The organism is Micromonospora sp. CNZ299 (assembly GCF_002754415.1).
The window spans coordinates 5424584-5482254 of the sequence record NZ_PEFG01000001.1; the positions used below are offsets into that span (position 1 = coordinate 5424584).

The 57671-nt window shown below is 71.1% G+C and carries 51 protein-coding genes, 1 tRNA gene and 1 pseudogene (2 of these 53 running past the window's edge); 28 read left to right on the forward strand and 25 right to left on the reverse strand.

The window, feature by feature from the left end; genetic code table 11:
• Positions 1-257 carry the 3' portion of an NUDIX domain-containing protein gene (locus CLT68_RS24750; protein ID WP_099854467.1) on the forward strand. 142 nt of this gene lie to the left of the window's left edge, so only the last 257 of its 399 coding nucleotides appear in the window; its start codon lies off the left edge, out of view; it ends in the stop codon at positions 255-257.
• 2 nt (positions 258-259) lie between these two features.
• On the opposite strand, the gene CLT68_RS24755 is transcribed toward CLT68_RS24750, so the two are convergent.
• Positions 260-1333 (reverse strand): XdhC/CoxI family protein, encoded by a 1074-nt coding sequence (locus CLT68_RS24755; RefSeq protein ID WP_099854469.1) that lies wholly within the window; start codon positions 1331-1333, stop codon positions 260-262.
• 118 nt (positions 1334-1451) lie between these two features.
• On the opposite strand from CLT68_RS24755, the gene CLT68_RS24760 reads away from it, so the two are divergent.
• Genes CLT68_RS24760 through CLT68_RS24795 form a run of 8 tightly spaced genes read left to right on the forward strand, consistent with a single transcriptional unit; the run spans position 1452 to position 9676 of the window.
• Positions 1452-2324 (forward strand): FAD binding domain-containing protein, encoded by an 873-nt coding sequence (locus CLT68_RS24760; RefSeq protein WP_099854471.1) that lies wholly within the window; start codon positions 1452-1454, stop codon positions 2322-2324.
• A gap of 2 nt (positions 2325-2326) precedes the next feature.
• On the forward strand, positions 2327-2875 hold the full coding sequence (locus tag CLT68_RS24765) for a (2Fe-2S)-binding protein (RefSeq protein ID WP_088948676.1): 549 nt from the start codon (positions 2327-2329) through the stop codon (positions 2873-2875).
• Positions 2872-5262, forward strand: coding sequence for an aerobic carbon-monoxide dehydrogenase large subunit (locus CLT68_RS24770; protein ID WP_099854472.1), 2391 nt, complete (start codon positions 2872-2874; stop codon positions 5260-5262). The genes CLT68_RS24765 and CLT68_RS24770 overlap by 4 nt, the downstream gene beginning before the upstream one ends.
• Before the next feature lie 10 nt (positions 5263-5272).
• Positions 5273-6139 carry an XdhC family protein gene (locus CLT68_RS24775; RefSeq protein ID WP_099854474.1) on the forward strand — a complete coding sequence of 289 codons (867 nt, stop codon included), beginning with the start codon at positions 5273-5275 and terminating at the stop codon, positions 6137-6139.
• Positions 6140-6142: 3 nt separating this feature from the next.
• Positions 6143-6718, forward strand: coding sequence for a nucleotidyltransferase family protein (locus CLT68_RS24780; protein WP_099854475.1), 576 nt, complete (start codon positions 6143-6145; stop codon positions 6716-6718).
• Positions 6715-7584, forward strand: a complete 870-nt coding sequence (locus tag CLT68_RS24785; protein WP_099854476.1) for an AAA family ATPase — start codon at positions 6715-6717, stop codon at positions 7582-7584. The genes CLT68_RS24780 and CLT68_RS24785 overlap by 4 nt, the downstream gene beginning before the upstream one ends.
• The gene (locus CLT68_RS24790) at positions 7581-8441 is read left to right on the forward strand and encodes an SRPBCC domain-containing protein (protein ID WP_099854477.1); all 861 of its coding nucleotides are present in this window, start codon (positions 7581-7583) and stop codon (positions 8439-8441) included. The genes CLT68_RS24785 and CLT68_RS24790 overlap by 4 nt, the downstream gene beginning before the upstream one ends.
• The gene (locus CLT68_RS24795; RefSeq protein WP_099854479.1) at positions 8438-9676 is read left to right on the forward strand and encodes a VWA domain-containing protein; all 1239 of its coding nucleotides are present in this window, start codon (positions 8438-8440) and stop codon (positions 9674-9676) included. The genes CLT68_RS24790 and CLT68_RS24795 overlap by 4 nt, the downstream gene beginning before the upstream one ends.
• On the opposite strand, the gene CLT68_RS24800 is transcribed toward CLT68_RS24795, so the two are convergent.
• On the reverse strand, positions 9601-10557 hold the full coding sequence (locus CLT68_RS24800) for a LysR family transcriptional regulator (RefSeq protein ID WP_099854481.1): 957 nt from the start codon (positions 10555-10557) through the stop codon (positions 9601-9603). The two genes, CLT68_RS24795 and CLT68_RS24800, sit on opposite strands and share 76 nt — an antisense overlap.
• Before the next feature lie 282 nt (positions 10558-10839).
• On the opposite strand from CLT68_RS24800, the gene CLT68_RS32910 reads away from it, so the two are divergent.
• Positions 10840-10902: transfer RNA gene (locus tag CLT68_RS32910), tRNA-OTHER, on the forward strand.
• A gap of 551 nt (positions 10903-11453) precedes the next feature.
• On the forward strand, positions 11454-12995 hold the full coding sequence (locus tag CLT68_RS24805; RefSeq protein WP_486482302.1) for a TROVE domain-containing protein: 1542 nt from the start codon (positions 11454-11456) through the stop codon (positions 12993-12995).
• A 46-nt stretch (positions 12996-13041) separates the two neighbouring features.
• Here the strand turns inward: CLT68_RS24805 and CLT68_RS24810 are convergent, their stop codons facing one another.
• The 4 genes and pseudogenes from CLT68_RS24810 to CLT68_RS24825 form a co-directional block, all read right to left on the reverse strand.
• Complete coding sequence (locus CLT68_RS24810; protein WP_099854485.1) at positions 13042-13863, reverse strand: FkbM family methyltransferase; 822 nt, start codon at positions 13861-13863, stop codon at positions 13042-13044.
• Positions 13864-13891: 28 nt separating this feature from the next.
• A complete protein-coding gene (locus CLT68_RS24815; RefSeq protein WP_099854487.1) occupies positions 13892-15550 on the reverse strand; it encodes a sulfatase-like hydrolase/transferase in 1659 nt (552 codons plus the stop codon).
• A gap of 278 nt (positions 15551-15828) precedes the next feature.
• Positions 15829-16521 (reverse strand): annotated as a pseudogene (locus CLT68_RS24820) (CDP-alcohol phosphatidyltransferase family protein); the annotation flags it as partial.
• A 186-nt stretch (positions 16522-16707) separates the two neighbouring features.
• On the reverse strand, positions 16708-17526 hold the full coding sequence (locus tag CLT68_RS24825) for a helix-turn-helix transcriptional regulator (RefSeq protein WP_099854491.1): 819 nt from the start codon (positions 17524-17526) through the stop codon (positions 16708-16710).
• 114 nt (positions 17527-17640) lie between these two features.
• On the opposite strand from CLT68_RS24825, the gene CLT68_RS24830 reads away from it, so the two are divergent.
• Positions 17641-17985: a DUF1330 domain-containing protein gene (locus tag CLT68_RS24830; protein ID WP_088948689.1), complete on the forward strand. Its 345-nt coding sequence runs from the start codon at positions 17641-17643 to the stop codon at positions 17983-17985.
• Positions 17986-17993: 8 nt separating this feature from the next.
• On the opposite strand, the gene map is transcribed toward CLT68_RS24830, so the two are convergent.
• Positions 17994-18767 carry a type I methionyl aminopeptidase gene (gene map / locus CLT68_RS24835; RefSeq protein ID WP_099854493.1) on the reverse strand — a complete coding sequence of 258 codons (774 nt, stop codon included), beginning with the start codon at positions 18765-18767 and terminating at the stop codon, positions 17994-17996.
• Positions 18768-18832: 65 nt separating this feature from the next.
• Between map and CLT68_RS24840 the strand changes: the two genes are divergently transcribed.
• Entirely contained in the window at positions 18833-19135 is a 303-nt protein-coding gene (locus CLT68_RS24840; protein WP_088948691.1) for a helix-turn-helix domain-containing protein, read from the forward strand.
• 119 nt (positions 19136-19254) lie between these two features.
• On the opposite strand, the gene CLT68_RS24845 is transcribed toward CLT68_RS24840, so the two are convergent.
• A complete protein-coding gene (locus tag CLT68_RS24845) occupies positions 19255-19773 on the reverse strand; it encodes a hypothetical protein (RefSeq protein WP_486482303.1) in 519 nt (172 codons plus the stop codon).
• 81 nt (positions 19774-19854) lie between these two features.
• Positions 19855-20007: a hypothetical protein gene (locus tag CLT68_RS33935; RefSeq protein WP_486482304.1), complete on the reverse strand. Its 153-nt coding sequence runs from the start codon at positions 20005-20007 to the stop codon at positions 19855-19857.
• A 168-nt stretch (positions 20008-20175) separates the two neighbouring features.
• Between CLT68_RS33935 and CLT68_RS24850 the strand changes: the two genes are divergently transcribed.
• Genes CLT68_RS24850 through CLT68_RS24865 form a run of 4 tightly spaced genes read left to right on the forward strand, consistent with a single transcriptional unit; the run spans position 20176 to position 23477 of the window.
• Positions 20176-21102, forward strand: coding sequence for a hypothetical protein (locus CLT68_RS24850; RefSeq protein WP_099854495.1), 927 nt, complete (start codon positions 20176-20178; stop codon positions 21100-21102).
• Complete coding sequence (locus CLT68_RS24855) at positions 21099-21551, forward strand: ABA4-like family protein (RefSeq protein ID WP_088948695.1); 453 nt, start codon at positions 21099-21101, stop codon at positions 21549-21551. Before CLT68_RS24850 ends, CLT68_RS24855 begins: the two co-directional genes overlap by 4 nt.
• 4 nt (positions 21552-21555) lie before the next feature.
• Positions 21556-22854: a histidine kinase gene (locus CLT68_RS24860; RefSeq protein ID WP_099854497.1), complete on the forward strand. Its 1299-nt coding sequence runs from the start codon at positions 21556-21558 to the stop codon at positions 22852-22854.
• On the forward strand, positions 22851-23477 hold the full coding sequence (locus tag CLT68_RS24865; protein WP_099854499.1) for a response regulator transcription factor: 627 nt from the start codon (positions 22851-22853) through the stop codon (positions 23475-23477). The genes CLT68_RS24860 and CLT68_RS24865 overlap by 4 nt, the downstream gene beginning before the upstream one ends.
• A gap of 2 nt (positions 23478-23479) precedes the next feature.
• Here the strand turns inward: CLT68_RS24865 and CLT68_RS24870 are convergent, their stop codons facing one another.
• Positions 23480-24196 carry a YoaK family protein gene (locus CLT68_RS24870; RefSeq protein ID WP_158240923.1) on the reverse strand — a complete coding sequence of 239 codons (717 nt, stop codon included), beginning with the start codon at positions 24194-24196 and terminating at the stop codon, positions 23480-23482.
• 70 nt (positions 24197-24266) lie between these two features.
• Here CLT68_RS24870 and CLT68_RS24875 point away from each other — a divergent pair, with 70 nt between their 5' ends.
• Entirely contained in the window at positions 24267-24962 is a 696-nt protein-coding gene (locus tag CLT68_RS24875; protein WP_158240924.1) for a GntR family transcriptional regulator, read from the forward strand.
• Here the strand turns inward: CLT68_RS24875 and CLT68_RS24880 are convergent.
• The 11 genes from CLT68_RS24880 to CLT68_RS24930 all read right to left on the reverse strand — a co-directional run bounded on the left by CLT68_RS24880 (position 24944) and on the right by CLT68_RS24930 (position 38778).
• On the reverse strand, positions 24944-26734 hold the full coding sequence (locus CLT68_RS24880; protein ID WP_099854503.1) for a gamma-glutamyltransferase family protein: 1791 nt from the start codon (positions 26732-26734) through the stop codon (positions 24944-24946). The genes CLT68_RS24875 and CLT68_RS24880 overlap by 19 nt on opposite strands.
• Positions 26731-27732, reverse strand: coding sequence for an ABC transporter ATP-binding protein (locus CLT68_RS24885; protein ID WP_088948700.1), 1002 nt, complete (start codon positions 27730-27732; stop codon positions 26731-26733). Before CLT68_RS24885 ends, CLT68_RS24880 begins: the two co-directional genes overlap by 4 nt.
• Positions 27729-28766 carry an ABC transporter ATP-binding protein gene (locus CLT68_RS24890; RefSeq protein WP_099854505.1) on the reverse strand — a complete coding sequence of 346 codons (1038 nt, stop codon included), beginning with the start codon at positions 28764-28766 and terminating at the stop codon, positions 27729-27731. Before CLT68_RS24890 ends, CLT68_RS24885 begins: the two co-directional genes overlap by 4 nt.
• The gene (locus tag CLT68_RS24895; protein WP_088948702.1) at positions 28763-29647 is read right to left on the reverse strand and encodes an ABC transporter permease; all 885 of its coding nucleotides are present in this window, start codon (positions 29645-29647) and stop codon (positions 28763-28765) included. Before CLT68_RS24895 ends, CLT68_RS24890 begins: the two co-directional genes overlap by 4 nt.
• Positions 29644-30600, reverse strand: coding sequence for an ABC transporter permease subunit (locus tag CLT68_RS24900; RefSeq protein ID WP_099854507.1), 957 nt, complete (start codon positions 30598-30600; stop codon positions 29644-29646). Before CLT68_RS24900 ends, CLT68_RS24895 begins: the two co-directional genes overlap by 4 nt.
• 6 nt (positions 30601-30606) lie before the next feature.
• Positions 30607-32280 carry an ABC transporter substrate-binding protein gene (locus tag CLT68_RS24905; RefSeq protein ID WP_099854509.1) on the reverse strand — a complete coding sequence of 558 codons (1674 nt, stop codon included), beginning with the start codon at positions 32278-32280 and terminating at the stop codon, positions 30607-30609.
• Positions 32281-32427: 147 nt separating this feature from the next.
• Entirely contained in the window at positions 32428-33627 is a 1200-nt protein-coding gene (locus tag CLT68_RS24910) for an MFS transporter (RefSeq protein WP_099854511.1), read from the reverse strand.
• Between the two features lie 123 nt (positions 33628-33750).
• Positions 33751-35685 carry a Na+/H+ antiporter NhaA gene (locus CLT68_RS24915; RefSeq protein WP_099854513.1) on the reverse strand — a complete coding sequence of 645 codons (1935 nt, stop codon included), beginning with the start codon at positions 35683-35685 and terminating at the stop codon, positions 33751-33753.
• An 87-nt stretch (positions 35686-35772) separates the two neighbouring features.
• Positions 35773-37278, reverse strand: coding sequence for a tripartite tricarboxylate transporter permease (locus tag CLT68_RS24920; RefSeq protein WP_099854515.1), 1506 nt, complete (start codon positions 37276-37278; stop codon positions 35773-35775).
• Between the two features lie 20 nt (positions 37279-37298).
• The gene (locus CLT68_RS24925; protein ID WP_099854517.1) at positions 37299-37760 is read right to left on the reverse strand and encodes a tripartite tricarboxylate transporter TctB family protein; all 462 of its coding nucleotides are present in this window, start codon (positions 37758-37760) and stop codon (positions 37299-37301) included.
• A 1-nt stretch (position 37761) separates the two neighbouring features.
• On the reverse strand, positions 37762-38778 hold the full coding sequence (locus CLT68_RS24930) for a tripartite tricarboxylate transporter substrate-binding protein (RefSeq protein ID WP_099854519.1): 1017 nt from the start codon (positions 38776-38778) through the stop codon (positions 37762-37764).
• A 145-nt stretch (positions 38779-38923) separates the two neighbouring features.
• Between CLT68_RS24930 and CLT68_RS24935 the strand changes: the two genes are divergently transcribed.
• Together CLT68_RS24935 and CLT68_RS24940 are read left to right on the forward strand one after the other, a co-directional pair.
• Positions 38924-39607: a response regulator transcription factor gene (locus CLT68_RS24935; protein WP_099854521.1), complete on the forward strand. Its 684-nt coding sequence runs from the start codon at positions 38924-38926 to the stop codon at positions 39605-39607.
• Positions 39608-39613: 6 nt separating this feature from the next.
• Positions 39614-41095, forward strand: coding sequence for a sensor histidine kinase (locus CLT68_RS24940; protein WP_099854523.1), 1482 nt, complete (start codon positions 39614-39616; stop codon positions 41093-41095).
• Positions 41096-41111: 16 nt separating this feature from the next.
• Here the strand turns inward: CLT68_RS24940 and CLT68_RS24945 are convergent, their stop codons facing one another.
• Complete coding sequence (locus CLT68_RS24945) at positions 41112-42071, reverse strand: TAXI family TRAP transporter solute-binding subunit (protein WP_099857593.1); 960 nt, start codon at positions 42069-42071, stop codon at positions 41112-41114.
• 166 nt (positions 42072-42237) lie between these two features.
• Between CLT68_RS24945 and CLT68_RS24950 the strand changes: the two genes are divergently transcribed.
• The 4 genes from CLT68_RS24950 to CLT68_RS24965 are packed head-to-tail and all read left to right on the forward strand — an operon-like array spanning position 42238 to position 44344.
• Positions 42238-42636 (forward strand): YbaB/EbfC family nucleoid-associated protein, encoded by a 399-nt coding sequence (locus tag CLT68_RS24950; protein WP_099857595.1) that lies wholly within the window; start codon positions 42238-42240, stop codon positions 42634-42636.
• Positions 42623-42967 (forward strand): type VII secretion target, encoded by a 345-nt coding sequence (locus tag CLT68_RS24955; RefSeq protein ID WP_099854525.1) that lies wholly within the window; start codon positions 42623-42625, stop codon positions 42965-42967. Before CLT68_RS24950 ends, CLT68_RS24955 begins: the two co-directional genes overlap by 14 nt.
• The gene (locus CLT68_RS33940; protein WP_486482305.1) at positions 42964-44124 is read left to right on the forward strand and encodes a WXG100 family type VII secretion target; all 1161 of its coding nucleotides are present in this window, start codon (positions 42964-42966) and stop codon (positions 44122-44124) included. Before CLT68_RS24955 ends, CLT68_RS33940 begins: the two co-directional genes overlap by 4 nt.
• Before the next feature lies 1 nt (position 44125).
• Positions 44126-44344 carry a DUF4926 domain-containing protein gene (locus tag CLT68_RS24965; protein ID WP_099854527.1) on the forward strand — a complete coding sequence of 73 codons (219 nt, stop codon included), beginning with the start codon at positions 44126-44128 and terminating at the stop codon, positions 44342-44344.
• A 90-nt stretch (positions 44345-44434) separates the two neighbouring features.
• Here CLT68_RS24965 and CLT68_RS24970 read toward each other — a convergent pair whose 3' ends face one another.
• The gene (locus tag CLT68_RS24970) at positions 44435-44980 is read right to left on the reverse strand and encodes a hypothetical protein (protein WP_143743233.1); all 546 of its coding nucleotides are present in this window, start codon (positions 44978-44980) and stop codon (positions 44435-44437) included.
• A gap of 176 nt (positions 44981-45156) precedes the next feature.
• Positions 45157-51129: an anti-phage protein ProA gene (gene proA, locus CLT68_RS24975; RefSeq protein ID WP_099854530.1), complete on the reverse strand. Its 5973-nt coding sequence runs from the start codon at positions 51127-51129 to the stop codon at positions 45157-45159.
• A 277-nt stretch (positions 51130-51406) separates the two neighbouring features.
• On the opposite strand from proA, the gene CLT68_RS24980 reads away from it, so the two are divergent.
• The gene (locus CLT68_RS24980; RefSeq protein ID WP_099854532.1) at positions 51407-52636 is read left to right on the forward strand and encodes a helix-turn-helix domain-containing protein; all 1230 of its coding nucleotides are present in this window, start codon (positions 51407-51409) and stop codon (positions 52634-52636) included.
• Positions 52637-52677: 41 nt separating this feature from the next.
• Here the strand turns inward: CLT68_RS24980 and CLT68_RS24985 are convergent, their stop codons facing one another.
• Entirely contained in the window at positions 52678-54591 is a 1914-nt protein-coding gene (locus CLT68_RS24985; RefSeq protein ID WP_099854534.1) for a Xaa-Pro dipeptidyl-peptidase, read from the reverse strand.
• Between the two features lie 375 nt (positions 54592-54966).
• Between CLT68_RS24985 and CLT68_RS24990 the strand changes: the two genes are divergently transcribed.
• The 3 genes in view from CLT68_RS24990 to CLT68_RS25000 are tightly spaced (at most 7 nt apart) and all read left to right on the forward strand, a layout consistent with a single transcriptional unit that may run on beyond the window.
• Complete coding sequence (locus CLT68_RS24990) at positions 54967-55800, forward strand: carbohydrate ABC transporter permease (RefSeq protein WP_143743234.1); 834 nt, start codon at positions 54967-54969, stop codon at positions 55798-55800.
• On the forward strand, positions 55797-57098 hold the full coding sequence (locus CLT68_RS24995) for an ABC transporter substrate-binding protein (RefSeq protein ID WP_099854538.1): 1302 nt from the start codon (positions 55797-55799) through the stop codon (positions 57096-57098). Before CLT68_RS24990 ends, CLT68_RS24995 begins: the two co-directional genes overlap by 4 nt.
• A gap of 7 nt (positions 57099-57105) precedes the next feature.
• Positions 57106-57671 carry the 5' portion of an ABC transporter ATP-binding protein gene (locus CLT68_RS25000; RefSeq protein WP_486482306.1) on the forward strand. 430 nt of this gene lie beyond the right edge of the window, so 566 of the gene's 996 nt are visible here — the first part of the coding sequence; the start codon lies at positions 57106-57108; its stop codon lies off the right edge, out of view.

The window sequence follows — 57671 nt, forward strand, 5'->3', positions numbered from 1 at the left end:
AGGAGGCGGCCCGCCGCGAGCTGCTGGAGGAGACGGGCCTGACAGCGGGTGAACTGCGCCCACTGTGGAGCGGCCCGCGCCCGTACGAACCCGGCTTTCCCCACACCGTCACCGTTCACGTGTTCCGGGGCACCACCACGGCCCGGCAGGAGGACGTGGTTCTCGGTGAGGGGCAGGCCATGGTGTTCGTCCCCCGGGACCAGGTGCTCCACCGTGAGCTGGCGGTCTCCGCGGCGCTGGTTCTGCGCATGATCTAGCGTCAGGTGTGGTGGATCGGGGTCGCCAGGTCGCTGAGCGGCCGGCCCGAGCCGCCCCAGGCCTGCGCGGTGATCTCGGCGGCGATCGCCACGGCCGTCTCCTCGGGTGTCCGCGCGCCCAGGTCCAGCCCGATCGGTGAGCAGAGCCGGGCCAGCGCGGCCTCGCTCACGCCCGCCTCGCGGAGCCGGCGCATCCGGTCGTCGTGTGCGCGGCGGCTGCCCATCGCGCCGATGTAGCGGGCGGGTGTGCGCAGTGCGACCTGGAGCAGCGGCACGTCGAACTTGGGGTCGTGGGTCAGCACGCAGAGCACCGTGCGGTCGTCGACGGTCGTCGACTCCAGGTACGCGTGCGGCCACTGCACCACGAGGTCGTCCGCGTCTGGAAAGCGCGCGCGGGTGGCGAACACCGGGCGGGCGTCGCAGACCGTGACGTGGTAGCCGAGGAACCTGCCGATCCGGGCCATCGCGGCGGCGAAGTCGATCGCGCCGAAGATGATCATGCGGGGCGGCGGCACGTACGACTGGACGAACACCTCCACGTCGTCGCCACGCTGCTCCCCCCGCCGGCCCAGGTGGATCGTGCCGGTGGCGCCGAGGGCGAGCATGCCCCGCGCCTGCCGGGCGGCCGCGTCGTCCAGGTCGGGTGCGCCGAGGCTGCCGGCGATCCGGTCGGGCCAGATCACCAGTTGGGCGTTTTCCACCGATGCGGTGGCGACCGGCCGGCCGTCGGAGATCGCGGCGAGCACCTCGTCGGTCTCGGTCATCGCGACGCCGGGCTGCACAAGGATCTGGATCGTGCCGCCGCAGGTCAGACCGACGTCGAACGCGTCGTCGTCGCTGACACCGAAGGTCTGGGTCTGGGCAGTTCCGGTCTGCAGCGCCGTCCGGCACATCTCGTAGACGGTGCCCTCGACGCAGCCACCGGAGATGCTGCCCAGCACCTCGCCGTGTGCCGAGACGGCCATCGCCGCCCCGGGTTGCCGGGGCGCGGACTGCCAGGTCCGCACGACGGTCGCGACGGCGAACACGACGCCGGCCGAACGCCAGGTCGTCAGCCCGTCGACGATGTCCCGCATGGCCGCACGATCCGCGAGCCCGGGCCGCACCGTCAACGGCGACCTAAGCAACTGCTTAGGTCGCCGTTGACTTTGGTCACCGTCGGGCAGAGATTTTGCCGGACTGCGGAGGTACGACATGCAGGTGCCGGCACCGTTCGAGTACGAGCGAGCCACCAGTGTGGACCATGCGATCAGCCTTCTGGAGCATCGCGGCGGCACCGCCCGCCTGATCGCCGGCGGGCACAGCCTGCTGCCGATGATGAAGCTCCGGCTGGCCAACTTCGACTATCTGATCGACATCAACGACCTGCACGCCGAGCTGGGCTACGTCGAGACGGGCCCGGACGAGGTTCGCATCGGGGCGCTGACCCGCCATCGGGAGCTGCTCGAATCCTCCGTGCTGGGGGCGGCGTTCCCCATCTTCGCCGACGCCGAGCGGGTGATCGCCGACCCGGTGGTGCGCAACCGGGGCACGCTGGGCGGCTCGCTCTGCCAGGCCGACCCGTCCGAGGACCTCTCGGCGGTGTGCACGACCCTGGACGCGCGGTGCGTGATCCGGGGTCCGGGCGGCGCGGAGCGGGTCGTGTCGATGGAGGACTTCCACGTCGGGCCGTACGAGACGGCCGTCGCGGACGACGAGATCCTGGTCGAGATCCGGCTACCAGTGCGGCCCGGCTGCGGCAGCGCGTACGCCAAGGTCGAGCGCCGGGCCGGCGACTGGGCCGTGGTGTCGGCCGGCGCGGCGGTGTGGCTCGACGGCGGCGCGATCGTCGACGCCCGGGTCGGGCTCGCGGCGGTCGGCCCCAACACGACGGGCATCCCGGAGATCTCGGCCGCGTTGCGCGGGCAGGAACCCTCGGAGGGGCTCTACGAGCAGGCCGGGGCGATCGCGGCGCGCAGCTGCGACCCGGTGACCGACCAGCGCGGCAGCGCGGACTACAAGCGGCATCTGGCCGCCGAGCTGACCAGGCGGACCCTGCGCCGGGCCGTCGAACGGGCGAGGAGCTGAGCATGCAGGTCACCATGACCGTCAACGACGTCGAGGTCACCCGGGAGATCGAGGCCCGGCTGCTGCTGGTGCACTTCCTGCGCGACGTGCTGGGTCTGACCGGCACGCACTGGGGCTGCGACACCAGCAACTGCGGCACCTGCGTGGTCTGGTTGGACGGCGAGCCGGTGAAGTCGTGCACCGTGCTCGCGGCGATGGCCGGCGGCCACCAGGTGCGTACCGTCGAGGGTCTCGCCAAGGGCGCCGAGCTGGACCCGATCCAGCAGGGTTTCATGCAGTGCCACGGTCTCCAGTGCGGCTTCTGCACGCCGGGGATGATGATGACCGCGCGGGCGCTGCTCGACCGCAACCCCGACCCGAGTGAGACGGAGATCCGGGAGGCGATCTCGGGTCAGATCTGCCGGTGCACGGGTTACGCCACCATCGTCCGCTCGGTCCGCTGGGCCGCCGTGGCCGAGGCGCAGGCCGCGGCCCAGGTCACCGAGACCACCGAATCGACCGAGGCCGGCGAGATCGACAACGCCGGCCAGCCCGCGGAGGCCGTCGCATGACCACCGTGCACGAGCGCGTGGACACGTTCCACGACAACGACCAGAAACCCGTCGGGTACGGCCGGATGCTGCGCAAGGAGGACCCGCGCTTCCTGCGGGGTCGCGGCCGGTACGTCGACGACGTCCAACTGCCCGGCATGCTGCACCTCGCGATCCTCCGGTCGCCGGTGGCGCACGCCCGCATCGTCAGCATCGACACGAGCGCCGCCGAGGCGTCGCCCGGGGTGAAGGCGGTGGTGACCGGGGCTGCCCTGGCTGCGCAGAACCTGGCCTGGATGCCGACCCTCTCCAACGACGTGCAGGCCGTCCTCGCCACCGACAAGGTGCGTTTCCAGGGCCAGGAGGTCGCGTTCGTCGTCGCCGAGGACCGGTACGCGGCCCGCGACGCGCTGGAGCTGATCGACGTCGAGTACGACGTCCTCGACCCGGTGATCGACGCACGTCGCGCATTGGAGCCGGACGCCCCGCTGATCCGCGACGACCTGGACGGCAAGACGAACAACCACTGCTTCGACTGGGAGACCGGCGACGAGGCGGCCACCGAGGCGGTCTTCGCCCGCGCCGACGTCGTGGTCAGCCAGGACCTCGTCTACCCCCGGGTGCACCCGGCGCCCATGGAGACGTGCGGGGCGGTCGCCGACTACGACGCGGTCGACGGCAAGCTGCGGCTCTGGTCGACCACCCAGGCGCCGCACGCGCACCGCACCCTCTACGCCATCGTGGCGGGCCTGCCCGAGCACAAGATCCAGGTGATCGCGCCGGACATCGGCGGCGGGTTCGGCAACAAGGTGCCGATCTACCCCGGGTACGTCTGCGCGATCGTCGCCTCGATCGTCACCGGCAAGCCGGTGAAGTGGATGGAGGACCGCTCGGAGAACCTGATCAGCACCGGTTTCGCCCGCGACTACATCATGCGCGGGGAGATCGCGGCGACCCGCGACGGCCGGATCCTCGGCATCCGCACCAACGTGCTGGCCGACCACGGCGCGTTCAACGGCACCGCCGCCCCGGTGAAGTACCCGGCCGGTTTCTTCGGGGTGTTCACCGGCAGCTACGACATCGAGGCCGCGTACTGCAAGATGACGGCGGTCTTCACCAACAAGGCGCCCGGCGGTGTCGCGTACGCGTGCTCGTTCCGGATCACCGAGGCGGTCTACCTGGTCGAGCGGATCGTCGACTGCCTCGCCGACGAACTCGGCATGGACCCGGCCGAGCTGCGGCTGAAGAACTTCATCCAGCCAGAGCAGTTCCCGTACACGACGAAGACCGGCTGGGTGTACGACTCGGGCAACTACGAGCCGACGATGCGGCTGGCGATGGAGATGGCCGGCTACGACGAGTTGCGCCGCGAGCAGGCGGAGAAGCGGGCCCGGGGCGAGCTGATGGGCATCGGCATCGCGTTCTTCACCGAGGCCGTCGGCGCCGGGCCGCGCAAGGACATGGACATTCTCGGACTGGGCATGGCCGACGGCTGCGAGCTGCGCGTCCACCCGACCGGAAAGGCCGTGGTACGCCTCAGCGTCCAGTCGCAGGGTCAGGGGCACGAGACGACGTTCGCGCAGATCGTCGCCGAGGAGATCGGGATTCCACCGGCGGACATCGAGGTGCTGCACGGCGACACCGACAACACCCCGTTCGGCCTCGGCACGTACGGCAGCCGGTCGACGCCCGTCTCGGGCGCCGCTGCGGCCCTGGTGGCCCGGAAGGTCCGCGACAAGGCGCGGATCATCGCCTCGGGGATGCTGGAGGTGTCGGTGGCCGACCTGGAGTGGGAGAAGGGCGCGTTCCACGTCGCGGGTGACCCGGGCAGGTCCGTCACCATCCAGGACATCGCCATGCGTGCGCACGGCGCGGGTGACCTGCCCGAGGGCATCGAGGGTGGGTTGGAGGCGCAGATCTGCTACAACCCGTCGAACCTGACCTACCCGCACGGCGCGTACATCTGCGTGGTGGACATCGACCCCGGCACCGCGCAGGTGAAGGTCCGACGGTTCATCGCGGTCGACGACTGCGGCACCCGGATCAACCCGATGATCATCGAGGGGCAGGTGCACGGCGGGCTGACCGACGGGGTCGGCATGGCCCTGATGGAGATGATCGCGTTCGACGAGGACGGCAACTGCCTCGGTGCGTCCCTGATGGACTATCTGATCCCGACGTCCCTCGAAGTGCCCGACTGGGAGACCGGGTTCACCGTGACGCCGTCGCCGCACCACCCGATCGGCGCGAAGGGCGTGGGCGAGTCCGCGACGGTGGGGTCGCCACCCGCGATCGTCAACGCGGTCATCGACGCCCTGAAGCCCTTCGGCGTACGCCATGCCGACATGCCGCTGACGCCGTCGCGGGTCTGGGACGCGATGCGCGGCCAGGCCCGGCCGCCGATCTGAGGGAGCCGAGATGACCACCATCGCGGAGCGCGCCCGGGAGCTGACCGACACCCGGGAGCCGTTCGTCCACGCCACAGTGGTCCGCGCCCAGGACCCGACGTCGGCCCGGCCGGGCGACGCCGCGGTGATCCGGTCCGACGGCTCGATCGAGGGTTTCGTGGGTGGGGTGTGCGCCGAGAGTTCGGTGCGGGCGGCGGCGCTCGACACCCTGCGCGACGGGACCGCCCTGCTGCTGCGGGTGCTGCCGGAGGGCGCGGTCCCGTTCCCGGACACGCCGGGGGCGCGGGTGGTGGTCAACCCGTGCCACTCCGGTGGGGCGATCGAGGTCTTCCTCCGACCGATGCTGCCGGCGCCGGCTCTGCGTGTCGTCGGCAGCACGCCGATCAGCGCGGCGGTGGCCAACCTCGCCGCGTTCCTCGACTTCGACGTCGTCGCGGCCGACGACTGCGCCGGCTGCACCGCTGTCGTCGTGGCCGGGTTGGGCAAGGGCGAACAGGAGGCGATCCGGTCCGCCCTGGACGCCGGCGTCGGGTTCATCGCGCTGGTGGCCAGCGGCAGGCGCGGCGCGGCCCTGCTCGACGAGCTCGGGTTGACCGACGCGGAGCGCGCCCGCGTCCACTCGCCAGCGGGTGTGGACATCGGCGCGCGTACGCCGGCCGAGATCGCCCTGTCGATCATGGCTGAGGTGGTCCGGGCGATCCGGGTGGACGGGTTGGCCCCGGCCTCCGGCGCGCCGGCCGCTCGACCCCAGCAGGCCCTCGACCCGGTGTGTGGGATGACCGTGCTGGTCGGGCCGGAGACGCCGCACGCGCGGGTCGACGGGCAGGACTTCTGGTTCTGCTGCGCCGGCTGCCTCGCGAGTTACACGGCGGCGTAGCCCGTGTTCCTGACCGGCCTGGTGCTCGCCGCGGGCGCGTCGGTGCGCCTCGGCGAGGCGAAGCAACTGCTGCCGTACCGGGGGCGGACGCTGCTCGACGCCACACTCGACCTGGCCCGCTCGTGCGGCTTCGACCAGCTGCTCGTCACACTGGGCGGCGCGGCGAGCGGCATCCGCGACCAGGTCGACCTGACCGGGTGCCAGGTCGTGGAGAACCCGGCGTTCAGCACTGGCTGTGGGTCGTCGGTCAGCACGGCCACGCGGGCGGTGGACCCGCGCGCCGACGCGCTCGTGCTGCTCCTCGGTGACCAGCCCGGTGTCCGCGCCGCTGACGTCCGCCGGGTCGCCGAGGCGACCACCCCGCTGGCCGTCTGCCGGTACGCGAACGGGCTGGGCCACCCGTTCCGCTTCGGCCGGGCTGTCCTTCCCGAGCTGTACGACCTGCACGGCGACAAGGCCGTCTGGAAGCTGCTGCACTCCGGCCGCCACCCGGTGACCGAGGTGCCCGTCGACGGGCCGGTGCCGATCGACGTGGACACCCGGGCGGACTACCAACGCCTGCTGGCGGGCGAGGCATGAGGGACGCCCTGGCCGTGCGGCACCGCCTCGACGCCGTCGACTACCTGGTCGACGACGGCCTAGCGATGGCCCTGTTCCTCGCGTTGCGCCTCGGTCGGCCACTGCTGCTGGAGGGCGAGCCGGGTGTCGGCAAGACCGCCGCCGCCAAGGCGTTGGCCCGCGCGCTGGAAACGCCGCTGATCCGGTTGCAGTGCTACGAGGGGCTGACCGCGGGCGAGGCGCTCTACGAGTGGAACTACCAGCGACAGCTGCTGGCGATCCGGCTCGCCGAGGCACAACATGCGCGGCTCACCGACGCGGACCTGTTCAGCGCCGAGTTCCTCCAGGAACGGCCGATCCTGCGGGCCGTACGCCACCGGGGGCCGGTCCCACCGGTGCTGCTGATCGACGAGATCGACCGGGCCGACGACGAGTTCGAGGCGCTGCTGTTCGAGTTCCTCGGCGAGGCCGGCATCACGATCCCCGAGCTCGGCACGTTCACCGCCCGTACGCCGCCGGTCGTGGTGCTCACCTCCAACCGCAGCCGGGAGCTGCACGACGCGTTGCGCCGCCGCTGTCTGTACCACTGGATCGACTTCCCCGAGCCGGCCCGCGCCGTCGAGATCGTCCGCCGTGCCGTGCCGGGCGCCACCGAGCCGCTGATCCAGACGGCCGTCCAGTTCGTCGGCGGCGTACGCGGCCGCGAGTTGGAGAAACCCCCCGGGATGGCGGAGACCATCGACTGGGTGGCCGCGCTGTCCGTGCTGGGCGTCGCCGGTCTCGCCGCCGACGACGTCGCGCTGACCATCGGCACCATCGCCAAGACCCCCGACGACCGCGCCGTGGTCGCCGCCGCGCTCGGCGCCTACCAGGAGAGCCAGCTATGAAGATCACGAACGAGTTCGCGGTCGCTGTCCCGATCGACGAGGCGTGGGCGGTGCTCACCGATCTGGAGGGGATCGCGCCGTGCCTGCCGGGCGCCCAGTTGACCGGCGTCGACGGTGACGTCTACCGGGGCAGGGTGAAGGTCAAGGTCGGGCCGGTGATCTCGGAGTTCGCGGGCACGGCACGGTTCGTCGAGAAGGACGACGCCGCCTACCGCGGGGTGATCGACGCGAAGGGCCGCGACGCCCGGTCGACGGGGAACGCGTCCGCGCTGGTCACCGCCCACCTACGGCCGGACGGCGACCGGACGCTGGTCAGCGTGGACACCGACCTGAAGATCTCCGGCAAGCTGGCCCAGTTCGGCAGCGGCATGATCAAGGAGGTGTCGGGCAAGTTGGTGGCCCAGTTCGTCGCCAACCTGGAGGCCAAGCTCGCGGCCGACCACTCGACCCCGGCCGTGCCGGCAGCACACGCGGACTCCGAGCCCGTCGCGCCGCCGTCCGTAGCGCCCGAGGCGCTTCCCGCCGCGTCCGCGACAGCGGTCGCCACCACACCCAGGACCGCCGCCGTCGCGCCGTCACCGATCGAGCCGTCACCCGTCGAGCCGTCACCCGCCTCGTCGACGGCGGCGTCGTCGCCGATCTCGCCGTCGCTGCCGTCGGCGTCGGCGTCGGCGTCGGCAGCGTCGTCGGCGGTCGAGTCACCCGACAGCTCCACCCGCGTGGCGGTGGCTGCCGAACCAGAGGCGCTCGACCTGCTCAGCATCGCCGGCGGTTCGATCACCAAACGCCTCGTACCCGTCGTCGTCGGTCTCGTCGCCGTGGGCGCGGTGATCGCCTGGCTGGCCTCGCGCCGGTGAGCCCGGGTGTGCTGCGCGGGGTCGACCGGGCCGCGTTCGCGGTGGCGCTCGCCGGCCGGCTGCGACGAGCCGGCGTCCCTGCCGGCCTCACCGACGTCGACGACTTCGTCCGGGCGCTCGCCGCCAGCCCACCCGACTCGATGTCGTCGCTCTACTGGACGGCCCGGATCTGCCTGGTCCGACGGCACGCCGACCTCGCCGCGTTCGACCGGGTCTTCGCGGCGATCTTCGCGGACCCCCCACCGCTGCCCCGGCCGTCGCGGTCCGCGTCCCCACCTGACGGTCACGACGACGTGTACGTGCGTGTGCCCGCCGACACCGACGACTCGGATTCCGGCGGTGGCCTGCCGTGGGCGACGCTGCCGCCGGCCGTGGCGGAGACACCGGCACACGACACAGCGCTGCTGCTGCCCGAGCGACGCCCCAGCGCCCTCAGCGGGCTCGCCGACCGCCCGTTCGACGAACTCGACAGCGCACAGGTGGCACAACTCGGCGACGCCCTGCGCGCTGCCGTCGCCAGCTGGCCGACCCGGCGTACCCGGCGGTTCGCCATCGGCGCGGCCGGTGCCCGGGTCGCGTTGCGGCCCACCATCGCCCGGGCCCGCCGCACCGGATGGGAACCCGTCGAGGTCGTCCGCGAGCGACCGGTGCGACGGCCACGCCGGGTCGTGCTGCTCTGCGACGTCAGCGAGTCGATGCGGGCGCAGGCGACCGCGTACCTGCATCTGATGCGGGCGTTCGCGGTGGTCGCCGACGCGGAGGTCTTCGCGTTCGCGACGACGCTGACCCGGCTCACCGTGGTGCTGCGACACACGTCGGCGGCCGAGGCGGTCGCGCAGGCCAGCGCCGCCGTGACCGACCGGTACGGGGGCACCCGGATCGCCACGAACCTGCGCTCCCTGCTCACCTCCCACCACGCGGACGCCGTACGCGGGGCGGTGGTGGTGATCGGGTCGGACGGCTGGGACAGCGACCCGCCGGACGAACTGTCGGCCGTGATGGCCCGGCTGAGCCGCCGCGCGTACCGAATCGTCTGGTTGAATCCCCGCGCCGGCGCACCCGGCTTCACCCCCCGGGTCGGCGGCATGGCCGCCGCTCTCCCCTACTGCGACCGGATGCTGCCCGCCGGCACCTTCCAGGACCTGCTGGTCATCGCCCGTCAGCTCCAGAGCGTCACGTGCACCGACGGCCGGAAGTGGCCGACGCTGACGCCCGCGCCGCGCATCATCGCCTGAATCGCCCTCGGCGTCGACGAGAAGCGCGACAGCTCGTCGGCGGCTGACATCGCGTCGGGGCTGGCGAGCACCTGCGAATGCCACACCGCCTCCATCGTCGCGTTTGGCCCCGCCACCTGCGCGAGATGCCCCTGCCGGACGTCCGGCGCGACGGTGAACGCGAGGGCCGGCGAGACGCCCTTGCCCCGCTTGGCCTCCCCCAGCGCCGCCGCGTGGCTCTGGAAGATCTGCTGCCGCTCGTCCGGCACGGCGAGGCGACGCAGCATCGCCGGCACCCCACCCAGATCCGTGGTGGCGGACGGCCCGAGCAGCCAGGTCTGCTCCCGTAGTTGCCCGGGGGACGCCGGCACACCGGCCAGCGGGTGCTCCGGGCCGACGACGAGGACGAGGCGGTAGTTCATCACCGGTCGGCTGGCGGTGGCGCTGTCCACCACCGGCGGTTGCGGGCCGATCGCGATGTCCACGGCGCGAGCCAGCAGCAGCGACCCGAAGGCACCCGGGCTGCGTACGCTCAGCTCGACGTCGAGGTCGGCGGCCCGCTTGGCGAAGAGCTCGATCAGACCCGGCGCGGCGAACTCGGCGAACAGGCTCGACGCGGCGACCCGCAGCAGCCGCCGGCCACGCGTCGCGGCGCTCACCTCCCGGATCGTACGGTCCTGCAGCCCCAGCAGCTCCGCGGCGCGACTGGCCAGCCGCAGCCCACCAGGGGTGAAGGCGAGGCCACCCGCCGTCCGGGAGAAGAGCTTGTCGCCGAACTCCCTGCGCAACTGAGCGATGTGGAGCGACACGGCCGACTCGGAGACCTGCAGCTCCGCGGCGGCCTGCTTGACGGACCCCAGCCGGACCACCGCGACGTACGCGCGCAGCTGCGTCGGGGTCATCGGTGTCACCCACCTCCCGCGCGATCGCGTGGCTCGGCTCTCCGTCGAGACGAACCCCGATCATGCCCCGGTGACGTGTCCCACCGCCATCAGTGATTCACCCGACCGACGTGCTCGTCGTCGACGATCGGGGGCTCGACGCGGCGCGGGGCCCTCGCTGCGGTCGGGCTGGCCGCCCCGACGGTGGGGTGAACGAACCCGTCCGGAGCCAGCGGAGGCCGCCAGGGCGCCAAACAGCTTGTCCACGCGTCGGTGCGGGCCTATCGTCGTCAGGCGCCTTCCGGTGCGCAGGCAACGGCTACTTCCGCTCTCAACGGGGAGACGTGGGTTCGAATCCCACCGCCACCTTGGGTGGCGTCGACCAGCGGCCCAGGTCACCTTGGCCCGCAAGGGCCGGTCGCCGTCGCCGCTTCGATCTCGGGAGGCGCGCTCACGCCGCACGCCCGGTGCGACGGACACGGCTACTTCTTTGGTGAAGGCCCGGCAAGGGCCCCGCGGTTCGAACCCGCGAAACCGTGTCCACTTTTGATCTCGGGCGTGCGGCGTGACCAGGCGGGCACCACTGCCCTCCCGATCACAAGATCGCAAACTCCGTTGCCCGGCCGTCGGCGCCACCGCTAGCCTCATGACCGCACTTCCCGGTGCGCAGGTGACGGTTACATCTGGAGGGGTTCCGACCCCGGTGAAGGACCATCCGTCGCCGACCTCGATCTCGGGAAGCGCGACCACACCACACACCCGGTGCGCAGGCAACGGTTACTTCAGGGGTCCGCAGATGGGGGTTCGAGTCCTCCGCCACCTTCGGGTGAATAGTTCAACGGACAGAACGGCGGACTGGTCCGTGGCCGATTTTGATCTCGGGTGTGCGGTGGGGTGGCGTTTCCGAGCTGATTGACGTGGGGGACGTCATGGCCAAGTTCAACATCAAGCTGCGCAAGGGCCGTCAGCAGCCGGCGACCGCCCAGGGCGCGCCCGGCTTCGCCCGTGAGCCGCGCGTCGAACTCTTCCTGCTCGGTGTCTCCATCATGGTCGGCGAGGACACCTTCTACGAGGGCGCCACGGACCGGGACGCTCGCTTCCGAGACCTGGTCGCCACCGTCGCCGTAGCTGACCCGGACTGGTTCGCCCGCTTCGTACCGTGGCTTCGGTCCGTCGCCATGCTGCGCTCGGCGTCCGTGGTGGCGGCTGTCGAGGGCGCTCGCGCCCAGGTTGCCGCCCAGATTCCGGGTTCGCGGGCAGTCGTGGACACCGCGTTGCAGCGTGCGGACGAGCCCGCAGAGGCTCTGGCGTACTGGCTGGCTCGCCATGGCCGGGCACTACCCAAGCCGGTGAAGCGGGGCATCGCCGACGCGGCGGTCCGGCTGTACACCGAGCGGAGTCTGCTCAAGTACGACTCCGTCGGCAGCCAGGTGCGCTTTGGCGATGTCATCGACCTGACGCACCCCACCGCGAAGGACGAGCGGCAGGGCGACCTGTTCCGGCACGCGCTGGATCGGCGGCACCGGCGGGACAATCCGCTGCCGGCGTCGCTCGGGATGCTGGCGGCCCGGGACGCGCTCATGGCGTTGCCCGTCGAGCAGCGTAGGGAGGTCACCGATCCGGCGGTGCTGGGCGCGGCCGGCATGACGTGGGAGGCCCTGGCGGGCTGGCGACAGAGCGCGATGGACGCCTCGGCATGGGAGTCCGTCATCCCGACCATGGGCTATTTGGCGTTGCTGCGCAACCTGCGCAACTTCGACCAGGTCGGGGTCAGCGACACCGTGGCGGAGACGGTGGCAGCCAAGCTCTCCGATCCGGGCCAGGTTGCCGCCTCTCGGGTGCTGCCGATGCGCTTCCTTTCGGCGTACAACGCGGCACCGAGTCTGCGGTGGGCGTACCCGCTGGAGAAGGCCTTGCAGCATGCCCTGGCCAACGTGCCTGCTCTGGGCGGGCGGACCCTCATCCTCATCGACACGTCGGGCTCGATGCGGAGCCCGTTCAGCAAGGACGGCACGCTGCTCTGCTGGGACGGTGCCACGGTGTTCGGCCTGGCGCTGGCCGCCCGGGCGCGGGCGGCCACGGTGGTGTCGTTCTCCAATGACAGTCGGGTGTTTCCGTCGTTGGCGGGCGAGTCGGTGCTCGCGGCGGTGCGGCGGTTCAAGGACGACGGCTACTTCTTCGGCATGGGCACCGACACCGAGAAGGCGGTGCGCAAGCACTACGACCGGCACGACCGGGTGGTCATCCTCACCGATGAGCAGGCCCATTGGCACAACGCGGCGGACGTGGCCGCAGCGGTGCCCGCTGAGGTTCCCGTGTACACCTGGAACCTGGCCGGATACCGGGTCGGGCACACGCCGACCGCAGCGAACCGGCACACCTTCGGCGGGTTGTCCGACGCCGCGTTCGCGATGATCCCGCTCATCGAGGATGGCATTAACGAGCGGTGGCCCTTCTGAACGTCGGGGCGCCGTGACGGCTCCTTGCCCGGTACGCGGGCAGTGGCTACCGCCGCTTCGGATCGTCATGCGGCGGTGGCTGTCGCAACCCTCCCCGGGACACGCAGTACACGTCGCCGGAGTTGGTCCGGTGCGGCAGGTCGCGCAGGTGTGCTGCCACGTCGCTCGCGGGTAGCCACCTCTCGAAGGTCATCGACTTGTCGTCGCCCAGCGCCACGTCGAAACCGTCGACACCGAGCACGGTCAGGCGGTCGAGACACCGGTAGGCAACCGCACGTGCGATCGTGGTGAACTCGAACGACAGAGCGGGCAGCGGTCGGCTCAGGCCGGCCAGCACCTCGTCCTCGAAACCCTCCACGTCGATCTTGGTGAAGCTCGGTACGCCGTACTCGTGGATCAGCGCGTCGACGGTGACCACCGGAACCTCGATGTCCCCGTCCCACACCTGGCCCTCCCAACCGCCCGCGCCGTGCGCCGCCCGTACGAAGTCGGACGAGGCGGTCGACACGGTGGGGTTGGCGGAGTTGACGTGCAACCGTGTGCTGCCGGCGGCCGCGCCACATGCCCCTTCGACCAGCGTCACCTGGTCGTCGTCGGCGTAGATCGTCCGCAGGGCGCGCAGGCACAGCGGCTGCGGCTCCACGGCGACGACCCGGGCTCCGAGTCGACGGAAGCTGCCGATGTGGTCACCCACGTGGGAGCCGATGTCGAAGACGAGGTCCCCCGCGGTGACGAACCGGGAGTAGAACGCGTCCATCCTCGCGTCCCGCTGCGGGTCGCCGTAGTAGACGTCCAGCGACCGGTGCAGGAGGGACATGGCCGGATCGGCCCGGAGCGCCGCGATCCTGGCCTCGGTGGTAGCCGTCATCTGTCTGTCGTCCAGTCCGTGAGTGGGGTTACGGCCCGAAGGCGGTCAGGAACCGGTCCCGGAAGGTGTCCATCCGCCAGACCGGTGCCTGCGGCCCGGGCTTGAGCCCGTCCTGCCAGCCCCACCCGGAGATCCGGTCCAGGACGGCCCGGTCCCGGGTGATGATCGTGATCGGGACGTCGTGGCTGGCGTTCTCGCCGGTGACGACCGCGGCGGGTTGGTGGTCGCCGAGGAAGATGAACACGAGATCGTCGTCGCCGTAGGTCTGCACGTAGGAGACGAGCGTGCTCAGCGTGTACTGGATGGACTGCCGGTAGTCGGCCCGGATCTGGGCGGTGCTGCGCCGCCGCTCATCCTCCTCGCCGGCGGTGCCGCGGTAGATCGCCCCGTCGCCGACGGTGGCCCAGTCGACCAGTCGCGGGACGGGCGTCCACGGCGCGTGGCTCGACACCAGCGCGATCTCCGTCATCACCGGGTTGCCGTCCTGTTTCGCCTGCTCCAGGCGCTGCCAGCTGGACAGTGTGTACTGGTCGGGCATCGTGCCGAAGCTGAACTTCGGGCCGCGGTACCCGAGCGCCCTGGCGTCGTAGAACCGCTCGTAGCCGAAGAAGGAGCCCTCCGGCCACGCCCTGCTGACGGCGGGCATCACGCCGACGGTCTGCCAGTTGGCCCGTCGGAAGGCGCCGTTGAGGGTCATCCGGTCACTCGCCAGCAGGGTGCGGTGCCGCTGGTCGTTGTCGATCCACAGACCGGAGAGCAGGGTGTCGTGCGCGAGCCAACTGCCGCCGCCGAACGTCGGCGAGGTGAGGAAGCCGGACTGCGCGGCGAATCCCGCCGCCTGCAACTGGCTGGTGCCGCTGTCGAGGATGGCGCCGACCTGCGGGGCGAACTCCGGGTCCTCGACGGCGTCCCGGCCGTAGCTCTCCACGAAGGCGATGACCACGTTCTTGCGCCGCAGCGCGGTGAGGAGTTGGTCGCCGGGAGTCTGCTCGAACCGGTCGTCCTCGAGTAGCGCGGCGAACTTCTCCCGGTCGTCGAGTCGCAGGCGCACCTGGAAGCCGTGGCCGTTTGTCAGCGTGGTCGCCGACGTGTCGGCGACCGCTACGCCCTCGACCACCCGCACGTTGAACGCGGCGCAGGCCACCCAGGCGACCACCAGCGCCGCCACGATCCGGGTGGCCCCGGCGCGGTGCCGGATCACCAGCCCGCGCAGTCGCCGCATCGACAGCGTGACCAGGGTGGGCAGGCCCACCGCCACCACCGCCAGGGCGATCGCCACGCCGATGGCGGCGGGTCGACCGTACGACTCGCTGAGGAAGGCGAACCCCTCGTCCAGCAACGCCCAGTCGAGCACCGGGTCGAAGGCCCGGCTGAGCGAGGCGGAGAACCCCAGGTCGAGCAGCTTCAGCAGGCCGAGCAGACCGAGTGCCACGCCGGTGAGCGTCGCGACCCACCGACTGCCGCGTGGCGGCAGGGCGAGCAGGAGGGCGACGGCCAGCAGCGCCTCCAGCGGGATCCGTACGAACGCACCGGGGCTGAACCGGCCGAAGTCGTACGGCAGGGTGAGCACGAGCAGCACCAGCAGCACGGCCAGCAGGGTGACCAGTCGGGCCACGATGGAGCGGCCCGGCCGACCCTCGGGTGCGGTGCCGTCGGTCTCGGTGGCGTCCGACAGTTCGCCTCTCATCGCCCTCCGTCCCTGGCTCGACTGCTGACGTACGCGCGTCAAGAGCGACAACCCGGGCATCCTTCCATGATCTTCGTGGGGCGTGGCATCCGGGCGGCTCAGACGCGGGCGGTCCCGCGTCGGGCCACGGCGACCGGCCGGTGCTCCGGCCAGGGCATCGCGTCAGGCGCATCGGGAACGTGTGCGACGTGCTGGGTGATGGCGGCGTGCTGGGTGACCGGTGCGTAGTGACTGGCCGGGGCATCGTGGGTGACCGGGGCGTCGTGGACGAGGGCGCGGCGCAGGTGACGCGTCGTCCACAGCCACCTGACGTCCCGCCCGAACGACTCGACCAGCAGCGCCAGTGACGCCACCAGCACGACTGTCGTCAACGGACCGGGTAACGCATCGCCCATCGCCACCGCCAGCACCACGCCCTGGACGGCGGCGACGACCTTGCGCCAGTAGCGCGGCGGCAACGAGCCGCGCATCCAGCCCAGCACCCAGCTCGCGGCGACGAAGACGTACCGCATCGCGCCGATCGCCAACACCCAGGCACCCGCCGAGGGGGCCACGTAGAGGCAGAGCACCAGGACCAGGAAAGAGTCGATCTCCATGTCGAAGCGCGCACCGAGCGCGCTGGACGTCCCGGTGCGGCGGGCCGTGTAGCCGTCCACCGCGTCGAGGACCAGCGCCACGGTGGTGAGGGTGACCATCAACGCGACCGGCGCCGGCCGGGTGAACGACTCCGCGGCCAGGGCCGTCACGCCGCCGACGAGGATCGCCCGGCTCAGGGTCACGCGGTCGGCCGGGCTCAGACCAGGCGCGGCCGACCGGGACATCCCCCGGCTGAGCAGGAGACACAGGCCCACTCCGTAGGCCAGCCCCGCCAACCATCCCGCCGCGCCCAGACCGACTGTCTCCGCGAGCACCGCCAGCACGACGACCTGCACGATCAGCCCGACGAGCGGACCGGTTCGAACCGTTGACATCGTGCCTCCGCGAATCTGGTGTGTGACCCTGACCGTCATCACGGAAAATATGACCGATCGGTTCATTCTGAACGGGACTCACCATGTATACGGACGAACGTGCCCCGTCGGATGCGGATTAGTCGTAGACGGTGGATGCAGCTCGTCGCCGCCGACGACGCCACGGACGCGACGACGGTGTCGAGGTCAGGCCACGCCGGCCGCGGGCGTGCCGAGGGCGTGGAGTGCGGCGGCGGTCACCGGGTCGGCCGGAAAGAAGGCCTCGACGGCCAGCCCGGAGACGGTGACGTCCAGCGGGGTGCCGAAGAGGGTGGTCGTGCTGATGAAGGCCAGCTCCCGGTCGCCGTGGCGGTACCGCAGTGGGATGACGACACGCGACAGCTCGTCGCTGGTCGGTGCGCCGATGTCGTCGCCACTGGGATAGCCGCGAAGCTCGTCGAGCAGGTCGGACAGGACCGGGTCGCTGGTCGCCGCGGCCTGTTGGCGCAACCGCGCGAGCAGGTGGGCCCGCCACTCGGGAAGGTTGAGGATTCGCGGGGCCATGCCGTCGGGGTGCAGGCTGAGCCGCAGCACGTTGACCGGTGGGGTCAGCAGGTGAGGTTTCGCGTCGGCGGTGAACAGGGCCACGGCGGGGTTGGCCTCGACGAGCTGCCAGTGCTGGTCGACGAGCACCGCCGGGTACGGGCTGTGCCCGTCGAGAATCTGCCGTACGGCGGCCCGGAACGGGGCGAGTTGCGGGTCGGTCAGCTCGTGACTGGGGTAGGCGGGGGCGTAGCCGCCGGCGAGCAGCATCGTGTTGCGTTCGGCCAGCGGCAGGTCGAGCCGCTCCGCCAGCCGCAGGATCAGGTCCGGGCTCGGCCGGGATCGCCCGGTCTCCACGAAACTCAGATGCCGGGCCGACACACCCGCCTCGATCGACAGGTCGAGCTGACTCATTCCGCGGGTTCGACGCCAGTCTCGCAGCAGCTCCCCCACCGGTCGGCCCGGCCTGGTCCTGGTCGTCACCCCCCGACCCTAGTGACCACACCGGGGTACGCCCCATTACCTGCGACGTAATCGACAGCGCGCACCGACGCTCGCGATCATCTCCACGAAGGCGTTCCCAACGATCGGAGAATCATGACCGCGTACGCGCTCGCTCATCTGCGTAGGGCACCTGTCCATGCCGAGGTGCTCGAATATCTGGAGCGCATCGATGCCACCCTGGCGCCCTTCGAAGGTCGGTTCATCGTCCACGGTGGGCCCGTCGAGGTGCTGGAAGGCAGTTGGCCGGGCGATCTTGTCGTCATCGAGTTTCCCGACTCGACCAGGGCCCGCTCCTGGTACGGCTCCGATGCGTACCAGGAGATCAAGCCGTTGCGGACGAGGCACCTGGCCGGCGACGTGATCCTCGTCGAGGGGGTCGACGCCGACCACAGCTCCGCGGAGATGGCTGCCGCGATCCGCCGGGCCGATGGTTCCTGAGGTCGGGATCAGGCCTTCGGCAGGGTGAGCACGTCGGCTCCGTCGTTGGTGATGGCGATCGTGTGTTCGCTGTGCGCCGTCCGGCAGCCGGTCACGCTGCGCAGCGTCCAGCCATCGGCGTCGGTGACAAGCTTGGCGGTGTCCGCCATGACCCAGGGCTCCAGCGCCAGCAGCAGGCCCGGGCGCAGTCGGTACCCGCGTCCGGGCCGCCCGGTGTTGGAGACGTGCGGGTCCTGGTGCATGGTCGAGCCGACGCCGTGGCCGCCGAACTCGGTGTTGACCGAGTATCCCGCCGCGGTGAGGACGGAGCCGATGGCATGGGAGATGTCACCGATGCGGGCGCCCGGGCCGGCGGCGGCGATCCCCGCGCTCAGTGCGCGCTCGGTCGCGTCGATCAGCGCGACGCTCTCCGGGGGCTGCACGTCGCCCACGATGAAGCTGATGGCGGAGTCGGCGACGACTCCGCCCAGGGAGACGGCGAGGTCGAGCGACAGCAGGTCGCCGTCGGCGAGGGTGTAGTCGTGCGGCAGTCCGTGCAGCACGGCGTCGTTGACCGACGTGCAGATGTAGTGGCCGAACGGCCCACGTCCGAAGGACGGCTCATAGTCGACGTAGCAGGACTGCGCCCCGGCCTCCATGATCATGCTGCGTGCCCACGCGTCGATCTCCAGGAGGTTCGTGCCGACCGCGCTGCGGCTCTTCAGCGTCTGCAGGATGTCGGCGACCAGGGCGCCGGAATCCCTCGCTCGCAGCAGGTCGGTGGGGGTCAGGATCTCGATCATGCAGCGCCTTCCTCGCACTTCCAATAACTATCCCGGCCATATTATCCCGGTACTAGAATCGGGCCATGGTCAGGTTGCCGCTCACTCCCGAAGAGGTCGAACGCGGACAGCGGCTCGGCGCCCTGCTGCGTCGAGCCCGGGGGGACCGTTCGATGCTCCTCACCGCACTGGACGCGGGTGTCTCGCCGGAGACTCTCCGGAAGATCGAGTCCGGTCGCATCGCCACCCCCGCCTTCCCGACCATCGCCGCCATCGCCGACGTCCTCGGCCTCTCCCTGGACGCGGTGTGGTCGGAGATCAACCACTCCGACGAGGGGGCCGGGCTGCCAGGCTCAGGCCGCGACACGGTCGAGCGGTTGGCCTCGTAGGGCCCGACACGAGGCCAAGATCCGCACAGGAACAGGGAAACTGCTGCCTCACTCGCCGCCGAGGCACCTACATCCCTGAAGTTGTGCAGATCTTGGCCGACGCGGCGCGTGTTGCGGCCTCAGGGCGCGTCGGGTCCCCACCACGGTTCCAGGACGGCCGGGTCGGCTACGAACTGCTCCACCTGCGTACGCTCCGGCTCGGTCAGGGGCAGCGCCTGGAGGCGGGCGCCCCACTCGGGGACGCGCTCCGCCTTCCCCAACGCCACCGACAGCTCGATCAGCGCGGCCAACGCCATCGCCTGCTCGACCACCGGCGCGTCGTCGGCACGGCGGCGCATTCCGGAGTCGAGCGCCCGGTAGGCAGCCCGATCGTCCATCTTGAACTCGCGCAGGATCCGCGCGTTGTCGAGCACCCGCGCCAGGCCCTGCAACTCCGCCGACCCGCCGTACTCCAGGTCCTCCGGCTCGTCGCGCTGGATGAAGGTGATGGTGTTGCCCGACGGGTCGACGATGCTGAACCGCGACGCCCCGGCGCGGTAGCGGGTCATCCGGGGTAAACCCTTGACCAGCACCTTGCCGTAGCTGCGACGCATCGTCTCGGCGAACGTCGCGTGGTACGGCGCGACCGCGTCGACCATCACCAGGCAGCCGCCGGACGTCTCCTTCGCCGGGTCCAGGTCCTTGGGCGCGGGGCCGTAGTGCAGTTGGAACCCACTCCACTACAAGGCCAGGTACACGTACGGCTTGAGCTGCTTGTAGGTCACCTCGAATCCGAGCGCCTGCCAGAACGCCAGGGTCTCCTCCGGCGCGGGGCAGGGCAGCAGCGGCAGTGTCGTCTCGTTCGGCTGGACGCGATCCTCCGTGGTCGTCACTGTTCGCTCCCCGTGTGGTCGGCAGACCGGCCATTGTGCCAGGGCGGGCGACGGTCCTCGGCGGGATTCGCCTCCTACCCAGGGAGGAGACCCCGCTCCGACCCCTGGCCACAACCGGGGCTCGCGGTCGGACGCGACCGGCGGGCACTGTCGCGACCATCTACAGACATGACAATCGATCTGCGCCGGGCGGCACGCTGGCACCGCCCACTGATGTTCCTCGTGTACGCGATGGCGGCGCTCGCCGTGGTCTGCGCGGTCGGCATCGTCGTCGACCCACGCGTCCTGGTCGGGGCGCCGATCTGGCTCAAGCCGTTCAAGTTCGCGGTGTCCTTCGTGCTGTACGGCGTCACCCTCGCGTGGATGCTCTCGCTGCTGCCCCGTCGGAGCCGGCTCGCGGAGCGGATGGCCACCCTCATCGTCGCCGTCGCCGCGGTCGAGAACGTGGTGATCGTCGGACAGGTGGTGCGTGGGCAGACCAGCCACTTCAATGACAGCACCCCGCTGAACACCGCCCTCTTCGCGGCGATGGGCGCGGCGATCGGCGTGCTGTTCTTCGCGCACCTCGTCCTGGGGATCGTGGTGTTGATCCGCCGGATTCCCGACCTGGTGGCCCGACGCGCGGTCGGCTGGGGTCTCGGCCTGTCGCTGCTGGGCATGGCGGCGGCGGTGCCGATGGCACTGCCCGGTCAGGATCCGGGGATCGAGGGGGTCGTCGGGGCGCACAGCGTGGGTGTGCCGGACGGTGGGGCGGGTCTGCCACTGGTTGGATGGAGCACCATGGGCGGAGACCTGCGGATCGGGCACTTCGTGGGGTTGCACGCCCTTCAGGCGCTGCCGATCCTGGCGATCCTGCTGAACCGGTTCGCGACACGCTTGGACGAGCGCACCCGGGCACGGCTCGTGGTCGTGGCGGGCGCGGCGTACGGCGTACTCACTGTGATGTTGACCTGGCAGGCCCTGCGTGGGCAGGCGCTGCTGCGGCCGGACGCTGTCACCCTCGCCGCGGTCGCGGCCCTGGTGGTCGCGACGGCGACCGCCGCCGCTCTGGTGCTGGCCCGGCGGCGCCGCTCCGACCTGGCGTTGGCCGCATGACCGAGATGCTGTTCGTCCTGACGTTCGCGGTGGCCGCGCCGTTCTGGGCCATGATGATCCTGCTGCCGCGATGGTCCTGGACCGCCCGCGTCATCTCCTCACCGCTCATCGTGCTGCCGGTGGTGGTGATCTACGCGCTGCTGGTGATCCCGGCCTTCGGCGACGTGCTGCCGGCGGTCGCGTCGCCGACCCTGACGGGGGTGCGCGACCTGCTCGGCACCTCCGACGGGGCGGCGGCGGGCTGGGCGCACATGATCGCGTTCGATCTGTTCGTCGGGCGCTGGGCATGGTTGGACAGCCGCGAACGGGGGGTGCCGGCGCTGGTGATGGCTCCGGTGCTGCTGCTGACCATCCTGCTCGGCCCGCTCGGCCTGGCCGCCTATCTCGCGGTCCGCACCCGGTGGCGGCTGCCGGAGGGCGCTGCCACCGAGCCACAGCACCTAGGCTGAGCCCGTGCGCTGGCTGGGTCGGCTGTTCAACACGCGCGACACGCTCGTGCGGCTGACGCTGCTCGACCTCGCCGGGGTGGGCTACCTGGTCTTCTGCACCCAGGCGGGGCGCACGCCGACGATGACACAGTGGATCCTCGCGGTGGGTGCGTTCGCCGCGGCGCTGCTGCTGCACCGTCGGCCGGTCGCCAACATGGTGGTGCAGGCCGCGTTGCTGGCCGCGGCGATCGCCCTGCTCGACGACATCATGATCAATCAGGTCGGTGCCAGCTGGGCGTTGATCGAGATCACCATCGGGGCGTACCGCGCCCGCACCATCGGGTTGGCCGCCGGGCTGCTGGCCGTGGTCGACCTGACCAACACGATCGGCGATCCGGCCGACCGGGTCGCCGCCGGCGTCGTCGGCCTGGCCCTGGAGGTCGGCATACCGTTGCTGCTCGGCCTGGTCATCCGCGCCAACTGGAATCTCGCCCGGCAGGCCCAGGAACGCGCCGCCGCCGAGCAACGGCAGCACGAGTCGGAGAGCCGCGCGGCAAGGGCCGACGAACGCAGCGCCATCGCCCGCGAGCTGCACGACGTCGTCGCGCACCACGTCGCGTCGATGGTGCTGCGGGTCGGCGTGGCCCGGCACGTGCTCACCGACCTGGACCCCCGGGTCGGTGAGGTGTTCGACGACGTGCACGGCACGGGCACCGCGGCCCTGGCGGAGCTGCGCCGGCTGGTCGCGGTGCTGCGCGACGCCGATGGGGTTCGCGGCGACGCGGCGCTGACCGCGATCGAGCCCTCCGCGTTGCCGGCGGCGATCGGCGCGGCGATCGACAGGGCCCGTCAGGCCGGCATCACCGTGGAGGCCGACCTGGACCCGGCGATCGGTTCGCTCGACGCGGTGCGCGGCATGGCGGTGCTGCGGCTGACCCAGGAGGCACTGACCAACGTGGCCAAACACGCGGGTACGTCCGCGGTGGCGCACCTCGTGGTCGCCGTCCGCGACGGCGTCGTGCACTGGGAGGTCGCCGACACCGGTCGCGGCGGGGCGCCGACGGGTGTGCCGACCGGCGGCGGCCTGTTGGCCGGCGAGGGCGCATTGGCCGGTGTGCCGACCGGCGGCGGGCACGGCATCACCGGAATGCGCGAACGTGTCGAGGTGCTCGGCGGCCGGCTGGAGGCGGGCCCGTCCGGCACCGGGTGGCGGGTGCGCACCGCCCTGCCGGCCGTGGTGGCCGCCTCCGACCGGGCACCGGTCCGGTCGGTGCCCGGTGAACGCGGGGCCCCGGCCGGCTCCCCCGCACCGGAGCCGGTGTGATCCGGGTACTGCTGGTCGACGACCAGCACCTGATCCGGGCCGGGTTGCGGATGCTCTGTGCGGCCCAGCCCGACATCGAGGTCGTCGGGGAGGCCGACAACGGCCGCGAGGCGATCACACTTGCCGCCCGGCTCCTTCCCGACGTCGTCGTCATGGACCTGCGCATGCCCGGCGTCGACGGGATCACCGCGACCAGCCGGATCCTCGCCGCGAGACCAGCCGCCCGCATCCTGGTGCTGACCACGTTCGGCGACGACGACCACCTCTACCCCGCGCTGACCGCCGGCGCCTGCGGGTTCCTGCTCAAGGACGCGCCCCCGGCTGAGCTGCTCGACGGCATCCGCCGGGCGGCCGTCGGTGACAGCCCGTTCAGCCCGGAGGTGCTGCGACGCCTCGTGCAGCGCGCGGTGCACGCCCGCCCCAAGACACCACGGTCGGTGCAGGGCCTGACCGCCCGCGAGCAGGAGGTGCTGGACCTGGTCGCCGAGGGCCTGTCGAACACCGAGATCGGGGACCGCCTCCACATCGGCGTCACCACGGTCAAGACCCACATCACCAGCCTGATGACCAAGACCGACAGCCCCAACCGGGTTCGCCTGGCCCTGTTCGCCCGGGGCGTCTGACGTCAGGCCCGCATCCGGGCGGACACGACGATGACGAGCACCAGCGGCACGATCAGCAGCGCCGGGGCGACGACCGGCAGGTGCAGGGCGACCAGTGCGCCGACGGCGGCGCCGACCATGAGGGCCAGCAACACCTGGGCCTTGGGGCGCAGGTTGCCCCACGGGCTGCGCGCGGCGACGCCGGCGATCACGCTGGTGAGCGTGCCGGTCAGGTACGTCGACGACAGGCCGGGCACACCGAACCGTTGGATGGCACTGCTCTGCACGCCCAGCGCCACCGCCGACAGCATGAGCAGCGCGAGGTGGACATGCGCGTCGGCGGTGTGCAGCGTGACCTCCCAGACGACGAGGAACACGACGAACACCAGCAGCTCCAGGACGAGCGCCCAGGTGACCCGCCGGGGCCAGACCGGGTCGCCCGGTCGTGCCGAGCCGACGACGCGGGCACCGGCGAGGACACCGACGATGAAGCTGACAATGGCGCAGCCGGACGTCAGGGCCAGCTCGGCGTCACCTCGGCCCGCCGAGAGTCCGAGCAGGACCATGTTGCCGGTCATGACGCTGGCGAAGGCACCGCCGAGGGAGAGGAACCCGATGGCGTCGGCGCAACCGGTCAGGAAGGTGAGCACGACGACGAGCGCGTGCCGTCGACGCAGGAGGCGCGGGTCCTGCTGAGCCGCGGGACGGGGCTGGATGACGTTGGGCACTGTGCTCGACACTGTCGGCCACCCTCCAGGGATTGTTCTTCGTATACACTTTGTCCGGACATGTTCACGGAGAGGCGACCAGGTGGCTGAAGATCTGCGGGACAAGCTCGGCGCGCAACACCTGCCGCTACGCGATCAGGTCCTCGCCGCCCTGCGCACCGCCATCATCGACGGCAACTACCTTCCCGGTGAACGGCTCACCGAGGACCGGCTGGCGGAAGACTTCGGCGTCTCCCGCAACCCCGTCCGGGAGGCCCTGCGCGTCGCTGAGGCGGAAGGCTTCGTCGTGATCCTCCCCCGCCGGGGAGCGGTCGTCGCCTCACCGAGCAGCGGCACCATCGCCGACATGTTCGCCGTCCGCGTACGCCTGGAGACGCTGGCCGCCCGGCTGGCCGCCGAGCGGGCGACCGCCGCGGACGTGGTGGCCCTGCGTGCCCTGCTGGACGAGGGACGCGAGGCGACGCAGCGACAGGACCTGGCCCGGGTCGCCGAGCTGAACAGCACCCTGCACCTGCGCATCCTCCAGGTCAGCGGAAACCCCTGGCTGTCGTCGATCGCCAAGTCGCTCTACCTCCATGTCCAGTGGATCTTCCGGCTCGGGGCGGCCGAACGCGCGCCACACTCGTGGGCCGAGCACATCCAGCTCGTCGACGCCATCGAGTCAGGCGACGGCGACCGCGCCGAGCGGGCCGCGCTCGACCACCTCGACGCGGCGTCCGCCGCGGCCCACGAGAACGCCGAGGGTGGCTACGCCAGGCCCTACCGCCCGCACGCGTAGCCCTGCATCCCCCGGGGGTTCGCCCCGGCGGAGAGCACACCCGTCGCCGGGTCGCGGCTCACCGCGCAGAGCCGACCGAGGCTCCATGAGTCGGTGACCCGCACCTCGTGCCCGTACGCCCGCAGGGCGGCCAGCACGTCGTCGTCGAACCGGTCCTCCACCACCAGGACGCCGGGTTCCATGTCCCGTGGGTAGAACGACCCCGGCAGGCTGAGCGTGTGCCACGCCGGCGCGTCGATGGCCTCCTGGAGGGGCTGGCCGTCGACGAGGTGCCGCAGCAGGAACGGCAACTGCCACTGGTCCTGCTGGTCGCCGCCGGGTGTCCCGCAGGCCAGCACCGGCTCTCCGTCGCGGTGCACCATCGTCGGGCTCAGCGTCGTACGCGGCCGACGGCCGGGGGCCAACGACGAGGCCAGCCCCTCCTCCAGCCAGAACATCTGCAACCGGCTGCCCAGCGGAAAGCCGAGTTCCGGGATGGTGGGCGAGCTCTGCAACCAGCCACCACTGGGGGTAGCGGAGATCATGTTGCCCCAGCGGTCGACCACGTCCACGTGGCAGGTGTCGCCCCGGGTCACGCCGTCCGACTGCACTGTCGGCTCCCCCGTCGTCGCATCCGTCGGGTCGGCACGACGGGCGGCGCCGGGTCGGACGTGGGCCGCCAGCCGTGGCTGCGCCCCGTCGGGACGCCCCGGCCGCAACTGCGCCGACGCGCGGTCACCGATCAGGGCTGCCCGCTCCCGCGCGTACTCCCGGGAGAGCAGCGCCTTGGCGGGCACCTCGACGTCGTCGCCGTACCAGGCCTCCCGGTCGGCGAAGGCGAGCTTGAGCGTCTCGACCTGGGCGTGCACACCCCGGGCGGTCGACGGGTCGTACGCGGTGGGGTCGTCGAGCGCGTCGAGGGTGGCCAGTGACTCCAGCAGCACCGGGCCCTGGCCCCAGAAACCGGTCTTCGCCACCGTGTAGCCGTGCCAGTCGAGGGTGGCGGGCGCCTCCCAGGTCGCCGAGTACGCGGCCAGGTCGTCGCCGGTGATCAGCCCGGCGTTCGGCCGACCGCTGGAGTCCTGGAACGGCTGGCGGCTGAACGTGTCGATGGCCTCGGCGACGAAACCCGTACTCCAGGCGCGACGCGCGGCCTCGATCTGCGCCTCCCGGTCCGCGCCGGCCGCCTGGCCCGCCTCGACCAGCCTGCGCAGGGTGCCCGCGTACGCCGGGTTGGTGACCATCTCCCCGGCGGCGGGTGGCCGGCCGCCGCGCAGCCAGAGCGCGGCGGAGGTGGGCCAGTGTTCCTCGAACAGCGACCGCACGGCCGCCACGGTGTCACCGACCCGGCCCACCAGCGGGTGTCCGGCGCCGGCGTAGCCGATCGCCGGCTCCAGCACCTCGGCGAGGGTGAGCGTGCCGTGCTCGCGCAGCAGCAGGAGCCAGGCGTCCACCGCCCCGGGTACGGCCGCCGCGAGCGGCCCGGCCCCCGGGATGAGGTCCATCCCGAGCGACCGGAAGTGGGCGATGGTGGCACCGGCCGGCGCGGGCCCCTGCCCGCACAGCACCTTCGGCGTCGGGTCCGCCGCGGTGGCCACGATGGCGGGCACCTCGCCGCCCGGCCCGTTCAGGTGCGGCTCGACGACGTGCAGGACGAACCCGGCGGTGACCGCGGCGTCGAAGGCGTTGCCCCCGCGTTCGAGGATGCCCATCGCCGCCTGGCTGGCGAGCCAGTGCGTCGAGGACACCATGCCGAAGGTGCCCTGGAGCGTGGGTCGGGTGGTGAACGTCATGACAACACCTCACTGGGATCTGCGGTGCGAACGTCGGGGCCGGTGCCGTCGGGCCGGACCAGGTGGCACGCGGCCATGCCGTCGCCGATGGCCGTCCGCGCCGGCACCTCCGTCGCACACCGGTCGAACGCGAGCGGGCACCGGGTCCGGAACCGGCAGCCGGACGGCGGGTCGAGCGCGGACGGCAGGTCGTCGCCGAGCAGCACCGGCTGACGTTCGCGTTGGCGCACCGGGTCGGCCACCGGCGCGGCGGACAGCAGCGCCTGCGTGTACGGGTGGGCGGGCCGGGCGAAGATCCGCTCGCGGCTGCCCTGCTCGACGAGTTGGCCGAGGTACATGACGGCGATGTCGTCGGCCAGGTACTCGACAGCGGACAGGTCGTGGGTGATGAACAGGCAGGCGAACCCGATGTCGCGTTGCAGGTCGGCGAGGAGGTTGAGCACCGACGCCTGCACGGACACGTCGAGTGCGCTGGTGGGTTCGTCGGCGATGAGCAGCATGGGTTCGGAGATCAGTGCCCGGGCGATGCTGACCCGTTGGCGTTGCCCGCCGGACAGCTCGTGGGGGTAGCGGCGTGCCACCTCGGCGCGCAGGCCCACCCGTTCGAGTTGGGGGGCGACGCGGGCGTCCCGGTCGCGCCGGGAGATCCGTTTGCCGGCCAGCCGCAGCGGCTCAGCCACGATGTCGCCCACCAGCATGCGCGGGTCCAGGGACCCGGCCGGGTCCTGAAAGACGATCGACACCGCGCCGCGATGGGGGCGCAGTCGCCGTCGGGACAGGTGCGTGACGTCCGTCCCGGCGATCCGGACCGTCCCGGCGGTCGGCTCGACGAGCCGCACCACGCATCGGCCCACTGTCGACTTCCCGGAGCCGCTCTCCCCCACCAGGGCGGTGACCCGGCCCCTCGGGATCGTGAGGGACACCCCGTCCACGGCGCGGACCGGGCCGAAGTGCATCACCAGGTCCTCGATCTCCAGGGCGTTGGGCTGCGGCGTCATCGGGTCGCCTCCTGGGGTGCCGTCGGTGCCGTTGGTGCCGTTGTGCAGGGGTGCCAGCAGGCCGCCACGTGGTCCGTGCCACCGACGCCCTCCAGAGGCGGGGCGGAGTCGCGGCACGTCGCATCGGCGGCCGGGCACCGGTCCGCGAAGGTGCACGCGTCGGGTTGGGTCGACAGGACGGGCACCAGCCCGGGGATCTCGGTCAACCGGTCCGTGCCGGCGTGCCGGCCCGGCTGCGGTGACGCCGACAGGAGCCCGGCCGTGTACCGGTGCCTGGGGTGTGCGAACAGGTCGTCGACCGGTGCCCGCTCCACCACCCGTCCCGCGTACATGACGACGACGCGGTCCGCGATGTCGGCGATCACGCCGAGGTCGTGCGTGATGATGAGGATGCTCGTGCCGAGCCGGTCGCGCAGGTCCCGCAGCACCTGGAGGATGCCGGCCTGGACGGTGACGTCCAACGCCGTGGTCGGCTCGTCGGCCACCAGCACCTTCGGGCCGCAGGCCACCGCCATCGCGATCATCACGCGCTGGCGCATGCCGCCGGAGAGCTGGTGCGGGTAGGTGTCGACCCGCTGCGCCGCGGACGGGATCCCGACCAGCGTCAGCAGCTCCACGGCCCGGGCCCGCGCGGCTCGTCGGGACATCCGTTCGTGGACCTGGAGCACCTCCCCGATCTGCCGCCCGACGGTGAGCACCGGGTTCAAGGACGTCATCGGCTCCTGGAAGATGTAGGCGATCTCCTGGCCGCGTACCCGGCGCAGCGCCGACTCGCGGGCACCGACCAGTTCGGCGCCGTCGAGGTGTACCGAGCCGGTGATGCGGGCGCTGCCGGGCAGCAGGCCGGCGATGCTCATCGCGGTGACGCTCTTGCCGCACCCGGACTCGCCCACCATCCCGACGATCTCCCCGGAGGCGAGGTCCAGGCTGACCCCGTCCACCGCCGAGACGGTGCCGGTCTCGGTCGGGAACGACACCGAGAGGTCGCGGATCGCCAGGACGGGCGCGGCAGTGCCCGCGGAGGCCGTGGTCATCGGCGGTCTCCCTTCGGGTCGAGGGCGTCGCGCAGGGCGTCACCGAAGACATTGAACGCCAGCGCCAAGCCCATGATCACGACACCGGGAAGGACGGCGGCCCACGGTGCCCGGGCGGCGAACTGCTGGGCGGTGGCCAGCATCGTGCCCAGGCTGGGCGCCGGGGGTTGGATGCCGAGGCCGAGGAAGGACAGCACCGCCTCGCCGAGGATCGCGGCCGGGATCGCGACGGTGGCCTGCACCAGGATCACCGACGTCGCGTTCGGCAGGATGTGCCGGGCCAGCACCCACAGGTCGCTCGCCCCGTCGACCACGGCCGCCGCGACGAAGTCCAGCGACTTGAGGCGCAGTGTGTCCGAGCGGACGACCCGGATCACTCCGGGGATCTGGGCGATGCCGATGGCCACCGCCGCGTTGCCGAGGCTGGCGCCCCGGATGGCCGCCAGCCCCACCGCCATGATCAGGAACGGGAACGCGAGCAGCAGGTCGGTGAAGCGCGAGATCACGGCGTCCCAGGCCCGGAAATAGCCGGCCGCGAGCCCGAGTGGCACACCGATGACCAGGGAGGTGGCCACCGCCAGGAGCCCCACCTGCAACGACGCCCGCGCACCGAGCATGATGCGGGAGAGGACGTCCCGGCCGAGGTCGTCGGTGCCGAGCACGTGCCCGGAGGTGCCGGGCGGTGCGAACGTACGGGCGAAGTCGGTCTGGTCGACGGAGTAGGGCGCGATCCACGGCGAGAGCAGCGCGGTGGCCGCCGCCAGCGCGAGCACGACGAAGCTCACCACGGCGAGTGGGTTGCGGCGCAACCGTCGCAGCACCCGTGCGCGCCGGGTGACGCTGACCGAGGTCTCCGCCATCGGTACGGTGAGGACGGTCATGCCGGATCTCCCGTCACCCTGATGCGGGGGTCGATGACCGAGTAGAGCAGGTCGACCAAAAAGTTGATCACGATGTAGGCCGTCGCGGTGAGCAGGACGACGGCCTGGATCACCGGGTAGTCCCGTTGGAACACCGCGTCGATGGTCATCTTGCCGAAGCCCGGCAGCCCGAAGATCTGCTCGGTGACGACCGCGCCCGAGATCAGGCCGCCGAGTTGGAGACCCACGACGGTGACCACCACGATGAGGCTGTTGCGCAGTGCGTGCCGGGTGATGACGGCGCGCGGCCGCAGGCCCTTCGCCTTGGCCGTGCGCACGTAGTCGGAGGAGAGCGAGTCCAGCATCGCCGACCGGGTCTGCCGCATGATGATGGCGGCGAGGCCGGTGCCGAGGATCACCGCCGGCAGGACGATGTGGTGCAGGTTGTCCACGGGATCCTCCAGGATCGGCACGAAGCCGGAGGCGGGGAACAGCCCGGTCGCCACGGACAGGTAGAGGATCGCGAGCAGCCCGAGCCAGAAGTGCGGCACCGAAAGGCCCACCAGGGCCAGGCCGTTGGCGAGCCACTCCGCGGGCCGCCCGCGACGCACCGCAGCGAGCACGCCCGCGCCGACTCCGAGCGCCGAGGCGATGAGGATCGCCAGGACGGACAGTTCGACGGTCACCGGCAGGGCGGTCGTGAGCATCGACGAGACCGGCGTACCGGTGCGGATCGACACCCCGAAGTCGCCCTGCGCCATGCGCTCCACGTACTGCGCGAACTGGACCGGCAGTGGCTGGTCCAACCCGTAGTGCCGACGGATGGCCTCCAGCGCCTCCGGCGAGCGGTCCTCCCCGGCCAGCGCGAGGGCCGGGTCACCGGGCAGGGCCCGCACGCCGACGAAGACCACGATCGTCGACAACAGCAGTGTCAATGCCGACTGCCAGGCGCGGGTGAGCAGGTAGCGGGCCACGGTGACCTACTTGGCGAAGCCGGCGAAGGCCGCCCGGAGCACACCGTCCGGGAAGACCTGCAGGCCCTGGAGCTGCTTGCTCACGGCGGTCAGGTTGCGCTGCCGGTAGAGGTAGATCAGGGCGTCGTCCTGCTGGAGCAGGGTAACCGCCTGCCCGTACAGCTTCTTGCGCTCCTCGACGTCGCCGGCCTGGCGGGCCTGGGTCAGCAGGGTGTCGAGCTGCGGGTTGCTGTAGCCGGCGACGTTCTGGCTCGCCTTGGTGCCGACGAAGTTCGTGATGTTGGCGTCCGGGTCGATCCGCCCGCTCCAGCCGAGTTGCAGCAGCTCGAAGTTGCCGCGGTCCTGCTCGTCGAGGAGCGACGAGTATTCCACCGGGTTGATCTTCAGGTCGAACCCGCCGTCCTTGACCATCGACTGGAGCGCCTGCGCGAGACGCAGCGTGTCGGGCGTGTTCGAGGCCAGCATCGTCACCGTGTACGGCGTCTGCACACCCGCCTCCGCCAGCAGCTGCTTGGCCTTGGCGGGGTCGTGCGCCGGGCAGGTCTGCGCCTCCGCCGACGAGAACGCGCTCGCGGGCGAGATCGGTGAGCAGGCGACGGCGTGCAGACCGTTGAACACCGCGTCGACCAGAGCCTTGCGGTCGATGGCGTGCTCGAAGGCCTGCCGTACCTTGGCGTTCTGCGCGAGCGGACGGTTAATGGGCTTGGGTGCCGTGCCGATGCCGTCGACGTTGCCGATGTTGATCGTCAGACCCTGGTAGCCGAGCGACTGCGACTGCAGGACCGAGACCGCGGCGTCCTGGCGCAGGGCGGCGAAGTCCTGGGTGGAGACGCTGTCGGCGACCTGCACGTCGCCGGAGCGCAGGTTGGCGGCACGGATGCTCGCGTCGGTGAGGATTCGCCACGAGATGCCGTCGAGGTGCACCTTGCTCGCGTCGTAGTAGTTCGGGTCCTTCACCACCTCGATCGAGTTCTGTGGCACCCGCTTGGCGAACTTGAAGGGGCCGACGCAGACCGGCGCCGAGGCGAAGTCGTCGCCCAGGCTCCGCAACGCCTGGGCACTCATGATCATGCCGGCGCGGTCGGCGAGGGCACCGAGCAGCGGCGCGAACGGCTGCTTCAGTCGAAGGACGACGGTCTGCGCGTCCGGGGTGTCGACGCCGTCGATGGGCCCGAGTTCGCTCTTGCGCGCCGACCGGGCGTTGGTGAGGTGGCGTTGCAGGGTGGCCTTCACCGCGGCCGAGTCGAACGGCGTCCCGTCCGCGAAGCGCACGCCCGGGCGCAACGGGATGGTCACCGTCCGGCCGTCGCCGCTCGTGGTGGGCAGCGCGGTCGCGAGCTGCGGTACGACCTGCGCCTTCTCGTCGACGTCGTAGAGCTTCTGGCACATCGCCTGGAAGACGTAGCGGGAGTAGAGGCTTCTCGACAGTGTCGGGTCCAGCGCGTCGGGCTCTGCCGAGAGCGCGATTTCCAACTTGCCACCCTGCTTCACGGCGGCGGGGTCTGCCGGCGTTCCGAAGGAATCCTGGCTGGCCGACTGGTTGTCGCCGGACGTGTCGCCACCGCTGTTCGACACCGGTGAGCAGGCAACGATGGTGCAGACAGCGGCGGCCGCCGCCACTGCGGCCCGGAGCACGCGGGGGCGGGGCAGGCGCGTTTCGCTGGCGGAGAGGTTCGTCATGGAGAGCTCCTCAGGTGGGCGATTTGGGGAGCGTATGTTGTATACGATGACTGCCGCAAGACCTCCGTGAATGGCTTTCGGCAGCCCAGAAGACCGCTGACATCTCCCGCCGACCGGGCGGCCAGCCGTCGGCCTTTCGTCGTCAGCTCAGGGCGCGGACCGGGTCGCGGGCGGGGCCGGGTCACGCCGCAGGAGGCTGAGCAGGACGACGACCGCGAGCACCGCCACCGCCGCGCTGAAGACCTCGCCGGCGGGGCGCAGACCGATCGTCTGGATCAGCAGACCGACCCCGACCGCGGGCACGCCCAGCATGGCGAACAGGATGGCGAAGAACGTCGACACCGCCTCGGCCTGGTGCTGCGGCTCGGTCTTCATGGTGATCGTCGCGATGCCGTCGCCGACCGCCACCCCGGACGCGACCCCGATCAGCGCCGCACTGACGAGCAGCGTCGCCAGCAGCGCCATCCACATGCTGAACGCCAGCAGCCCGGCTCCCACGATCAGGCCGACGCAGGCGCTGGCCAGCGCGGCGCGCGAGGACAGCACGCGGGTCAGCAGCTGACCGAACGCGGCACCGGCGAAGGCCACGAAGACCACCAGCGCGGCCAGGGTGTGCGAGGTCTCGTGCAGAACCATGCCGAGGAAGAGCCCAGTCACCGACGTGAGCACCCCGAGCGCGGCGAAGCCCGCACCGGCGGTGATCGCCGAGCGGACGAAGGCGCCGCGAATGGCCGCGGGCACGTGCAACTGTTGCACCCGTAGCGTCACCGGCGAGCGCTCGCGGACCGTCTCCGGCACGCCCCGCAACGCGATGATCGCCAGCACCGCGAGGATCAGCACGATGACCCAGGGCAGCCGCAGCGGGTCGGGCGCCACGTCCGACACGATCCCGGCCAGCAGGGTGCCGGTGGCGAGACCACCCAGGTTCGCGAAGATCGACACAGTGGCGGCTCGTTTCGGATGCCGCCGGTCGATCAACTCCGCCAGCGCCGCGGTCGCCGCACCGATGATCAGCGCTGCGGACAGACCGGCGAGGATCCGACCGACGATGATCATCGCCAGGTCCACGGCGAACAGGAAGACGGCGTCCGCGGCGACGGAGAGCAGCAGCGCGGCGAGGATGACCGGACGTCGGCCGATCTGGTCGGAGAGCCGCCCGAACACCAGCAGCCCGACGACCACGCCCAGCGCGTACAACGCGTAGACCACTGTCACCGTCAACGACGAGAAGCCGAACTGCATCTCGTAGAGCGGGTAGAGCGGGGTCGGCACGGTGGTGCCCACGAGCGTGATCCAGAAGGCGAACGCGACCCGTACCGCGCCGGACGTGGAACCGGAGCGTGTCACCCGTACAGCATGGGTCTTGACCTTGGCGGAGGTGCGGCATCGGCCCTAAACGCCCGCATCAGGTGGCGGCGGGGCAGGAGGGTTGGTGCGCTGCCGGCCGACACTCCCCCGCCTCGACCCCCGTCAGCTCGCCGGCCCGCCATCGGGGGGCCCGGGTTCCCGGGGGTGGTACTCGGGGCGCAGCTTCGCGCTGGCGAACGCCGCCTTCACCGCCGCCGAGAGCGCCGTGATGTCGTACGCGCCGTAGTGCCGCCGGCCGTTGATGAAGAAGGTCGGGGTGCCGGTGACGCCACTGAGGTCGGCGGATTCGACGTCCTCGGCGACCCGGTCGACACCCATCCGCTTGACCATGTGTTCCCGGAACTGGTCGACGTCCAGGCCGAGTTGTTCGGCATAGCCGAGCACGTCGTCGGGGGCGAGCGCGTCCTGGTGCGCGAGCAGCAGGTCGTGCATCTCCCAGAAGGCGCCCTGCTCGCCCGCCGCCTCGGCAGCCTCGGCGGCGATTTGGGCCTGCGGGTGGACGTCGGTGAGCGGAAGGTGCCGCCAGACGTACCGGACGTTGGCGAAGTCGGCGAGCAGTTCCCGGACCGCTGGCTCGGCCTGCCCGCAGTAGGGGCACTCGAAGTCGCCGTACTCCACGACCGTCACCGGCGCGTCGAGCGACCCGCGCATGTGGTCGCGCTCCGGATCGACCGGCAGCATCAGGTCGACGATCCCCTCGGCGACGCCCAGCAGCGCGCGCGCCCGCCGTGCCGGCGACAGTCGCCCGACCGAGCGGAACACCAGCCAGGTGACGAGGGACGCCCCCAGTGTCGCGACGAGGATGCCGAGCTTCGCCTCATCCAGGGCGGGGCCGCTGAGGGCATGGGTGGCGATGAGGAGCGCGACGGTGAACCCGATGCCGGAGATCGTGCCGACCCCCACGACGGCGACCCAGCCGACCGGTGGTCGGAACCGGTTGCCGCTGAGCCGGGCCACCAGCCAGGAGGCACCCACGATCCCGGCCGGCTTGCCGACGACGTAGGCGACCACGACGCCGAGCGTGACCGGGGAGACCACGGCCCTGGAGAGAAGGTCGCCGTCGATCACGATTCCGGTGTTGGCCAGCGCGAAGAGCGGCACGACCAGATAGCTCGCCCACGGGTGGTAGATGGTCTGGAGCCGCTCGTTCGGCGACAGCGCAGAGGTGAGCCCGGCCCGGGCCATCCGGGCCAGCTGCGGGGTGGGCTGTTCCCGGAAGAGGCGGAACTGGTCGCTCGCCCGCTGCAGGTCGTCGCGGCCGGGAGCGTAGGCGTAGGTCAGCAACCCCATCACCAGACCCACCACCACCGGATCGACACCGGACTCCGAGACCGCGACCCAGGCCGCCACCCCCAGCAGCGCGTAGACCGGCCCGAACCGCACACCCAGTGCCCGGACGAGCAGGACGACGCCGAAGATCCCCACCGCGGCGAGCAGCGCCATCGGCGAGGGATGATGTGGGTACGCGATTGCCAGCACCGCGATCGCGACCACGTCGTCGACGACGGCGACGGTCAACAGGAAACCCCGCAGCCGATCGGAGAAGCGCGGCCCGAAGACGGCCAGCGCGCCGAGCGCGAGGGCCGTGTCCGTGGCCATCACCGCGCCCCAGCCCGCGGCGGTGGTCTGCCCGACGTTGAACGCGAGATAGATAGCGATCGGCAGGAGCATGCCGCCGAACCCGGCCAGCATCGGCAGCGCCAGCCGACGCCGCTCCCGCAGCTCGCCGATGTCGAACTCGCGGCGCAGCTCCAGCCCCGCGACCAGGAAGAAGAACGTCATGAGCCCGCTGTTGACCCAGGTCCGCAGGTCGTGTGACAGGGACCAGCCGCCGAGCCGGACCGAGAGCGAGGTGCCCCACACCGACTCGTACGACGACACGTGCAGGTTGGCCCACACGAGTGCCGCCACCGCGGCGGCCAGCACCACCCGGGCGCCGCCGGTCTCGGTGCGCAGGAACGAGCGCAGCGGAGTGTTGAACCGACCCTCCCAGGCGGTTCGGCTGGTCCATCCCCGGTGTGGGTTGTCGCTCGTCACGGGGACAATCTTCGTTGACCTGATCGTCACGTGGTCCGGATTGGGGCACATGGCGATCGGCGGATACGAGCACCGGGCCTGAGACGCCTACTCCTCCTCGCTGAACACGGCCGCGCGGCGTTGACGAATCGTCGGGAGGACGGCGACGACGAGCGCCGCCACGGCCAGGACCAGGAGGGCCGCGGAGATCGGTCGGGTCAGGAAGACCGACGGGTCACCACGGGAGATGATGAGCGCGCGCCGCAGGTTCTCCTCCAGGAGCGGGCCGAGGACGAACCCGAGCAGCAGTGGGGCCGGCTCGCAGCCGCACTTGATCAGGATGTAGCCCAGGATCCCGAAGAACGCGATCGCGTAGACGTCGTACGCGTTGAATTTCAGCGAGTAGGTGCCGATCGCCGCGAACAGGATGATCATCGGGAACAGCACCTGGTACGGGATGCGCAGCATGCGCACCCATAGGCCGATCAGCGGCAGGTTCAGCAGCAGCAGGAGCACGTTGCCGATCCACATCGAGGCGATCAGGCCCCAGAACAGCGCCGGTTCGTCGTTGATGACGTTCGGGCCCGGGGTGATGCCGTGGACGATGAACGCGCCGATCATCAGTGCCATGACGGGGTGGGCGGGCAGACCCAGGGTGAGCAGCGGGATGAACGACGTCTGCGCGGCGGCGTTGTTCGCCGACTCGGGGCCGGCGACGCCCTCGATCGCGCCCCGCCCGAACTCCTGCGGCCGCTTCGAGATGCGCTTCTCCACGGCGTACGAGGTGAACGAGGCGAGCACGTGCCCTCCGCCGGGCAGGACACCGAGCGCGGCGCCGAGACCGGTGCCCCGCAGGATCGGGGCGACGATCCGACGCCGGTCCTCGCGGGTCGGCCAGAGGTTCGTCACCCTGCTGACGATCGCGGTGCGGGTCTGCTCGTTCTCCAGGTTGCGCAGGATCTCGGCCACCCCGAACAGGCCCACGGCGACCGACACGAAGTCGATGCCGCCGTACAGCTCGCGCTGCTCGAACACGAAGCGGGGAGTTCCGGTGTAGATGTCCTGGCCGACCGTGCCGAGCAGCACGCCGAGCGCGATCATCGCCAGTGCCTTGAGCGCGGTGCCCCGTGCCAGCGCGATCGACACGATCAGGCCGAACAGCACGAGGGAGAAGTAGTCGGCCGGGCCGAACTTCAACGCGACGCTGGCCAGTGGCGGGGCAGCGGCGGCCAGCGCGACAGTGGCCACCGTACCCGCGACGAAGGACCCGATCGCCGCGGCCGCCAGGGCCGGGCCGGCCCGTCCCTGGCGGGCCATTTCGTGCCCGTCCAGCGCGGTGACCGCCGCGGACGACTCACCGGGCAGGTTGATCAGGATGGCGGTCGTCGAACCGCCGTACTGCGCGCCGTAGTAGATGCCGGCCAGCATGATCAGCGCCGTCACCGGCTCGAAGCTGAACGTGATCGGCAGCAGCATCGCCACCGTTGCCGTCGGCCCGATGCCGGGCAGCACGCCGACCGCGGTCCCGAGCAGCACTCCCACGAAGCAGTAGAGGACGTTCTGGACCAGGAGGGCAGTCGAGAAGCCCAGCGCGAGGTTGTCGAGGAGTTCCATGTCTCAATCCGGGTCCCTCGTCAGAACCCCAGCCACGGGCCGAACAGCGGGATCCGTAGCTGAAGTCCGACGACGAAGATGAGGGTGCTGGCCACGGTCAGCCCGGCGGCCACGGCCACGGCCGTGAGCAGCCGTACACGTGCGCTGGCCAGTGTGGTGAGCAGCGCGGTCACCGCCGTCGTCGGTACGAACCCGAGGCGCCGGATGGTGAACCCGAAGAACAGGACCGCGACCACGATGGCGGCGACCGCGCGCCACGGGACCGGTCCGAACGAGATCACCTCACCGGCGACGAGTCCCTTGCCGACGATCGCCAGGCCCAGGGCGACCACAACCGCGCCGACCAGCAGCGGGAACGCGCCGGGGCCCATCCGTGTCGGGGTGCCCAGCTCGTAGCCGAGCGCCCCCACCACGAATGCGCCACCGATCAGGACGAAGACTCCCCCGGCGAGGACGTCCGGGAACGACCGACGGCGCTCCACCTCAGGAGACCTTCACCCCGGAGTCAGCGATGATCTTCGCCCAGGTGCCGAGCTGCTCGTCGAGCTTCGCCCGGTGCGCCTCCGGGGTCGCGTCCTGCGCCGGGACCGGGGCGGTGCCGAGCTTGGCCATCTGGTCGATGACCCCCTGGTCGGCGAGCGCCACCTTCAGCGCCTCGGACAACTTCTGGACGATCTCCTGCGGAGTGTCGGCCGGGACGTACAGGCCGTGCCACACGCTGACCTTGAGCTGGGGCAGCCCGGCCTCGGTCGTGGTGGGCAGGTCGGGAAGGCTCTTCACCCGCTCGGGCGTGGTGACCGCGTACGCCTTCACCTTCCCGGCGGCGATCTGGCCGCTGGTGTTGGTGGTCTGGTCGCACATGAAGTCGACCTGGCCGCCGACGAGGTCGGTCAGCGCGGGGCCGGTGCCCTGGTACGGGACCTCCTGGAGCTTCACACCGGTGGTGCTCTGGAACAACAGGCCACACAGGTGCGACGCCGCACCGATGCCGGCGTTGGCCAGCGTGACCTTGCCGGCGTTCGCCTTCACGTGGGTCACCAGGTCCTGGAGTGTCGCGGGCGCGAAGTCCTTGCGTGCGACGATCGTCATCGGCACCTCGGTGACGAGCCCGACCGTCTCGAAGTCGTCGAGCGGCTTGTAGCCCAGGCTCTTGTACAGGGCGGGCGCTGTGGACATGCCGATGTGGTGCATGAGCACCGTGTAGCCGTCCGGCCTGGCCCGTGCGACATCGCCGGCGCCGACAGTGCCGCCGGCGCCCTCGACGTTCTGGACGACGATCTTGCCGCCGAGCTTCGCGGCCATCGGCTCGGCGATCATGCGGGTGACCGTGTCCGTCGGACCGCCCGCGCTGAACGGCACGACGATCGTGATGTTCTGGTCCGGGTAGCTGTCGGCGTCGCCTCCGCCGCCTCCGTTACCGGAACAGGCGGCGACGAGCGAGACGACGCCGATCGCGGCGATCACCCCCGTGGTGGCCCGGTACCTGCTGGTCGTTCGCATTCGGCGGCCTCCCCATCAGCGCATGGACATTCCTCGGTGTGTGCGTGGCCCCCAGTCTCGGCTGGTCGGGACGCCGATGGTGTCAGGAAAATCCCAAGAACCAGGGCCGGCACGAGCGCCGGTCTTCGCCGTACAATCCGCTGGTATGCGGATAACCGTCATCGAGGATGACGACCGCGTGGCGCGGGGTCTGGTGACCGTCCTGACCCAGGCGGGCTTCGAGGTCCACCGCGTCGCCACCGCCGCGGAGGCCGTCCGCGCCGCGCCGGCCGACGTGGTCCTCGTCGACCTGGGTCTGCCCGACGGCGACGGGCTCGACGTCATCCGCAAGCTGCGTGACCACCCGCAGACCGCCGTCATCGCGGTGACCGCGCGATCCGAGGAGCACGAGCGGGTCCGTGGCCTGCGTGCCGGCGCCGACGACTACATCGTCAAGCCGTTCGGCGTCCCGGAGTTGCTGGCCCGGATCGACGCCGTCCTGCGGCGCACCCGGGCCGCTCGTGCCGTCGGCCACGCGGACGAGCCGATCCTCCTCGGCCCGATGCGGATCGGCATCGGGACCCGCGAGGTCACCGTCGACGGCACCCCCGTGCCGTTGACCCGCAAGGAGTTCGAGTTGCTCCTGCTCCTGGCCCGGCGCGCGCCCAATGTGGTCAGCCGTGACGTCATCCTCGACCAGATCTGGCGCGCGACCTGGGAGTCGTCGAGTCGCACCCTGGACACCCACATCGCGGCACTACGGCACAAGTTGGGGCCGAACGTGGTCATCCGCACGGTCCACGGCGTCGGCTATCGGCTGCTGGCCGACCAGCCGGAGCTGATCGGCTGACGCGCCGTGCACCGCCGCCTGCTCGTCGTCCTGGTTCCCCTCGCGGTGCTGCTCGTTGCGGCGCTCGGGGTGCCGCTCAGCGTCACCGTGGCCGAGCGGGAGATGCAGGAGACGTACGTCAACCGGCTGGGCGACGTCGGCCGGTTCGCCTCGCTGGCGGAGACCGCGCTGTCGACCGGGCGCACCGAGGCTCTCCAGCAGGAGCTGACGCGATACCACGACCTCTACGGCATTCCGGTCGCGCTGATCGACACGTCGGGCACGGTGCTGCTCGGGCCGACCGACGCGTACGAGCAGGCGGCGCGCGCCGAGCCGGCGTTGCCCCGGATCGTGACCGCGGCACTGGCCGGGGCGCGGTCCGAACCGTCCTGGGAGTGGGCGCCGTGGGACGACTCCGCACTCGTCGTGGCGGAGCCGGTGGGACGGGACAGTGAGGTCGTCGGCGCCGTCGTGACGATCTCGGACCTGTCGAAGACGCGCGACGCCATCCTCGTCCGCTGGGCCCGGCTGGCCGGGCTCGGGTTGCTGCCGCTGATCGCCCTGGCGGCCGTCGCCTGGCCGGTGTCGGCATGGGTGCTACGGCCGGTGCGCAAACTGGACGCGGCGACCTCGCGGATCTCCGAGGGCGACCTGACGATCCGCGCCGACGCCGAGGCCGGCCCGACCGAGCTGCGGCGGCTGGCGGAGTCGTTCAACACCATGATGGACGCCGTCGAGAACGCCGTGCAGCGGCAGCGGGCGTTCGTCTCCGACGCCTCGCACCAGTTACGCAACCCCTTGACCAGCCTCCGGCTGGCGGTGGAGAGCCTCGCACCGCACCTGCGCCCCGACGGCGACGGGCAGCAGGCGTACGACATCGCCGTCGACGAACTGAAGGCGATGCAGCGGATGCTGAACTCGCTTCAGGCCAGTGCGCGGATGGAGAGCATCCGGACGGCATCGCCGGTGGACCTCGACGAGGTGCTGGCGACCCGGGTCGACCGGTGGCGGGCATTGACGGCCACGGCCGGGCAGACACTGACGGTCGACGTGCCGCCGGGGCTGCGGGTGCTGGAGCCGACGGGCGGCCTGGGCAGCATCCTGGACGAGCTGGTCAGCAACGCGCTACGGCTGTCCGACGCGCAGGTCGTGCAGGTGGTCGCACGGATCGTCCCCACTGGTGTGGGCGACGGACACGGCCTCGGCGCCGCAGCCGCCGGCGGCGGCGTAGTCACCATCGCCGTCCGTGACGACGGCCAGGGAATGGACGTCTCCGAGCGTGCGCAGGCGCTGCGACGGTTCTGGCGGTCGCCACGGCACCAGAACGTGCCCGGGACCGGCCTGGGCCTGGCGATCTGCACCGACCTGATCGGGGCAGCCGGTGGCGAGCTGCGGCTGGAGGAGGGCTTGCCGCGTCCGGACGGGTCGGGGCACGGCTTCGCGGCGGTGGTGGCGTTGCCAGCCGTCCCGCGGGTGGCGGCGCCGTCCGGCGCTCCGACGCCGGTGTGACGAGCCGCGTCTCGGGTCAGCGCTTACGGTCGCGGAACCAGGCCGCCGCACCCGGATGCAGCGGGACCGATGCGGTCGAGATGCCGGTGCGTACGTTGATCTGCCACGCCTCGGGAAGGGCCTCGGCGTCGTCGCGGCCGGCGGAGGTGATCGTGCTGGTGTGCGTGAAGATCGTGTCGGTGATGGCGTAGACCAGGTCGTCGGGCAGGTCGTTGCGCGCGAGCAGCACGTTCGGCACGGCCACGGTGCGGGTGGCCGGAACGCCCGCGTAGGCAGCCGCGTGAATCGTGGCCGGGGCATAGGGACCGGGGTACGCCGCGAAGAGCCCGTCCGCCTCCGCGTCCAGCGGGAGCAGCCGGATCGGATGCCGCCGCGCCAACTCGGTGATGGCGGGTGTCGGGACGCCGGTCAGGGAGAACATCGCGTCGATCGTGCCGTCGCGCAACGCCGCCGCCGACTCCGCCTGGCTGAGATTCCGGCTGTCGGCTTTCACCGGGCCGAGAGCCAGAACCCTCAGCGACGTGAACTCGGTGCCCGAGTCGTGGGCGCCGAGGGACAGTCGCATGCCCTCAAGGTCCCGGAACTTGTCGATCGTCGACCAGGCCATCACCACGAGATGCAGGTGACTGTCGTAGAGCCGGCAGATCGCCGAGAGCCCTCCGGGCGCGCTGCCATCAGTCGTGATCAACGCGTCCAGGCTGGTCAATCCCAGGTGCACCTCGCCGGCCCGCAGCATCCGGATGTTGTCGGTGGACGCCCCGCTCGGCACGGTCGTCACCGTCGCGCCCGCCACCTGGGCGGAGATGTGCGCGGCCAGCGCACCACCGATGCGCCGATAGACCGCTCCCGCCGGCCCGGTCGCCAGTCGCAGGTGGATCTCGCCCGCCTCGGGCTGCCGCGAACAGCCGACGAGCAGCCCTCCGGCGGCCAGGAGCACCGCACGCCGACTGAACCGCACCGTTGGGTTCAGCAACATGCCGAGATGATACGGACGGCGGCCGCCCATTGGCGGCGTTGGACGGTCACCACCTGAGCCGGCGGCAACGGCCACCGGACGGGGCATACACGGAGCGCCACCAGTTGGTAACGTGCGGGTGATCACGCTGGCTGTCGTCGGCGGTGGTCCCCTGGGGAGGGTCGACATGTGGGCGGACGACGCTGCGCTCGACGCGGCCGGACACCGGCTCGACGAGTGGGAGTCGTCGCTCGCCGAACGGGCGGCACGGGCGAAGACGCTCTCGGCGAGGATGCAGGAGCTGACCGGCACCGCCCACAACAACGACCGGACGGTCGACGTCACCGTCGAATGCTCCGGCCTGCTGATCGGCCTACGGCTCGACGAACGCATCCGGCAGCAACCCGCGGCGCGCACCGCCCAGCAGATCCTGGAGACCACCCGAGCGGCACGCACCGACCTGCTACGCCAGGTCCGCGAACTGACAGTGGAGTTCCTCGGCGACGACGCGAGCGCCAAGGCCATCATCGAGTCGTACCGCAGCCGGCTGGCTGGTGACGAGGGTTCGAGCGATGCCGACCGGTGACGGCATCCACGTCGACCCGGGCGACCTGACCGCCCACGCCGCCCGCATCGACCGCTGCGCCGGCAGCCTCGACACGGCCCAACAGGCGGGCCAGCACGTCCGGTTGGGCGCCGACGCGTACGGTCAGCTCTGCGCCCTGATGCCGACATTGCTCGACGGCCTCCAGCGAACCCTGGTCGACGGCATCGGCGCCGCCGCCGCGTCGGTGCGGGACACCGCCGGCAAGCTGCGGGTCGGAGCAGACCGCTACCGAAGCTCCGACGCCCACGCGAAGCAACTGCTCGACGGAGTACGGCAGCAGCACCTCGATGAGGTGCGGCGGCAGCCGTGACGTCCAACCCGCTCGTCGCCGCAGCAGCGGACACCCCACCCAGCGCATGGGCAGGCATCTGGATCTGCGAGGACATCGACCTCATCGCCCAGGGCGTCCGCAACGGCAGTTGGATCGACGGCAGCCTCGGCGTGGTGAGCGCCGGCCTGGACGCCCTCGCCTTCGTCTCCGACCCGGTCGGCGCCCTGCTCCAGTACGGGATCGCCTGGCTCATCGAGCACGTCAAGCCGCTCAGTGAGGCGCTGGACTGGCTCGCCGGCGACCCGGCGCAGATCACCGCTCACGCCCAGACCTGGCGCAGCGTCGCGGCATCGCTCCGCGAGGAGGCCGGCAGGCTGACCCGCGCCGTCCGCAACGACGTCGCCGGATGGGGTGGCGGCGCCGGCCCCGCCTACCGCGCCTGGGCCGCCGAACAACAGCAGGCCATCACCGGCCTCGCCCAGGGCGCCAACGCCATGGCCGCGATCACCGAAGGCGCCGCCGGCCTCGTGGCCGCCGTCCGGCTCCTGGTCCGCGACGCCATCGCCACCTGCGTGTCCCGCCTCATCGTGTACGCGGGCGAACTCGTCGTCACCGGCGGACTGGCCGCGCCGCTGGTCGTGGAGCAGGTCACGACGCTGGTGGCGTCGTGGGCGGCACGGATCGCGCGGCTGTTGCGGGGGCTGCTGGCCAGCCTGCGCCGGTTGATCCCGGAGGTACGCCGGCTCGGCGACCTGATCGACAAGCTCAAGCAGGCGCTGGGTCGACTCCAGAAGCAGTCGCCCGATCCCCCGAGGCCCGACAATCCCGGGCCGACGAAGATTCCGGGTGATCCGAGCCGACCGGACTTCACTCAGGTCGAGATCGACTCACGGAAGATCACCGCCTACGCCATGAACCCGGACCACCCTGTCGGCAAGAACAAGTTTCGCGTCATCAACTCCGCCACTGGCCTCGGCCCGGATGACGCCGACGCAATCCTGCAGCAGATTCGCGAAGGCGTACTCGCCGGCAAGCCCTTGCTCGGCAGGGCGGACGAGTTCGGCCAGCGGTGGAACGTGGACCTACCCCTGACCGGCCCCGATGGCACGATCACCGTCCGCACAGCCTGGATACTGGAGAGCGGGGCATCTGCACCTCGGATGGTGACCATCTCGTTCCCGCCAAAGGAAGGTTGACATGTTGGAGTTGTACGACGTGGTTGAACTCCGAGAAGCCATTCCGGGAGAGGAACTGCCTGCCGGGGCAGTGGGAACCGTCGTGCACGTCTTCAACGGCCCCCCGCCTGCGTACGAAGTCGAGTTCGCCGACGCCGATGGCCGTACGGTCGCCATGGTCACGCTCCGAGCCGACCAGGTAGTTCAACGCGGGGCCGGACGAAGCCCAGTGAACGGATAGATCCACTGCGGATGTGATGCCGAGATCACCTGCACGCAATCATCGTTGATGATGACTGGATGTAACATCACGTTGGGCGCGGGAAGTCGGCTAACTTGCATCACCATCCGAGACTTCGTGCCGCTTTGCCGCCACCCGCAGCGCTGCCATCACGACGTGCCCTGGGTAGTCGATCAGCGTGGGGTAGCGCCGACGGTGGTAACAGTCCCAGTAGCTGGCAACCCGTTGGCCGGTGAGCGCCACGAACGCCGGGTTCTCGACCGCAAGTCGCCCATAGACGGCTTCCGTCGGACTGTGTGGAACGACCAGTTCCGGCGCGAGAACCCGCCGAATGACCGACACAATCTCGTCCACGTACTCGCCCACCAACTGCACCACGAACGGCGCCACCCACGGTTCGATCAAGCCGACCACCCGCTCCAGCCGCCGCTGCCTTACCCGGCCATCGTGGTGGCGGGTGTACAGGCAATCGAGCACCGCACGCTGGGTGGCAGACAGCGTCGCCTCAGCGGCAACGGACGGCGCGTCGGAGTAGATCCGGGATGGAATCACGACCGTCTCGCCATCGACCAGCACACGGAATGGCGACGTCGGCGCGTGCGGCGCCAGCGGTAGGACTGCCAACGCCTTTCGCACGTCATCACCTAGACGACGTGGGAAGGCAGCATCCAAGGCTGCCGTCTCACCCAACTCCGAGCTCAGGAATTGCACGGCCGATCGTAGCCCCGGCGGCGCCGGAGCCATTACGAGACATCGCTTAGCCGACCAGATGCTCAGCTCACGCCTGTTACCGATATACGTGGTGACTCTCGTCAGCTTCGGGTGAGGCGGCCCTCCTGGTCGAAGCGGAGGCGTCCGCTGGTCACGGCGACGTGCAGCCCGTACCGGAGTAGCTTGTCGATTTTCTCGGTGCGGCGGCGGTAGCCGAGCCGTTCCAGGCCGGCGCGCAGCAACCGTTCCTCGTCCATGCTCGGCGTGCCCTGGAGCACGTGTACGAAGGCGTTGGCCACCTCCTCGGGTGGCACTTCCTCGAACGCGCGGTCGTTGCTCGCCTGCGTGACCCGGTACGCGCGGTACGTCTGCGGGTCGGCGCCTTCCGGCCAGGCGTACCGGCTCACGGTCGGGTGCGTGTAGAGGCGGCGGGAGTCGACGAGCGCCAGCACGGCGGTACGCCGGTCCTCCCGGGTCCGGAGGAAACCGAACCGGGCGAGGGCGAGGCGTGCGAGCCGGTGCTGCTCGATGGGCCCCTCGGCCTCGATGATCTCGCGGAGCGCGTTCCGCATCAGGTCACGTACGCGCCGGTCGGTGGCCAGAAGGTCGAGGTCGGCCTGGTCTCCGAGCGAGGTCGGGACGTACGGAACGAATGGGCTCACCGTGATGGTGTCCGCAGCCGAGGTCGCCGTGGTCGTGGCGGCCAGTGCGGTGACGGGTGCCGAGGATTCGCCCCGGAGCGGCTCCTCGTCCACCGCGAGGCGCGGCTGTGGCAACTCGGCGGTCGGTGTCGAGTGAGGCTCCACGTCCGCTTCGGAGCGCGGCTGCGGCAGTTCGACGGCTTCGGGTGCGACTGCGACCGGTGACGACTCGGGTTCGGCGGTCGCGGGGGCGGCGGCCCGGGTGACCGCTTCGTCGACCCGGTCGAGTAGCGCTGACCGGTCGTGGATCCACGCCGGCAGCCAGAACCGCACGACCTCCGGCCAACCCATGATCGAGCGGAGGAGCGTGGGCGCCGAGTCCCGGTCGGCCACCGTCGGGCGTGCGCTCCAGTCCGGGCCGTCGAGCATGACGGCCACCTGCCAGAGTGGTGCGCCTGGTCTGCGTACGGCGATGTCCACCGTGAAGTCGGAGAGGCCGTGCGAGGTACGGACCTCGTGGCCGCGGCCGCGCAGCGCCGCGGCCACCTCGTCGCGGATCCGACTGCGTCGCTCGGTGCGGTCGGTGGCGAGGTCGCCCAGGCGCTCCGCGCCGGCGGCGGCCATCTCGCAGTACGCCCGCAGGTGCTGGGTGCCCAGCGCGGACGTGCGGGACAGGTCGATGTCGGACGGGTCGAAGGAGGAATAGAGGACGACCTGGCGGCGGGCGCGGGTGATGGCCACGTTGAGCCGCCGCTCGCCGCCGGCCTGGCTCAGCGGGCCGAAGTTCAGCGGGAGCTGGCCAGTCTCCAGGTTGGTGGAGAAGGCCAGGGAGAACAGGACGACGTCGCGCTCGTCGCCCTGCACGTTCTCCAGGTTCTTGACGAAGATCGGCTCCGCGACCGCGCCGGACAGGTGCTCGCGGATGATCGGGTCGGGGCTCTCCTCCAGCAGGTTGAGGATGAGGTCCCGCTGCTGGACGTTGAAGGTGACCACGCCGACGGACTGGGTGGCGGTCGCCGGGTCGTGCAACCGCCGGGTGATGTCGGCGAGGATCGCCCGTGCCTCGACCTCGTTGGTGCGGGATCCGCCCCGGTCGTACCGGCCTTCGACGCGCCGCCAGCTGACGCCCGCCAAGCTGGCGGCACCGGGCGACGGGAGGCTGGAGAGCTTGTTGTCGTAGTAGTAGCGGTTGGAGAAGGCAATGAGTGACTCGTCGTGACTGCGGTAGTGCCAGGACAGCCACCGTTGCGGCAGTCCCGACTCGACGGCCTCGCTGAGAATGCTCTCCAGGTCCTCCGGCACCGGGCCGTTGCCCTCGTCGACCTCGTCCACGCTGTGGCTGGCCTGCATGATGCTGCTCGGCGGCATCTGCCGGGAGTCACCGACCACCACCACGGCGCTGCCCCGACCCATCGCGCCGATCGCCTCCGCCACGCGGATCTGCGAGGCCTCGTCGAAGATGACCAGGTCGAAACGTTGGCTCCCCGGCGCCAGGAAGTTCGCCGCGGACGCGGGGCTGACCAGCACGCACGGGGTCAGTGCGAGCACCGCGTCCGCGTACTGCTCGAACAGCTCCCGGAAGGACCGCCCGCCCCGCTTTCGGCGGAGCTCGGCCGCGAAGTCAGCGAAGCGCCCACGCCGGTCGGCAGGGCTGAAGGGGCGGCGGCGGACCAGCACCGACGGCAGCTGCGTCGGCAGCGCGGACCGCAGCTCACCGGCGGCCGCCTCGAACTGGCTGATCTCGTCGTCATGCAGTTCCGGGTCGAAGTACTGCAGGCCGCCGGCCCGTAAACGCTCGGCGAGGGACGCCGTCGCGACTCCCCGCCGGTAGACCTCCTCGGCGAGATGCGCGGGCACCTCGGCGCGCAGCAGCTGGTCCCGATAGTCGGTGAGACCGGCCGAGGCGAGCACGTCGGCGTGGGCCAGGACGGTCGCCCATCGGCGCAGCGGGAACAACTCCTCGCTCTGCACCTCGTGCAGCCAGGCCGCGCCGTCGCGCTGCCAGGCGTCGGTCCAGTGCGAACCGGCGGCCCACAGTGCCAGCTCGGCCTCACCGGAGCGCAGCACTCCGCGCCAGGCCCGCCACCGGGAGGCGAACCGGTCGAGGAGCACAGCGTCCACATCGGTGAACCCGCCCTGAAACAGCTCCCAGGCCTGCGGGTGCCGGGCCAGGAGCGTCCGGCCGACCCGGGTCGCCTCGATCGCCTCGGTCAGCCGCTCCTGCGCGTTGGGGTCGGTGGGCTGCCACTGCGACAGCCGCAGCCCGCCCACCGCGACGACATGCTGGTAGAGGGCCGCCGCCTGCGCCTGGGCGGCCACCAGCCGACCGGTGGCCACCTCCACCCGCTCGACGTCGAGCGTCGCGCCGGCAACCAGGTGCACCGCCAACCGATCCACGATGGCCCGCCGACGCTTGCGCTTACCGATCAGCTTCTTCGCCACCTCCTGGGCCTCACCGTGCCAAGCGGTCAGCTCCGGTCGAGCGAACACGTCCGGCCGGAAGGTGGCCAGCTCACCGGCGAAGCCCTGCCGGAAGGCCGCCAGGTCCGCCTGGAGCCGGGCCACCGCCTCGTCCCACCGTCGGTCGCTGGCGTGCAGGGTGGTCTGCCGGTCCGGCAGCAGTCCGCGTACGGCGAGCCAGGCGCCCGCCTGCAGCTCGCTCACGGTCTCCGGGGCGGGCAGCGTCCGCAGCAACTCGACCAGGCGCGGGTGGGCGGCGAGGTCGACTCGGAGGCGTTCGAGCTCACCGGCGATCTCGGTGACCGCGGCGCCGTGCAACCCGTCGAGGGTGCGGCAGCCGCTGATCGCCCACGGGTGCGCGGCCCGGAGTCGGGCCGATCGTGCGGCCGCCGGGAACTCCCGCAGTGTCGTCTCGACCTGCGCGCGTGCCGGAGCGGGTGCGTGCAGGTAGGCCACCGGGATCGGGGCGACCGGGCCGTCCCCGTACGCCAAAGTCTGCTCGTAGGCCGACCAGAGCGACATCCCGACGGGGTTGGTGGTGTGCACCTGGGCCGGGTACTCGGTCAGTGGGGCGAGTCGCGTCCGGTAGGCCGTCTCGACGGCAGTCCACGTGCCGTCGCCGCCCTGGTCGTACTGGTCGAGCGCGTCGCGCAGCTGCTGGCGGATCGCGTTGAGGGACTGCTTGCGCCCGTGCAGGTCGAGCGCGAACGGGCCGAGGCCAATCTGCTTGAGGCGGCGCTTCACCACCTCCAGTGCTGCCTGCTTCTCGGCGACGAACAGCACCGACCGGCCCGCGCTGACCGCCCGGGCGATCATGTTGGTGATGGTCTGGGACTTACCGGTGCCCGGCGGGCCCTCCAGGACGAAGGAGTGGCCCCGCTCGGCGCGCACGATGGCCTGCATCTGCGACCCGTCGGCGGGGATGGGCAGGTGCAGGTCGGCCTCGTCGACGGCGATCTCGACGTCGTGCTCCGGGCGGGCGGGATCGTCGAACGTGGCGCCGGAGGACTCGACCAGGTGCCGGACGACCGGATTCTCCATGAACCGGGGCCAGTGGTCGGTGAGGTCCCGCCACATCTGGAAGGTGGAGAACTGCAACAGTCGAAGGCTGGCGCTCTCGTCGGTCCGGTAGTTGAGCCGGTTGTCGAGCAGCCCGGTGTTGATCGCGGCCAGGGTCTTGGCGATGTCGATGCCGTGCTCGTCGAGGACCGGTCGCTCCAGCTCCGGGATCCGCACGCTGTGCTTCACCCGCAACCACTCGATCAGGCAGTAGTTCGGGCTGGCGACCTCGGTGCCGTCAATGACCATTGCGTACGGGCGGCGGCCGCTGCCTCCCTCGATGCGCACCGGCAGGAGAAACAGCGGCGCGTACGCCTCTCCCCCGGTCGCCTTCGTGTGAACCAGGGTGCCGATGGTCAGGTAGAGGTAGTTGCTGCCGGTCTCCTGCTCCATCGTGCGCGCCTCCCGCTGCAGCGCGCGCATCGCGGTCTTGTAGCGGGCGTCGGTGACCGCGCCGTAGACCCGCCGGTCGGTACGCAGCTCCCGGGTCAGGATCTCGGCTTCGAGGTCCTGTGCCCGCCGTGCCCCGGCCAGCTCGTGGACGTGGCTGATGTCGTCCTGCGGGATGACCTGCACCTGGCGGCCATCGTGGATGAGGTCGTCGAGCAGGGCCAGCGCACCCGCCGGCACGTGCAGATCCAGGCCACGGCCCCGCTTGGGCAGGTTGAGCAGCGGATTACGCAGGCTCAGGTCGAGCAGCGACTTCTTCCACTGCTGGATACGGGCAGGCGACCCGTCGGACTGCTGCGGCACCTCCTCGCCCTCGTCGGCGATCTGGCGCAGCTTCGCGGCGGCGACCCCGGGCGGAAGGTCGAGGGACGCTGTTATCTTCGGCGTCGCCTCGGCGTCGACCGCGGCGGGCGCGACCAGTTCGTCGGCTGACGGCAGCGGGCGGATCCCCGAGCGATGGGCCAGGTGGACGTCGACGACGCCCTGCATGCGTTCGCCGTCGCCGCGGAAGTGACCGAGCCCGACGCGTACCGCCTCGGTGAAGGTCGCCGCCTGCGCGCCCGGCCCGATGCGGGTCAGCTCGACCGGCACGGCCCGGCCGGAATCCACCATCGAGATCAGCAGGTTGGTCTCGGTCACCGCGGCCGAGCCCAGCCGTTCCTCCTCCAGCAGGAAGCCACCGAAGGCGTGCCCCGCGCTGATGAAGATGAGCGGGTGCAACCCCGCCGCCTCCAGACAGGCGGCGTACGTGACGGACAGGTCGAGGCAGTTGCCGAGCCGCCCGTCGAGCACCGCCGCGGTGGTGCGCACCTTCTGGCCGGTGTTCTCGAACGACGCCGGTAGGGTCTGGTAGGTGATCTCGAGTTGGCGCAACGCCTCGTACACCGCGCCGGCGATCAGGGCCGCCCGCTCCGAGCCCTCCTGATAACCCTGCAGCGAGCCGGAACCCGTCCGCGCGAGCAAAAGCTGGGCGGCAGCCCGCAGGACAGCCTCCACCGCCCGGGTGTTCGGCTGCACGAAGGCCGCCAGGCTGTCGTACAGGGCAGGGCTGTTGAACCACTCGTTGTGCGCCAGCACTCTGGACGGGGCGACCAGCCGCAGTGTCTGCTCCTGCGCCTGCACCCGGAGGGTGTAGTCGACCGGGAACGCCTCGTCGGTGCGGTACAGGAGCACGCGGTCGGGCGTGAAGTCACGGAAGTCGTCCCAGCTCGTGCTGGTCCCGGGTCGCAACGGCGCAGCGAGGGTACGCGTCCACGGCTCGGTCAGCGCGCCGTCCGGGCCACGCAGTTCCAGCGTCACCGTGACCTCGGTCAGCGGCACCGCACCCCGGTTGACGAGCGTGAGGTGACGCACCAACGGCACCCGGTTGTGCACCAGGGCGGCGTTGATCGCCGGCTGCACGATCAGCCCAACTTCGAGCTGGTCGTCGTCGGCGGTGAACTGCGCGAAGACGCTGTCGGACATGGGCGTTTCTCCAGGTGGGAGACCAGGGAAGGGCCAGCCTAGCGGTCGCCTGACCGTTGGAGAGCGCCCCGGCCCTCAACGGCGTCGGTTGGCGGTTGGCCGGGCGATGTCCACGGCCGCAATCGCCGCGTACGGCCCGATAGACGGTTGTGAAGGTCCGCGTCGCCCAGCATGATCGATCTGTGGCGCGGTGGCCACCGGGTCGCCGAGAGACTCGGGTAGCCCTCTCGGGGTACTGCTGTGGTGACGACCCATGAGGAGGTGACGGGCCGATCTCATGCAAGGGGAGCTGCAACGCCTCGTCGACGCACTCGCCGCGTACGCCGGCCGCCCGGCGCTGATCGAGGACCGCCGTCAGCGGGTGGTGGTCTACAGCGAGCACACCGGGTTGATGGACGACGTGCGCAAGGCGTCCATCCTGCGCCGGCAGAACACCCCGGAGGTGATGGCGTGGTTCAGGGACCTCGGCATCATGGACGCCCGTACCGCCGTGCGCACGCAGGCGTCGCGGGAGCTCGACCTACTGCCACGGGTCTGCGTGCCGATCCGTCACCAGGACCTGCTGTTGGGGTTCGTGTGGTTCATCGACCCGGACGGCACGATGGCCGACGCGGACATCACCGCCACCGGCCTGATGAGCGAGCTGTCGCTGGCGCTGTACCGGGAGAACCTCCTCGGTGAGCTGGCCTCCCAACGGGAGACCGAGGCGGCGCGGACCCTGCTCTCCGACGACGACGTCAGCCGGGATCAGTCGCTGCGGACCCTGCGCGAGACCGGCCTGATCGCTGGGGACGGGCCAGCCACCGCGCTTGTCGCGCAGATGGTGCCGCCGCACGGCGAGCTGCCCGACGAGGTGGCCCGGCTGGCGCTGGAGCAGGCGCTGGTGACCACCCGACGGTGGATCGGCACCCGGGAGGCGCTGCACCTGGTCCGCGACGACCACGGGGTGCTGCTGCTCTGCGGCGAGCGGGGTGCCGGACGCCCCTCCCCCGAGGTAGTCGCGAAGCTGCTCGACGACAACCTGCGGCAGGCGACGCGCGGGCTCTGCTCGGTGGAGCGCGTCGTGGTCGGGGTCGGTCAGCCGCGGCCCCGGCTGACCGAGGCGATCGCGTCGTACGGGGAGGCGCTGCAGTCGGCCCGGGTGGGCGTGCGGTTGCCGGCGCTCGGCCCGGTGGTGTCGTGGGCGGGGCTGGGCATCTACCGGGTGCTGTCGCGGATGGAGGGTCGGCACCTGGACATCGCCGACGTGCACCCCGGGCTTGAGCGGTTGCTGCGGGAGCAGCCGAACCCGGTGTTGCTGCAGACCCTGGAGCGCTATCTGGATCTGGCCGGGAACGCGCACGCGACGGCCGAGCAGCTACGCCTGCACCGCACCACGCTCTACTACCGGCTACAGCGGATCGAGGAGCTGGCCGACACCGACCTGAAGAACGGAGACGAGCGGCTCTGCCTGCACCTGGCGCTGAAGCTAGGCCGGTTGACCGGCGCCTACCGGCCGCAGGAGTGACGCGGTGGGCGGGGCTGTCGCCCCGCCCACCGGGTCCCCGGTTACAGGCCTGCGGCCACGGCCGCCGACCGGCCACCGACGATCGGTAGCTCGATCCGGCTGCGGTCGAAGTGGACGGTGATGTCGGCCTGGTTCTGCTTCGCCCGGCTGCTGTAGCCGGAGTACGAGCCGAGCAGCACCACGCCGATCTGATTGCCGGCCGCGAAGACGTAGTCCTCGGGCAGCAGCGGCACGTCGCCAGCGTTCTTCTTTCCCGGGACCAGCGGCGTCGTCACGGACGGCGACTTCAGGTTGAGGCCGTCCAGGATGCCCTTGGTCACCAGCTCCTGCGGATCGGTGGCGACGATCTTCTCGGTCTGTCGGTAGCAGGCGTCCTCGGCGTGCCCACCCCAGGTGGCCGAGTCACCCCAGCAGTCCTCGGTGGTCAGCGTCCGGATGCCGTCGCCGGAGGTGCTGAACCGCGGCCGGGTGCCGTAGTCCACCAGCAGGCCGGCGAAGCTGGTGTCCTCGCCGTTCACCGATGCGTTGATCTTGACTATCGGGGTACCCGAGATGTGCAGCGGCGTGCGCAGCGGCTGGGAGAGGAAGACCAACCGGTTCTCCGTGTTCGCCGCCGGGTCCGACGGGTGCCGGATCGCGTTGGTCTGGCTCATCGACGGGGTGTCCTGGAACGTCCGGGACGCCTTACCCGGCTGCGGGCGGACCGACAGCCCGCCGGCCGCCCCCTCGTCGCCGGGGCGCAGGAACACCTGGGTGCTCCGGGCGGCCGGGACCGGCCAGCTGCGGTAGGTGTCCCAGACGTCCGGCGTCCGCTCGATGTCGGCCATCGGCTCGGCCATGATGCCGTTCTTCACCCCGTGCAGCCAGAAGTCGAACCACCGGTGCAGGGTGTCCACCCACTCGCCCCGCCGGAAGTCGAACGGGTCGATGTGGCCGGTGCCGGTCAGCCAGAGCTTTCGCGGCACGTTTTCCTCGGCCAGCGCGTCCCACCACTTGCTGAAGTGGTCCGCTCGGACGTTGTTGTCGTTGATGCCGTGGACCACGAACACGCTCGCTCGCACCCGGTCCGCTTGCGGGACGTAGTCCCGCTCGACCCAGAAGGCGTTGTAGTCGCCGGTGACGTCGTCGCCGTCGACGCCGAGCTGGGCCCGCACCGCCGCACAGTGCTCCCGCCGCTCCGGGTTGGTGACGGTGTTGGAGAGACTGCCGGAGTAGTTGTTCGCCCGGGTGACCAGGCCGTTGCTGCGCGAGTAGTCGTACCAGCTGGAGATCGCCGAGATCGGCACGATGGTGGTGAGCCCTCGCACGCCGCTGGCGGCAGCCGCGTTGGCCAGCGTCCCGTCGTACGACTTGCCGATCATGCCGGTCCTGCCGTTGTGCCAGTCGGCGACGACCCGCGTGCCGGCCGCGTCGGTGCCGGCCCGACGACCGTTGAGCCAGTCGATCGCGGTCGGCGCGCTGATGTTGTCAGCGCGACCACCGGTGACCGGACAGCCGGTCGAGTTGTTGGTGCCGATCATGTCGAGCAGGACCACCGCGTAGCCGCGTGGGACGAAGTAGTTGTCGTAGAAGAGCGGCCACTTGTCGTTGAGGCCGTCGCCGTCGACGTCAGCCTTGCACTCGCTCTCGTTGCCCCGACACACCGTGGAGTAGTAGGGGCTCGCATCCATGATCACCGGCACGCGCAGACCCGCCTGGCTGGCCTTGGGCCGGATGATGTCCATCGCCACGACGTCGCGGGCGCCGTCGCCATCGGTGTCGACGTCGGAGGTGACGAATACCCGCTCGCGGATCGCGTCGGCATACCCGAACACCGGCTGGGTGACTCCGTGCTGGATGACCGGCCTCAACCGGTCCGCCGTCGGGTTCGCCGTCGCTGTTGCCGCCGGCAGGCCGACGGCTATGGCCGCAACGACCACCACCGACGCTCGCCACCAGCTACTTGTGGTTCGCATGGTGCTCCTCCCCATCTCCGGCACCGGCCGTGGACCCGGTCGTCCCGGGCGAGGACGACGTGCCGGCGGTGCGGCAGTTGACTCGCACCCTAGAAACCGATTCACGGATGGTCATCGGACAGATGCGGGAGGTGATCGCCGTCCGGTCCTACGTCTGTCGCATCTCGACAGGCGTAGGACCGGACAGCGGGTGATTCCAACAGGTGCCCGATGACGCGCCGGCCGCCCGGCCATAGGTTCGCCGCACCACCTCCGCTGGTCGACCCGACCGTCACCCAGGGTCACCGGCGGAGCCCATCGGCGGCATCGAGACGAGCGCGCCAACTGGTTGCCGGGCGACGGGAAGGGCGGGATGTGCGGTTCTCGGACCCAGCCGTGATCCCGCGGTTCATCGGGCGGTTCCTGGTGCCGGCGGCGTTCGCGGCGCTCTTCGCCGCACCACTGTGGTTCATGGTGGTCGGCTCACTACGGCCCGCCGGCCTGCCGCCGCCCCGCACCTTCGAGGTGCTCCCACCCGAACCGACAGTGGCCGCGTACGCCCGGCTGCCCGAGCTGATCCCGCTGTTCCGGTACCTGGCCAACTCGGCGCTGGTCGTCGCGGTCGCCGTGCCGCTGACCGTCGTCGTCGCCTCACTGACCGGCTTCGGGCTGCGGCTGTTGACGCCGGTGGCCCGCCGCCGGGCTGTCCTGGGCCTGCTGGCGGTGCTCCTGGTGCCGGTCACCGCGGTGTGGGCCACCCGCTTCGAGCTGTTCCGGCTGGCTGGCGTGGTCGACACGTACGTCCCGTTGCTGGCCCCGGCGCTGCTCGCCGGCAGCCCCTTCCTGGTGCTGCTCTACGCGTGGAGCTTCGGCGGCGTGCCGGACACCCAGCTCGGCGCCGCCCGGCTGGAGGGTGCTGGTTGGTTGACGATCTGGCGCCGGGTGGCGCTGCCGCAGGTGCGCCCGGCGACGCTGGCCGTCGGCGTGCTCGCCTTCACGCTGCACTGGTCCAACCTGATCGACCCGCTGCTCTACCTGCAGAGCGGTGACCGCTACACGTACCCGCTCGGCCTGCAGTTCCTGCGGCTGCTGAACCCGACTGACTGGCCGCTGCTGATGGCCGCGTGCGTTGTCGCGACAGCGCCGTCCGTGGTGGTGTTCCTGCTCGTCCAGCGAATCCTCCTCAATGACGATCCGCTGGCGGCACTGAGATCTGGAGGTCGTAGGTGAGCACGTTCCGCGCTCGACGATGGGTTGCCCTGATCACCGCCGCGCTGCTGCTCGGCTACGCGGCCGGCTGCGACGCCGGCGACCGCACGGCCGACCGGCCAGGGATCACGGTCGTGCTCTTCGGCGACGCCGAGGAGATCGCCGGCTACCGCAGCCTGGTCGCCGCCTTCGAGCAGGCCCAGCCCGACGTGCCGGTCAACCTCTCCCCCGTCGCCACCCAGGACGACCTGATGGCCCGGCTGACCACCTCGTTCGCCGGCGGGCAGCCTCCGGACGTGTTCCTGCTCAACTACCGCCGCTACGGCCAGTTCGCCGCGCAGCAGGCGATCGAGCCGGCGCAGGCGTACCTCGACCGCAGCGAGGCGCTGAATGAGAGCGACTTCTCCCCGCGGGCACTGGACGCCTTCCGGTTCGACGGCAAGACGCTGACCTGCCTGCCGCAGAACATGTCCTCCCTGGTCGTCTACTACAACGCCGACCTCTTCGCGGCGGCCGGCGTGCCACTGCCGAAGGCCGGCTGGACCTGGGACGACTTGCTGGCTGCCGGGCGGGCCCTGACCCGCGACGGAAAGTACGGCGTGGGCGTGGAGCCGTCCCTGCCGCGGCTCGCCCCGTTCGTCTGGTCCAACCGGGGTGAGCTGGTCGACCACCCGGACAAGCCGACCACCCTGACCCTCACCGGCGACCCGGCCAGCCGCGCCGCCGTCGACTGGTTCCTCGACCTTCAACTGAAGCACCACGTCGTGCCGCCGGACGCCGAGGAGCAGAGCGAGTCGAGTGAGGCCCGGTTCCTGCGCGGCACGCTCGGCATGTACCTCAACAGCCGGGTCGCCGTGCCGACGCTGCGCACCATCGACGGCTTCACCTGGGACGCGGCACCGCTGCCGATCGCGCCAGGCGGCGTACCCGCGTCGATCCTGCACAGCGACGCCTACTGCATGAGCGCGGGCCTACCCGACCACGACCGGGCCTGGCGGTTCATCGAGTTCGCGATGGGCGCGCAGGGCCAGCAGATCCTCGCCGGGTCCGGCCGCACGGTGCCGTCCCGCCTCGACGTGGCCAACTCCCCCGACTTCCTCGACCCGCAGCAGCCCCCTCGGTCGTCGCGGGTCTACCTCGACGCCGAACCACACCTGCGCGCCACGCCGCGCACCGGCACGTGGTCGCGAGTGGAGCGGGAGGCCGGCGGCCTGCTCACGGAGGTCTTCTACGGCCGGATCGGACGCGAGGAGGGGCTGCGACAACTGGAGGAGAAGCTCCGGCCGCTCTTCGCGCTCCCGGTAGGCGCCGGTGGCTGAGCGGGGCGTGATCCGACTCGAATCGCTGACCAAGTCGTACGGAAAGGTCGTCGCCCTCGACGGCGTCGACCTGGCGGTGCGCGCCGGCGAGATGGTCACCCTGGTCGGCCCGTCCGGCTCCGGCAAGTCGACGATCCTGCGGCTGATCGCCGGCCTGGACCGGCCGGACCGTGGTCGCGTCGTCGTCGACGGGCAGGACGTGGCCCAGGTGCCACCACACCGCCGCGCGGTGGCAATGGTCTTCCAGGACTACGCGCTCTACCCCCACCTCACCGTCCGCGGCAACCTCCTGTTCGGGCTGCGGGTCCGCCGCGTCCGGCGGGCGGAGGCCGAAGAGCGGGCCCGGGCGGCGGCCGACCGGCTCGGCATCGCGGACCTGCTCGACCGCTACCCCGACGAGACCTCCGGCGGGCAGCGCCAGCGCATCGCCCTCGCCCGCGCGCTGCTGCGCGAGCCGACCGTCTATCTACTCGACGAGCCGCTGGCCAGCCTGGACGCGCCGCTGCGCTTCGCCACCCGCGCCGACCTGCTCACCCTCCATCGCGAACTGGGCACCACCACCATCCACGTCAC

Bases quoted from the DNA above. Each gene is read 5' to 3' on its own strand.
- CLT68_RS24895 (WP_088948702.1), bottom strand. From the start codon at position 29,647: ATGACCGTCCTCACCGTACCGATGGCGGAGACCTCGGTCAGCGTCACC.
- CLT68_RS24800 (WP_099854481.1), bottom strand. From the start codon at position 10,557: ATGACCCCGACGCAGCTGCGCGCGTACGTCGCGGTGGTCCGGCTGGGG.
- CLT68_RS24765 (WP_088948676.1), top strand. From the start codon at position 2,327: ATGCAGGTCACCATGACCGTCAACGACGTCGAGGTCACCCGGGAGATC.
- CLT68_RS24920 (WP_099854515.1), bottom strand. From the start codon at position 37,278: ATGGAACTCCTCGACAACCTCGCGCTGGGCTTCTCGACTGCCCTCCTG.
- map (WP_099854493.1), bottom strand. From the start codon at position 18,767: ATGATCGAGATCCTGACCCCCACCGACCTGCTGCGAGCGAGGGATTCC.
- CLT68_RS24880 (WP_099854503.1), bottom strand. From the start codon at position 26,734: ATGACGTTCACCACCCGACCCACGCTCCAGGGCACCTTCGGCATGGTG.
- CLT68_RS24810 (WP_099854485.1), bottom strand. From the start codon at position 13,863: ATGACGGCTACCACCGAGGCCAGGATCGCGGCGCTCCGGGCCGATCCG.
- CLT68_RS24840 (WP_088948691.1), top strand. From the start codon at position 18,833: ATGGTCAGGTTGCCGCTCACTCCCGAAGAGGTCGAACGCGGACAGCGG.
- CLT68_RS24985 (WP_099854534.1), bottom strand. From the start codon at position 54,591: ATGCGAACCACAAGTAGCTGGTGGCGAGCGTCGGTGGTGGTCGTTGCG.
- CLT68_RS24760 (WP_099854471.1), top strand. From the start codon at position 1,452: ATGCAGGTGCCGGCACCGTTCGAGTACGAGCGAGCCACCAGTGTGGAC.
- CLT68_RS24885 (WP_088948700.1), bottom strand. From the start codon at position 27,732: ATGACGCCGCAGCCCAACGCCCTGGAGATCGAGGACCTGGTGATGCAC.
- CLT68_RS24770 (WP_099854472.1), top strand. From the start codon at position 2,872: ATGACCACCGTGCACGAGCGCGTGGACACGTTCCACGACAACGACCAG.
- CLT68_RS24850 (WP_099854495.1), top strand. From the start codon at position 20,176: ATGACAATCGATCTGCGCCGGGCGGCACGCTGGCACCGCCCACTGATG.
- CLT68_RS24815 (WP_099854487.1), bottom strand. From the start codon at position 15,550: ATGAGAGGCGAACTGTCGGACGCCACCGAGACCGACGGCACCGCACCC.
- CLT68_RS24890 (WP_099854505.1), bottom strand. From the start codon at position 28,766: ATGACCACGGCCTCCGCGGGCACTGCCGCGCCCGTCCTGGCGATCCGC.
- CLT68_RS24930 (WP_099854519.1), bottom strand. From the start codon at position 38,778: ATGCGAACGACCAGCAGGTACCGGGCCACCACGGGGGTGATCGCCGCG.
- CLT68_RS24950 (WP_099857595.1), top strand. From the start codon at position 42,238: ATGTGGGCGGACGACGCTGCGCTCGACGCGGCCGGACACCGGCTCGAC.
- CLT68_RS24980 (WP_099854532.1), top strand. From the start codon at position 51,407: ATGCAAGGGGAGCTGCAACGCCTCGTCGACGCACTCGCCGCGTACGCC.
- CLT68_RS24830 (WP_088948689.1), top strand. From the start codon at position 17,641: ATGACCGCGTACGCGCTCGCTCATCTGCGTAGGGCACCTGTCCATGCC.
- CLT68_RS24755 (WP_099854469.1), bottom strand. From the start codon at position 1,333: ATGCGGGACATCGTCGACGGGCTGACGACCTGGCGTTCGGCCGGCGTC.
- proA (WP_099854530.1), bottom strand. From the start codon at position 51,129: ATGTCCGACAGCGTCTTCGCGCAGTTCACCGCCGACGACGACCAGCTC.
- CLT68_RS24785 (WP_099854476.1), top strand. From the start codon at position 6,715: ATGAGGGACGCCCTGGCCGTGCGGCACCGCCTCGACGCCGTCGACTAC.
- CLT68_RS24775 (WP_099854474.1), top strand. From the start codon at position 5,273: ATGACCACCATCGCGGAGCGCGCCCGGGAGCTGACCGACACCCGGGAG.
- CLT68_RS24855 (WP_088948695.1), top strand. From the start codon at position 21,099: ATGACCGAGATGCTGTTCGTCCTGACGTTCGCGGTGGCCGCGCCGTTC.
- CLT68_RS24955 (WP_099854525.1), top strand. From the start codon at position 42,623: ATGCCGACCGGTGACGGCATCCACGTCGACCCGGGCGACCTGACCGCC.
- CLT68_RS24945 (WP_099857593.1), bottom strand. From the start codon at position 42,071: ATGTTGCTGAACCCAACGGTGCGGTTCAGTCGGCGTGCGGTGCTCCTG.
- CLT68_RS24935 (WP_099854521.1), top strand. From the start codon at position 38,924: ATGCGGATAACCGTCATCGAGGATGACGACCGCGTGGCGCGGGGTCTG.
- CLT68_RS24790 (WP_099854477.1), top strand. From the start codon at position 7,581: ATGAAGATCACGAACGAGTTCGCGGTCGCTGTCCCGATCGACGAGGCG.
- CLT68_RS24845 (WP_486482303.1), bottom strand. From the start codon at position 19,773: ATGGTCGACGCGGTCGCGCCGTACCACGCGACGTTCGCCGAGACGATG.
- CLT68_RS24965 (WP_099854527.1), top strand. From the start codon at position 44,126: ATGTTGGAGTTGTACGACGTGGTTGAACTCCGAGAAGCCATTCCGGGA.
- CLT68_RS24905 (WP_099854509.1), bottom strand. From the start codon at position 32,280: ATGACGAACCTCTCCGCCAGCGAAACGCGCCTGCCCCGCCCCCGCGTG.